This window comes from Priestia sp. FW507-14D1A (assembly GCF_058781295.1).
The window spans coordinates 1309464-1367134 of the sequence record NZ_JBYSWQ010000001.1 but is presented as its reverse complement, the minus strand read 5'-3'; the positions used below and the strand labels follow the sequence as shown (position 1 = coordinate 1367134).

Here is a 57671-nt window from a genome sequence, read left to right as displayed (position 1 = left end):
AATGGCTGGCATGCACGGAACCTACACAGCAAACATGGCAATTTATGAGAGTGATCTTCTCATTAGTATCGGTGCACGCTTTGATGACCGAGTAACAGGTAACTTAAAGCATTTTGCACCAAATGCAAAAATTGCTCACATTGACATCGACCCAGCGGAAATTGGAAAGAATGTTCCAACCAAGATTCCAATTGTTGGAGATGCAAAAGAAGTATTGAAGCAATTGCTTCTGCAAGAAGGAGAAGTTGGAGATTATACGAAATGGCATGAGAAATTAGCGGCGTGGAAGCAAGAATATCCATTATGGTATCAGAACTCAGGGGATGTGTTAAAGCCACAAAAAGTAGTTGAGTTGCTTCACAAGTATACAAATGGAGATGCCGTTGTTACAACGGACGTTGGGCAACATCAAATGTGGGTAGCTCAATACTACACATTTAATAATCCAGATCGATGGGTAACTTCAGGTGGTCTTGGCACTATGGGCTTTGGATTACCTTCTGCAATCGGCGCTCAGCTGGCAAACAAAGATAAAACAGTTGTAGCAGTCGTTGGTGACGGTGGATTTCAAATGACGCTTCAAGAATTAGGAGTTATTAGAGAATTAAATTTACCTGTAAAAGTGGTTGTACTTAACAATCAGTCGCTTGGTATGGTTCGTCAGTGGCAGGAAATCTTCTATGAAGAACGCTACTCACACTCTTTAATTCCGAATCAGCCTAATTTAATGAAGCTTGCAGAAGCTTATGATATCAAAGGTTTACAAGCTTCTACTGAAGAAGAAGCGCATGCGGCTTTGAAAGAAGCAATGGAAACAGATGGACCTGTTCTACTAAATTTCTTTGTCGCACCTAAAGAAAACGTATATCCAATGGTTGCACCTGGAAAAGGATTACATGAAATGGTAGGGGTGAAACCATGAAGCGAATTATTACAGCAACTGTATTAAACCGTGCGGGCGTATTAAATCGCGTGACGGGGTTATTTACAAAAAGAAATTTCAATATTGAGAGTATTTCGGTAGGTCACACTGAATCTGAAGATGTATCACGCATGACGTTTGTTGTGAACGTAGAGCATGATAACGCTGCTGAACAAGTGATTAAGCAGTTAAATAAGCAGATTGACGTGTTGAAGGTTCAAGATATTACGGATCAAGCGGTGGTATCAAGAGAGCTTGCTTTAATGAAAGTAGCCTCTACGCCAGCGAGCCGTAACGAACTTTATGCAGTAATTGAGCCTTTCCGTGCAACCATCATTGATGTAAGCCGCGACAGCTTAATTATTCAAGTAACAGGTGAATCCAGCAAGATTGAAGCGATGATTGATCTGCTTCAGCCTTATGGATTAAAAGAAGTAACGCGCACGGGTACAGTAGCTGTTCCGCGCGGTACGCAAAAAGCAGCAGCCAAACTTTCATCAATCATTTAATTCTAGCTAGTTACTAACCAAGTAAACTATATAAAACTATATAAACTAAGAGGAGAGATTTATTATGACAAAGGTATATTATAACGGAGATGCAAAGGATCAATTATTACAAGGTAAAACAGTAGCAATCGTAGGCTATGGTTCACAAGGTCACGCCCATGCACAAAACTTACGCGACAGCGGAGTAAACGTGGTAGTAGGATTACGTAAAGGTAAATCATGGGACCAAGCAGAGCAAGACGGTTTCACTGTATTATCTGTAAAAGATGCAGTTCAACAAGCAGAAGTAGTAATGGTATTACTTCCAGATGAGTATCAGCCAAAAGTTTATAACGAAGAAATTCTTCCAGGACTAAAACCAGGAAAATCTTTAGTATTTGCTCACGGTTTCAACATTCACTTTAACCAAATCGTAGCACCTGAATTCGTTGACGTATTCTTAGTAGCTCCAAAAGGCCCTGGTCACCTTGTAAGAAGAACGTATGAAGAAGGAGCTGGCGTACCGGCGTTATTCGCAGTATTCCAAGATGTAACTGGAGAAGCAAAAGACGTAGCGTTAGCTTATGCTAAAGCAATCGGTTCAGCTCGTGCGGGTGTGTTAGAAACAACATTTAAAGAAGAAACAGAAACAGATCTTTTCGGTGAGCAAGCAGTACTTTGCGGTGGGTTAACTTCATTAGTTAAAGCTGGTTTTGAAACGCTTGTAGAAGCTGGCTACCAACCGGAAGTTGCATATTTTGAGTGTTTACACGAATTAAAATTAATTGTTGACCTTATGTATGAAGGCGGAATGGAAGGCATGCGTTATTCAATCTCTGATACAGCTCAATGGGGTGACTTCGTTTCAGGACCACGCGTTGTAGATGAGCGTTCAAAAGAGCAAATGAAAAAAGTGCTTGAAGATATCCAAACAGGTAAATTTGCAAAAGGCTGGATCCTAGAAAACCAAGCAAATCGTCCGGAATTTACAGCTATCAATAACCGTGAAAACGAACATTTAATTGAAAAAGTTGGCGCTCAATTACGTGAAATGATGCCATTTGTTAAAAAACAAAAGAAAGAAGCGGTGATCGCTAGTGCAAAAAATTAAACTATTTGACACGACGCTACGCGATGGTGAACAGTCACCTGGAGTCAATTTGAACCTACAAGAAAAGCTTGAAATTGCTAAGCAGTTAGAGCGATTAGGTATCGACATCATTGAAGCCGGATTTCCCGCTTCTTCAAAAGGTGATTTTCAATCCGTAAAAGAAATTGCGTCTATTGTCAAAAATTCTTCTGTAACAGGCCTTGCAAGGTCTGTTACAAAAGATATTGACATTGCATGGGAAGCGTTAAAAGAAAGTGCAGAACCAAGACTGCATGTTTTTATCGCTACTTCCGAAATTCATATGCAGCATAAATTGAAAAAAACACCTGATGAAGTACTTGAAACAGCAGTGGAAATGGTGAAGTACGCAAGTGAAAAATTCCCGGTTGTTCAATGGTCTGCTGAAGATGCATGTCGAACAGATTTACCGTTTTTAGCTAGAATTGTAGAAGCCGTTATTGATGCTGGTGCAAAAGTCGTTAATATTCCAGATACAGTAGGATTTATCACTCCTGGCGACTATCAATCAGTATTTAATTACTTAAAAGAACATGTGTCAAATATTCATAAAGTTGATTTGTCAGCTCACTGTCACGATGACTTAGGGCTAGCTGTGGCCAATTCAATGGCTGCGATTGAAGCAGGAGCTACTCAAATTGAAGGAACGATTAACGGAATCGGAGAACGTGCGGGTAACGCAGCTCTTGAAGAAGTAGCACTTGCGCTTCATGTCCGTCAAGATTTCTATCAAGCGAGCACAGGTCTTATCTTGCCTGAAATTAAGCGTACGAGTGACATTATCAGTAAGCTTACCGGAATGAATATTGCACCAAATAAAGCGATTGTAGGAAAGAATGCTTTTGCTCATGAATCAGGTATTCACCAAGATGGCGTCTTAAAAAATCCGTTAACATATGAGATTATTTCCCCAGAACTTGTGGGTGTTAAACAAAATCCAATTGTGCTTGGTAAACACTCAGGCCGTCATGCGTTCCGTACACGCTTAGTAGAGCTTGGATTCACATTGGAAGATACAGAAGCAAACGTACTTTTTGAGAAGTTTAAAGACTTAGCAGATAAGAAAAAAGACATTACCGATGATGATTTATTGGCATTAGTCATTCAAAAGCAAGTTAGCAAAGACAGTGAATATAAGCTTGAAAGTCTGCAAGTTCAGTATGGTACGAACAATATTCCAACGGCTACGATTACGCTTCGCAAAGAAAACGGCGAAGAGATTCAAGAAGCAGCTACGGGATCTGGAAGCGTGGAAGCTATCTATAATACGCTGCAGCGCTGTGTTGAACAAGATGTAAAACTATTAGACTATCGTATTCAGTCTATTAACGGTGGGCCGGACGCACTGGCTGAAGTATTTGTGAAGGTTGAAAGCGAAGGAACTGAAGCAAGCGGACGCGGAGTAGCGTTTGATGTATTAGAATCGTCAGCGAAAGCATATCTGAACGCCATTAATCGTTTAATTGCTATTCAGCAGCATCGTACAAAGCAAGAAGTAATGTGAACTGAAGGGAGAGACCACCATGACAAAAAAAGTCGCTGTATTACCGGGTGACGGCGTAGGAACAGAAGTAACCAAGGGCGCTGTTGCCGTTTTAAAAGCAATTGGAGAGCGCTTTGATCATCAATTTGAGTTTACGTATGGACTAATTGGCGGAGCTGCAATTGATGAGGCGGGCACACCTCTTCCAGAAAGTACAATTGAGACTTGTAAGCAGGCAGATGCTGTATTACTTGGATCGGTTGGAGGGCCAAAATGGGATCGTAACCCTTCACATTTGCGACCGGAAAAAGGTTTGCTAGCTATTCGAAAAGAACTGGATTTATATGCTAATCTTCGTCCGGTGACGTTTTATGATAGCTTAGCGGATGCCTCTCCTCTGAAAAAAGAATACATTGAAGGTGTTGACTTCATTATCGTCCGCGAGCTAACAGGAGGCTTATATTTTGGTAAGCCTAGCGAGCGCCGAACAGAAGGAAATGAAGAAACAGTTGTCGACACATTATTTTATAAGCGTACAGAAATAGAAAGAATTATTCGTCAAGCATTTGACACGGCTGTAAATCGACGTAAAAAAGTAACGTCTGTTGATAAAGCGAATGTGCTTGAGTCTAGTAGAGTGTGGCGTGAAGTAGCTGAAGAAGTAGCAAAAGACTACCCGGATGTAGAGCTTGAGCATATGCTTGTAGATTCAGCTGCTATGCAGTTAATTCGTAATCCGAAGTATTTTGATGTAGTGGTAACTGAAAATATGTTTGGTGATATTTTGAGTGATGAGGCTTCTATGCTGACAGGATCGTTAGGAATGTTGCCATCTGCCAGCTTAACGGCTGATGGTCCATCTTTATACGAACCGGTTCACGGTTCTGCACCAGATATTGCTGGTCAAAACAAAGCTAATCCGATTGCTGCTATTTTATCTGCAGCAATGTTGCTTAGACATTCATTTGGATTAGAAAAAGAAGCAGCAGTGATTGAACAAGCGGTTGAAAGTGTATTACATGCAGGTCATCGAACAGCTGACTTAGCAGACGGTAATCATTATTTAGGTACCGATAAAATGGTGGAGGCGATAACTGCGGTAATTGCCAATGATTCTGCCATTTCAAGCATTATGACAGCTTACAGTTAATCATGCGTTTCTCACGTTTTGTGAGAAACGTTTTTCATAATCAGAAAGGAGGAGCAGTATGAAACCAAAAACAATTATTGATAAGCTTTGGGAACAACATGTTGTACGTCGAGAAGAGGGGAAGCCGGACTTATTATATATCGATCTTCATCTTATTCATGAAGTAACGTCTCCTCAAGCATTTGAAGGTCTTCGCGTGGCAAATCGCCAAGTGAAGCGTCCAGACTTAACGTTTGCTACAATGGATCATAACATTCCAACGGTTGACCGTTTTAATATTAAAGATCCGATTGCAAAGAAACAAGTAGACAAACTATCTGAAAACTGTCATGAGTTTGGTGTGAAGCTTTTAGATTTAACAAGTGAAGAGCAAGGAATTGTGCATATCATTGGACCGGAATTAGGATTAACTCAGCCTGGAAAAACCATTGTGTGCGGAGATAGTCATACATCTACTCACGGTGCATTTGGAGCGCTTGCTTTTGGGATAGGAACTAGTGAGGTAGAGCATGTTTTAGCAACACAAACGCTATGGCAAGCGAAACCAAAAACGCTACAAGTGAAAGTAAATGGCAAAAAGCAGCCTGGCGTTTATGCTAAGGACATTGTATTAGCAATAATTCAAAAATTCGGCGTGAATTTTGGAACGGGTTCAATCGTAGAATTTACGGGCGAATGTATTCGCGATCTTTCAATGGAAGAGCGCATGACCATTTGTAATATGTCTATTGAAGCCGGTGCAAAAGCTGGTCTAATCAGTCCAGACGATGTCACGTTCTCTTATATTAAAGGACGTCAGTATGCTCCTAAAGGAGAACAGTTTGAAAAAGCAGTGGAAGCTTGGGCAGCTTTAGCAACAGATGAAGGTGCAACGTACGATGAAACGCTGGAAATTGATGCAGATACAATTGAACCTGTTGTAACATGGGGAACAAACCCGGCGATGAGTTCTTATGTTAGCAAGCAAGTTCCTACATTAGAAGAGTGTAAAACAGAAGCTGAGAGAAAGTCTTTGTCACGAGCACTTGAGTATATGGGCTTACAGCCTGGCATGGCAATAGAAGAGATTCCAGTTCAGCATGTATTTATCGGTTCATGTACAAATGCTCGTTTGTCTGATCTTCGTGACGTGGCAGCCTTTATTAAAGGAAAGAAAGTGTCACCAGATGTGCGAGCGATCATTGTACCAGGTTCTCAAAAAGTAAAGCGAGTGGCTGAAGAAGAAGGTTTATCTGCTATTTTCATTGAAGCAGGTTTTGATTGGAGAGACTCAGGCTGCAGCATGTGTCTAGGCATGAACTCTGACTTAGTTCCACAAGGCGAACACTGTGCGTCCACTTCTAACCGCAATTTTGAAGGACGTCAAGGAAAAGGCGCCAGAACGCATTTAGTAAGCCCGGTAATGGCAGCAGCGGCAGCGGTATATGGACATTTTGTTGATGTACGCAAACTACAAGAACAAGCGGTGCGATAAGGAGGAGAACATAGATGAATGCTTTTACAATCCACACAGGGAAAGTAGCAGGTCTCGACCGAGCAAACGTAGATACTGATCAAATTATCCCAAAGCAATTTTTGAAAAGAATTGAGCGTACTGGGTTTGGAAAATTTCTATTTTTTGATTGGCGATATAATGAAGATGAAACGTTAAATGAAACGTTTGAATTAAATCAGCCTCAAAATCAAGGAGCAACAATTCTTGTAGCTGACGAGAACTTCGGATGTGGTTCGTCACGTGAACACGCGCCATGGGCGCTTTTAGACTATGGGTTTCGTGCCATTATCGCACCTTCATTTGCGGATATTTTCAAACAAAACTGTCTAAAAAATGGTATTTTACCTATTGTTTTATCAAAAGAAGATGTTTCCTATTTAATGAAAGAGTCTCAAAGTGCTTCTTACGCCTGTACAATCGATCTTCATCAGCAAAAAATTACCGATGAAGCAGGCTTTGAACGTACGTTTGATATCAATGGCCATTGGAAATATATGCTTGTTAACGGATATGATGAAATTGGCTATACGCTTTCTTTTGAAGACGACATTTCTGCTTATGAAGCAAAAACGGTAAGATACTAACCAAAAATCGAGCAAAATGATGATTTTGCTCGATTTTTTTGCGTTCCGTTAATCGAATTGCTAAACTGTAAAGCAAATGGACCGCGAAGTGGGGAGAAAACATGTCGAATGAACAACAAAACAAAATTGTAGCTTTTCCTCTATTAAAAGAACGGTTGGTTGAAAAAGCTACAGATCATATGCAGCACAAGCAGTTTCAAGAAGCACTTCCTTTATTTGAGCAGGCCTATGAACTTGATAATAAGCATCATGAAATTTTACTTGGTCTTGTTATTTGTCACGTGGAGCTCGGTGATGCAGGCATAGCTAAGGAATTGTGTGAGCAAATGCTGAAAGAAGATATTGGCGATTATTATCATAATTTGCAAATGTACCTCATGGTGTTAATTCAGCTTGGTCACTATCATGAAGGATATGTTACTCTACAAGCAGTTATTCAAGAACACAAACTCCCTTCTGAACATGCTGAACAGCTTTATCAGCTATTGGAGTTCTGCAAGAATAGAATGAATCAAGAACAAGTCATAGAAGAACAAACAGAAGAAGAACAGCTAGAGCAGTTTAAATCATTCACAGCTCTAGACAATATTCAAGATCAGCTTGAATGGGTTCATTCATTAAAAACAAAGAGAATTGAAAAGCAGCGCTTCTTTCTGGAACAGCTATTTTCATCTGAAGCTGTTCACCCTATCGTAAAAACAGTCGCTTTAAAAACAGTTATGGAAGAAGAAGTAGACATTGATTTTATGATTACTAAGTTTGGAGAGACGAAAAAAGTAAATGCGCTTCAGCTTCAACGAACAACACCGTATTTGTTTGCCGAGCAAGTAGAAGCGCAGTTGACGGAAAAGCTGGAGCATGAAAATCCTACATTGCTGCAGGTTGCCGTTGAAATATGGCAGCGTCATTTATTTATTACATTTCCGTTTTTACCGGGTGATAATGTAAAACTTTGGACAGCAGCGGTGTATGCTGTTAGTCTGATGATGCAAGGAGAAGAGTCAGATGCAGCTGTAGCAGAGGAAGACGGAAGTTTCTCCGCAGCTGAATTAAGAAAGGCAATTAAAGAGCTAAAAGAAATTGAAGAAATTTCTTTTATATAAAATGTGGTGTTTAGTTGAAACGTCATTGTTGTATGTTATAATATAATGGTTGTAAAATGCACTTAAATACGTATAGTAGAATTTCATCTTTACATTACATTCCTACTTACTTTAAAGTAATAGGGAGTTAAATAGATAATGATTGAGGGTTGAACTGATAGGCTATCTGCATTATCTAGTTTAGAAATCACTACTTAAAATGATTTTGGAGGGAAACATTCATGTCTGCAAAATGGGAAAAACAAGAAGGAAATCAAGGCGTTTTAACAGTAGAAGTTGAAGCTGCTGAGTTTGATAAAGCCTTAGATAAAGCATTCACAAAAGTTGTAAAACAAGTAAACGTACCAGGGTTCCGTAAAGGTAAAATGCCTCGTCCACTTTTCGAAAAACGTTTTGGCGTAGAATCTTTATACCAAGATGCACTAGACATCTTATTACCTGAAGCTTACAGCAATGCAATTGTTGAAGCTGGTATCGAACCGGTTGATCGTCCAGAAATCGATGTTGAAACAATCGAAAAAGGACAACCTCTAGTTTTCACTGCTAAAGTAACTGTTAAGCCTGAAGTTAAATTAGGCGAATACAAAAACTTAGAAGTAGAAAAAGTAGATACAACTGTAACAGATGAAGACGTTGAAGCTGAATTAAAAACACTTCAAGAGCGTCACGCTGAACTAGTTGTTAAAGAAGAAGGAACTGTAGCTGAAGGTGATACAGCTGTAATCGACTTTGAAGGTTTCGTTGATGGCGAAGCATTCGAAGGCGGAAAAGGCGAAAACTATTCTTTAGAAATCGGTTCTAACACATTCATCCCTGGCTTTGAAGAGCAACTAGTTGGTCTTGAAGTAGGCGCTGAAAAAGAAGTGGAAGTAACATTCCCTGAAGAGTATCACGCTGAAGAGCTAGCTGGTAAAGCTGCTGAATTCAAAGTGAAATTACACGAAATCAAATCTAAAGAACTTCCAGCTTTAGACGATGAGTTTGCAAAAGACGTAGATGAAGAAGTAGAAACTTTAGAAGCGTTAAAAGCAAAAACAAAAGAAAAATTACAAAGCGATAAAGAGAATCAAGCGGAATCAGCTCTTCGCGACACTTTAGTAGAAAAAGCTGCTGAAAACGCTGAAGTAGAAATTCCAGAAGCAATGTTCAATACTGAAATGGATCGTATGATGCAAGAATTTGAACAACGTTTACAAATGCAAGGTCTTAACCTTGAACTTTACTTCCAATTCTCAGGTCAAGATGAAAAAGCTCTTCGCGACCAAATGCGTCCGGATGCTGAAAAGCGTGTGAAAATCAACTTAACGCTAGAAGCTATTTCAAAAGCTGAAAATCTTGAAGTAAGCGAAGAAGAAGTAGAAAAAGAATTAGAAAACATGGCAGGAATGTACAACATGCCTGTCGAAGAAATTAAGAAAGTGCTTGGCAGTCTTGATAGCATTAAAGAAGACATGAAAGTACGTAAAGCAGTTGAATTTCTTGTAGAAAACAGCAAAGCTGTTGCATAATAGTAAGTAAGAAACAAGGCGCGACTTGATCGTGCCTTGTTTTATAAACTTCAATAGTTTTTTTATATCATAACCAACACCGTAGAAGCAGCTTTAACCCATTGTTTGAAATCCGTGGTTATGAAATAGGCCCAATAAGAGGACACTATATAATAGCAGATCTCCATTCTGTTATGCTCATCAACAACATATACATAAAACGTTTTAGTATCTATTCAAGAAAATGTATGGTAAAATGCAATACAAATCTTTTCATAGCGCTTTTACTATGTGATAAAGAGGGGCATTTACCTACAAATAGATGAGTTGTTCATGTTGTTGGGCTATAGCGCGGATAGAAATCAGCTTCGAGCACTTTAGTAAATACTACAAGGGGTGAAAATTATGTTTAAATTTAACGATGAAAAAGGGCAGTTAAAATGCTCATTTTGTGGTAAAACACAAGAACAAGTACGCAAGTTAGTTGCGGGTCCAGGTGTTTACATATGCGATGAATGTATTGAACTTTGCACGGAAATCGTAGAAGAAGAGTTAGGTACAGAAGAAGAAGTAGAATTTAAAGATGTACCAAAACCAAAAGAAATTCGTGACATTTTAGATGAGTATGTAATTGGTCAAGAGGATGCGAAAAAATCGTTATCCGTTGCGGTATACAACCATTACAAACGAATCAATTCAAACAGTAAAATTGATGACGTTGAGTTATCAAAAAGTAATATTGCATTAATTGGACCTACAGGAAGCGGTAAAACTTTACTAGCTCAAACATTGGCTCGTATTTTAAACGTACCGTTTGCGATTGCAGATGCAACATCTCTAACAGAAGCGGGTTATGTAGGAGAAGATGTTGAAAACATCTTATTAAAATTAATTCAATCAGCTGATTACGATGTGGAGAAAGCTGAAAAAGGTATCATCTACATCGATGAAATTGATAAAGTAGCGCGTAAGTCTGAAAACCCATCTATTACACGTGATGTATCAGGTGAAGGTGTGCAGCAGGCTCTTCTTAAAATCTTAGAAGGTACTGTAGCAAGCGTTCCTCCTCAAGGTGGACGTAAACACCCTCATCAAGAATTTATTCAAATTGATACAACAAATATCTTATTTATTTGCGGTGGTGCATTTGACGGAATCGAACCTATTATTAAGCGTCGTCTAGGTAAAAAAGTAATTGGTTTCGGTTCAGAAACAAAACAACAAGACTTTACAGAAAAAGAGTTACTAGCAAAAGTATTACCGGAAGATTTATTGAAATTTGGTTTAATTCCAGAGTTTATTGGTCGTTTACCGGTTACTGCTAGCTTAGTGCCTCTTGATGAAGAAGCGCTAGTTGAGATTTTAACAAAACCGAAAAATGCACTAGTGAAACAATATCAAAAAATGCTTGAACTTGATGACGTTGAACTTGAGTTCGAAGACGAGGCTTTAGTAGAAATTTCTAAAAAAGCAATCGAGCGTAAAACAGGTGCTCGTGGTCTACGTTCAATCATTGAAGGTATTATGTTAGATGTAATGTTTGATCTTCCTTCACGTGATGATATTACAAAATGTATTATCACAGGTGAAACTGTTCGTGATCAAGCGGCTCCTAAGTTCGTATTAGAAGACGGATCTACTATTCAAGAAGGCAGCAAAACATCAGCATAAAAAAAGCCGGGTACTCAATTTGAGTACCCGGCTTTTTTCTGGTGATGAAGCACAACTAAATTTTACTTTTTACTAGAATCTTGTTTATTCCTACTGCTGCAGGGAGATAATAACTGATAATTATCTTACTAAACTGCGCAGGAGGTTTATCTATGAACTGGACGAATATTGCCTTAATGGTCCAACTCTTTTTTGGTATCATCATTGGCTTATATTTTTGGAATTTATTACGCAATCAGCGTACGCAAAAAGTCTCAATTGACCGGGATTCAAAGAAAGAAATGGAGCAATTGCAGAAAATGAGAGCCATCTCTTTAACTGAGCCGCTTGCCGAACGTGTAAGGCCGTCTAGCTTCTCCGATATTGTCGGACAAGAGGATGGAATTCGGTCACTAAAGGCTGCCCTTTGCGGTCCTAATCCACAGCACGTGATTGTATACGGTCCGCCTGGAGTAGGAAAAACGGCAGCAGCACGTTTAGTGTTAGAAGAAGCAAAAAAAAATAAAAAATCACCTTTCAAACAATCGGCTGTATTTGTAGAGTTAGATGCAACTACGGCGCGTTTTGATGAGCGAGGCATTGCTGATCCTTTAATTGGGTCTGTTCATGATCCTATTTACCAAGGAGCAGGTGCCATGGGCCAAGCTGGAATTCCGCAGCCAAAACAAGGAGCGGTTACAGATGCACACGGGGGAATTTTATTTATTGATGAAATTGGAGAGCTCCATCCTATTCAGATGAATAAGCTGTTAAAGGTTCTAGAAGATCGAAAAGTATTTATGGAAAGCGCCTATTACAGCGAAGAAAACACACAAATCCCGACACATATTCACGATATTTTTCAAAATGGTTTGCCAGCAGACTTTCGTTTGATTGGTGCGACGACTAGAACACCTAATGAAATTCCGCCTGCCATTCGTTCTAGATGCGTAGAGGTATTTTTCCGTGAGCTTGATCGCGACGAAATTATTACAGTTGCAAAAAAAGCAGCAAATAAAGTAAGAATGGATATATCAGAAGAAGGTTTATCTCTGTTTTCTACATATGCACGCAATGGACGTGAAACGGTTAATATGATGCAAATTGCGGCTGGATTAGCGATATCAGAGGAACGAACGGATATTAAAAATGAAGATATTGAATGGATTGTTCATTCTAGTCAACTATCTCCAAGACACGATCCGAAAATTGCAGATGAGGAAAAAGTGGGACTTATTAATGGATTAGCTGTGTACGGGCCCAACTCTGGAGCACTTTTAGAAATTGAAGTCAAAGCGATTCCTGCAAAAGAGAAAGGGAACATTATTATTACGGGTATCGTTGAAGAGGAAAGTATAGGAACTCAAGGGAAGTCTATTCGCCGTAAAAGTATGGCTAAAAGCTCAATTGAAAATGTCATAACGGTTCTTCGCTCAATGGATGTTCCTGCCGATGAGTATGATATTCATGTAAACTTTCCGGGAGGCGTTCCGATTGATGGACCTTCTGCGGGTATTGCTATGGCAACAGGTATCTACTCAGCGATTTATGAAGTGCCAATTAAACATACGGTAGCAATGACAGGAGAAATTGGTCTGCACGGCAACGTAAAGCCAATTGGCGGCGTGATTCCAAAAATCAAGGCAGCAAAACAAGCAGGCGTTCAGACGGTGATTGTGCCAAAAGAAAATATGAATGCAATGGTAGAAAAGGTAAAAGGTATCGACATTATTCCTGTCCATCATTTAACAGAGGTGTTTGAACAAGCGCTATTGTCTGTACATGAGCATGTTGCACATTTGTCGGTAGATCCAGCTATTTCAACTAGAGAATCTAGCTAATTCTATCATGATAATTAAAAATTAATGGTCAGATGAATATTCATCGCCTTTTTCGCGTATAAAACCTTTATACACAGCCAACGAAAAAGGCGTTTTTTTATGAAAAGAGCTTAAAAAGATATATTTTGCCTTTTAATTCTTTCTCATGGTACAATTAGTAATTACTATTGTTAGACATGTGTATACAAATGAGATAAAATTGTTAAAAGAATTCACACTTTACATACTTTAATTGACGAGCATTGGAGGTGTTCATTGCATGGCAGAAAAAGAAAAATTGACAATGCCGCTATTGCCTTTACGAGGTTTGATCGTCTATCCGACAATGGTGCTTCATTTAGATGTTGGGCGAGATAAATCTGTGCAAGCATTAGAAAAAGCAATGATGGATGATCACTTAGTTTGTTTAGTATCACAAAAAGATATGGGTATTGATGAACCAACAAAAGAGGATTTATATAGAACTGGGACGTTAGCAAAAATTAAACAAATGCTAAAGCTGCCGAATGGAACGATGCGTGTCTTAGTAGAAGGACTAAATCGCGTAAACGTTACAGAATTTGAAGACAGCGAAGAATATTTTGTTGTGCACGTGGAAAAGCAAAACGAAGAACATCAGGTTGATGTAGAAGATAAAGCGCTGATGCGCACGCTTTTAGACTATTTCGAACAATACATAAAACTTTCCAAAAAGGTGTCCGTTGAAACTCTTTCAACGGTAAGCGACATTGAAGAACCAGGAAGACTAGCGGATATTGTAGCCTCTCATCTACCAATAAAAATTCAGCTCAAACAAGAAATTTTAGAAATAACTGATGTGAAGGAAAGATTAAATACGATCATTTCTCATATTCAAGACGAGCAAGAAGTTCTGCAGCTGGAGAAAAAAATTGGACAGCGTGTAAAGAAATCAATGGAACGCACTCAGAAAGAGTATTATCTTCGTGAGCAAATGAAGGCGATTCAAAAAGAGCTTGGAGACAAAGAAGGAAAGACAGGAGAAGTAGCAACACTTCGCGAAAAAATTGAAGCAAGTGGGATGACGGACCATGTCAAACAAGTGGCGTTTAAAGAATTGGATCGCTATGAAAAAATTCCTGCTACCTCCGCTGAAAGCTCAGTCATTCGAAATTATATCGAGTGGTTGATTGCGCTACCTTGGACAAATGAAACGGAAGATACGCTCAATATTCATAATGCTGAACAAGTGCTGAACGATGAGCACTATGGCCTTGAAAAAGTGAAGGAACGCGTATTAGAATATCTAGCTGTGCAGCAGTTGACAAAATCTCTTAAAGGCCCTATTTTATGTTTAGCAGGACCTCCTGGCGTAGGGAAAACCTCCCTAGCCCGTTCAATTGCCACGTCTCTAGATCGTCATTTTGTACGAGTGTCTCTAGGCGGCGTGAGAGATGAGTCAGAAATCCGCGGTCATCGTCGCACGTACGTGGGAGCTATGCCTGGACGCATTATTCAAGGAATGAAAAAAGCAGGAACGATTAATCCGGTATTTCTGCTTGATGAAATCGATAAAATGTCAAATGATTTCCGTGGAGACCCGTCTTCTGCTTTGTTAGAAGTATTGGATCCTGAACAAAACCATAATTTCAGCGATCACTATATAGAAGAAACGTATGATTTATCAAAAGTGATGTTCGTGGCTACAGCCAATAACTTAGCTACGATTCCGGGGCCGCTGCGCGATCGAATGGAAATTATTCAAATTGCTGGTTACACGGAGCTGGAAAAGCTTGAAATCGCGAAGCGTCACCTATTGCTGCGCCAGCTAGAAAATCACGGATTGCAAAAGGGCAATTTGCAGATTCGTGATGACGCGTTAACAGCAATCATCCGTTTATATACGAGAGAAGCTGGTGTTCGTAACCTTGAACGCGAAATTGCTTCCATTTGTCGAAAAGCAGCTCGCATCGTAGTCTCTGGCGAGAAAAAACGCGTGGTGGTGACGGCCAAAACGCTTGAAGAATTCCTTGGTAAGCCTAGGTTCCGTTACGGACAGGCTGAGACGGAAGATCAAGTCGGCGTTGCTACAGGTCTTGCTTACACAACTGTAGGAGGAGACACGCTAGCCATTGAAGTAAGCTTGTCCCCTGGTAAAGGAAGACTAGTGCTAACCGGAAAGCTTGGAGACGTGATGAAAGAATCAGCTCAGGCAGCATTTAGCTACGTGCGTTCAAATGCAGAGAAACTAGGAATTGATGAAAAGTTTTATGAAAAACATGATATTCATATCCATGTTCCAGAAGGAGCTGTACCAAAGGATGGACCTTCTGCAGGAATTACCATTGCCACTGCTCTAGTATCAGCACTAACGGGTAAACCAGTGCGTAGAGAAGTAGGAATGACAGGAGAAATTACACTAAGAGGTCGCGTATTACCAATCGGCGGTTTAAAAGAAAAGTCACTTAGTGCACATCGTGCCGGATTAACTAAAATATTAATCCCTCATGATAATGAACGTGATATTGAAGATATCCCTGACAGTGTACAAGAGGAATTAGACATCGTTCTTGTGTCACATGTGGACCAAGTATTGGAACATGCGCTAGTAGGAGAGGTAAAATGAAAGTAACTCAAGCCGATATTGTTATCAGTGCCGTACGCCCTGAACAATATCCTAAAGAAAACCTGCCAGAGTTTGCGTTAGCAGGCCGTTCAAATGTAGGAAAATCATCTTTTATTAATAAGATGCTCAATCGCAAAAGCTTAGCGCGTACGTCGTCTAAGCCCGGAAAAACTCAAACGCTTAACTTCTTTTTAATTAATGAAATCCTTCATTTTGTAGACGTACCTGGCTACGGATTTGCAAAAGTGTCTAAAAAAGAGCGTGAAGCATGGGGGAAAATGATTGAAACGTATTTAACAAATCGTGAGCAGCTTAAAGCTGTGTTAATGATTGTTGATCTACGCCATGCCCCTTCAAAGGATGACGTTATGATGTATGAGTTTTTGAAGCACCATGACCTTCCCGTTATGGTTATTGCAACGAAAGCTGATAAAATTCCTAAAGGAAAATGGCAAAAGCACTTAAAAGTAGTGAGAGAAACGCTGGACTTAGATCCAAATGATGAATTAATTCATTTCTCATCTGAAACAGGTGAAGGAAAAGATAAAGCGTGGAAATCTTTGCAGTATCGCATGACTCACTGAACAAAGGAATAGAATCTAAAAAAATGGAACGTTTATCATCACTCTAACAGGAAGTGAGTCAAACGTTCCATTTTTTTAACTTGTTTACATAGATTACTTTCGTTTGAAAAATAATAAATATAGCCCAACTAGTAACAATAAAATAGGCCAGAAGGTTGTTAAATAATTTACGCCGTCTTCAACTTTTGGCAAAAATAGTTTAAGACGGTCTGAAAACATCATTAAAATGGCAATAATTAAAAGGGTGCCGCCTTGGAAAAAGCCTGATTTGGCTTTTCTAGCACTAAGTAAAAAGCTAATGGCCACCATAAAAACGACCATGCTAATATTCGTAGGCCAAAAGGGAATTTGTTCACTTACATAGAAATGAATACCTAAAGTGATTAATATGTAGCTTGCAAGCAAGTTTGAATGATCTTGAGATAAAGCAGACTCAGTTAACAGGGCTGCTCCTATTAAAATTAACAGTACAGGCCACGTGTATACCTTTGCTGCAATGCTCATATGTAGTTCATTCAGTAAGAAAAAGATTCCAAATCCAACTAGTAAGACACCAAAAAACATTGATTGCTTTTTCATAGTAACCTCCAGGTGTTTCAAAACAGAAAACGTGATAAAACGCTGCTTTTTTGATACAATTTATTACGGAATAACAGTTAATATCTTAACACATGTTTTCAAAGACTGTTCACATTTTTTTTTCGAATGACTTATAGAACATGTTATAATAGTTAGAGATAAGGCGAAGCTTACACCTGTGTAATGTCCGCCGCTTTTTACGAATAGTAGAATGAAGAACGCCGGATTTTACGGGCAGTTATCTCACTGTAGCTCTTTGGAAATTTAGGGGTTACTGCCCGTCAAATTCGGACAAATAAGCACATTTCAATTATAGGGGGTATGTACAAATGCATATTATAGCAGTCGGCTTAAACTTTCGAACAGCCCCTGTTGAAATAAGAGAAAAGCTTAGTTTTAATGAGCAAGAACTAGCATCTGCCATGAAAACGTTAAGCGGCCAAAAAAGTATTTTGGAAAACATCATTGTTTCAACATGCAATCGTACGGAAATTTATGCTGTTGTTGATCAATTACACACGGGCCGTTATTATGTAAAAGCATTTTTAGCTGAATGGTTCGGAATAGATAAAGAAGAGTTTTCACCTTATTTAACCATCTATGAAAATGATGGAGCCATCGAACATTTATACCGAGTAGCATGTGGATTAGATTCAATGGTGATTGGTGAAACACAAATTCTTGGACAAGTGCGTTCAAGCTTTTTGCTTGCTCAAGAAGAAGAGACAATTGGAACGGTTTTTAATCAGCTGTTTAAACAAGCTGTGACATTAGCCAAAAAAGCTCATCATGAAACAGAAATTGGTGCGAATGCAGTTTCTGTCAGCTATGCAGCTGTAGAGCTTGCTAAAAAGATTTTTGGAGACTTATCATCCAAACATGTGTTGATTCTTGGTGCGGGAAAAATGGGTCAGCTTGCCGTACAGAATTTATATGGCAGCGGAGCTAAAAAAGTAACGGTAGTGAATCGAACATTTGAAAAGGCACAAGAGCTAGCAAACCGTTTTTCTGGAGAAGCGAAACCATTTGCTGATCTTCAACATGCTTTAAGCGAAGCAGATATCTTAATTAGTTCAACAGGAGCTAATGATTATGTAGTAACGAAACAAATGATGAGTGAAGCCGAGCGTACGCGTAAAGGTCGTCCATTGTTTATGGTAGACATCGCCGTTCCGCGTGACTTAGATCCAGAACTAGATGAGCTAGAGACGGTCTTTTTATATGATATCGACGATTTAAACGGGATTGTAGAATCCAATTTGCAAGAGCGTCAAAAAGCTGCGGATGAAATTGAAATTATGCTTGAAGCTGAAATTGTTGCTTTCAAGTCTTGGCTTGGTACATTAGGCGTTGTGCCTGTTATTTCTGCACTTCGTCAAAAAGCACTTGCCATTCAAGCTGAAACGATGAAAAGCATTGATCGTAAGCTCCCAGATTTATCTGAGCGTGAGCGCAAAGTTTTAAATAAACATACAAAAAGTATAATTAATCAACTTCTTCGCGATCCAATTTTACACGCGAAAGAATTGGCTGGAGAGAAACATGCTGAAGAGTCTTTAGAGCTGTTCATGAAGATTTTTAATATTGAACAGGAAGTTGCTTTGCAAAAAGAAAAAGAAGAGCAGCTTCGTACATCGATTACGTCTCATTCAGTAGCTTATCAGTCTTAAGTGAGGATTGAATAATGGTTGATATGGAATTAACCAGAATCTATGAATTGATTGTGATTTTATACGCCGCGAGCGTTTTATTATATTTTATTGATTTTGTACAAAATAACCGGAAGGCAAACTCGATAGCCTTCTGGTTACTTTCTATTGTGTGGGTTTTGCAAACAGCCTTTTTAATTTTACGAATGTTTGAGACGGGAAGGTTTCCTATTCTTACCGTTTCTGAAGGGCTGTATTTTTACGCGTGGGTGTTAATTACTCTTTCACTTGTGATTAATCGCCTGTTCCGCGTTGATTTTATGGTGTTTTTTACAAATGTGATTGGTTTCTTAATTATGGCTATTCATACGTTTGCTCCACTTGAAACATACACTGCTGTCCAGTCGGAGCGCCTTGTGTCAGAATTATTAATCATTCATATTACCATGGCTATTTTATCTTACGGCGCTTTTTCAGTCTCTTTTGTTTTCTCCGCTTTGTATCTTGTTCAGTATAATTTATTGAAAAAGAAGAAATGGGGCAAGCGCTTGCTAAGAATTGAAGATTTAACAAAGCTAGATTACATGTCCTATGTATTAATTTTAATTGGTGTACCGCTGTTATTGCTTTCGTTAATCTTAGGAATCATATGGGCTTATATTAAATACGTAGATTTTCATTGGTACGATACAAAAGTGTTAGGTTCATTTTTAATGTTTGTTGCATACAGCGCTTACTTGTATGCTAGACTGCGTAGAGGTATTCAAGGAAAGGCAATCGCAATGTGGAATATTGGATTGTTCTTAGTCTTACTTATTAATTTCTTTTTATTTGGCAGTTTATCGAATTTTCACTTTTGGGGTTCGTAATTAGGAGGACAACATGCGAAAAATTATTGTCGGCTCTCGTCGAAGCAAACTTGCGTTAACACAGACCAAGTGGGTCATTGAACAGTTAAAAAAACAAGGTCTTCCTTTTGAGTTTGAAATTAAAGAAATGGTTACAAAAGGGGACCAAATTTTAAATGTAACGCTGTCCAAAGTAGGCGGTAAAGGTCTTTTTGTAAAAGAAATTGAACAAGCCATGTTAGATGAAGAAATTGATATGGCCGTTCATAGTATGAAAGATATGCCAGCTGTTTTGCCAGAAGGATTAACGATTGGATGTATTCCTTTACGAGAAGATCATCGTGATGCGCTTATTTCAAAAAATGGTGAACGATTTGAGGAGCTACCAAGCGGTGCTGTGATTGGGACAAGCAGCTTGCGTCGAGGGGCACAGCTTCTATCTATGCGTTCAGATATCGAAATTAAATGGATTCGAGGAAATATCGACACACGCCTAGAAAAATTAAAAAATGAAGATTACGATGCAATTATCTTGGCAGCTGCAGGGTTATCTCGTATGGGCTGGTCGAGAGATACGGTCACTCAGTACCTAGAGCCGGAAATAAGCGTTCCCGCTGTAGGGCAAGGAGCTTTAGCTATCGAATGCCGAGAAAATGACCATGAATTATTATCGCTTCTTCAAGCTCTAAATCATGATGAAACCGCTCGTGCTGTTAGAGCTGAACGCGTATTTTTAAAAGAGATGGAAGGCGGATGCCAAGTGCCGATTGCGGGTTATGGGCGTATATTGGACGGCGGAAACATTGAGCTAACGTCGCTAGTCGCGTCTCCTGATGGCAAAACAATTTACAAAGAGCAAATTACGGGAAAAGACCCCGTTGCTATCGGTTCAGAAGCTGCTGAGCGCTTAACATCTCAAGGAGCTAAGCTTTTAATTGACCGTGTAAAAGAGGAGCTGGACAAATAATGAGTCATGAGGCTCCTCTTTTTTTAAAAAAAGTTTTGATTACAAGAGAAGCGAAGCAGGCTCATTCATTTGCAGCACAGATTAAAAAGCTTGGAGGCATACCTTTGAGCTTACCAGTCCTTACGTTCGCACGTTCTAACAATGAAAAAGAAGTGGAAGATGTCCTGCTGTCGATTGACTGTTTTGATTGGATTGTTTTTACAAGTCAAAACGGCATTTCTTTTTTCTTTGAATGGCTAAAAGAGTTAAATATCAGTTGGAGTGCTTTAAAAAGATTAAAAGTGGCTGCGGTTGGAGAAAAAACCGCAAAATTGCTAGAAAAACACGATGTTAACGTGCAACTTGTTCCAAAAGAATACGTTGCGGAATCACTTCTTGAGTCGTTAAAAGCAAATGTGTCACATCACGAGCGAGTTCTCCTTGTACGAGGACAATTAGCCCGCTCTGTTTTAAAAGATGGGTTAAAAGAGTGTGAGGTAACGGATTTAGTTGTATATCAGACCATTCGAAATCAAGGCTCTGAACGCTTGGTTAAGCAACATGTAGAAACAGGAATTGATGCCATTACTTTTACAAGTTCTTCTACAGTTAGATTTTTTGTCGAGTCAGTTAAAGATATTCCGAATTGGCTTGAGCTTATAAATAGAACCAAAGTTGTTTGCATCGGCCCTATTACGAGTCAGACAGCGAGCGAATATGGAATTAAGCATCTTGTTCCTAACACATACACAATAAATGGTATGATAGATATGTTGGTTAGTTGTTTTGAATAATAAAGGAGGATTTTAACATGAAAGATTTACAATTTACACGTCATCGTCGTCTTCGTAATTCTGTAAATATGCGTGCGCTTGTACGTGAAACACATTTACATCCTGAAGACTTTATATATCCTATTTTTATTGTAGAAGGTGAACAAAAAAGAAATGCTGTAAAATCAATGCCAGGTGTGGATCAAATTTCTTTAGACTACTTGAATGATGAAATCCAAGAGCTAGTTGATTTAGGAATCAAGTCAGCTATGGTGTTTGGTGTTCCCGCTGAAAAAGATGCGGTCGGCTCACAGGCATACCATGACCACGGAATTGTTCAAAAAGGTATTCGTCAAATTAAAGAAAATTTTCCAGACTTTGTTGTTATCGCAGATACATGCTTATGTCAATACACAGATCATGGCCACTGTGGTGTAATTGAAGACGGAAAAATCTTAAACGATCCTAGCCTTGACTTATTAGCGCGTACAGCGGTTAGTCAAGCTAAAGCAGGAGCGGATATTATTGCGCCTTCAAACATGATGGACGGTTTCGTGGCAGCTATTCGCCACGGTCTAGACGAAGCTGGATTTGAAGATGTTCCTGTGATGTCTTATGCTGTTAAATATGCATCTGCTTTTTACGGACCATTCCGCGATGCAGCGCATTCTTCTCCTCAATTTGGAGACCGTAAAACATATCAAATGGACCCAGCTAATCGCTTAGAAGCACTTCGAGAAGCAGAATCTGATGTAGAAGAAGGAGCAGATTTCTTAATTGTAAAACCAGCTCTATCTTATTTAGATATTATGCGCGATGTGAAAAATACGTTTAATTTACCGGTAGTGGCTTATAATGTGAGCGGTGAATATTCGATGATTAAAGCGGCAGCTCAAAACGGCTGGGTAAATGAAAAAGAGATTGTTCTTGAAAAATTAATTAGCATGAAGCGTGCAGGAGCGGATTTAATTGTAACGTATCATGCTAAAGACGCAGCACGCTGGTTATCTGACAAGTAATTAAGGAGGCTTACACATGAGAAGTTATGAAAAGTCAAAAGCAGCTTTTTTAGAAGCGCAGCAATTAATGCCGGGTGGAGTAAACAGTCCTGTTCGTGCATTTAAATCAGTAGATATGGATCCTATTTTTATGGAACGAGGAAAAGGCGCTACGATTTACGATATTGACGGCAACAAATATATTGACTACGTCTTATCATGGGGACCTTTAATTCACGGACATTCCAACGATCAAGTAGTTGAAGCAGTAAAAAAAGTAACGGAATCTGGTACAAGCTTTGGTGCACCAACATTAATTGAAAATGAGCTTGCTAAGGTTGTTATTGAGCGCGTTCCTTCAATCGAAATCGTCCGTATGGTGAGTTCAGGTACGGAAGCAACGATGAGCGCACTGCGTTTAGCACGTGGCTATACGGGCCGCAACAAAATTTTAAAATTTGAAGGCTGTTACCATGGACACGGTGACTCTCTTCTAATTAAAGCTGGCTCAGGCGTTGCAACGTTAGGTCTACCAGATAGCCCGGGAGTGCCTGAAGGAATCGCTAAAAACACGATTACAGTGCCGTACAATGATCTAGAAAGCGTACAATATGCTTTTAAAGAATTCGGAGATGACATTGCCGGAGTAATCGTTGAACCGGTAGCAGGAAATATGGGTGTGGTACCGCCTCAGCCAGGTTTCTTACAAGGGCTTCGTGATATCACATCAGAATATGGCTCACTGCTCATCTTTGATGAAGTAATGACAGGGTTCCGCGTAGCGTACAACTGTGCACAGGGATACTACAACATTACGCCTGACTTAACTTGCTTAGGAAAAGTAATCGGTGGCGGTTTACCAGTAGGTGCTTACGGCGGTAAAGCTGAAATTATGGAGCGAGTTGCACCAAGCGGCCCGATTTATCAAGCAGGTACATTATCAGGTAATCCGCTTGCGATGACAGCTGGATACGAGACGTTAACGCAGCTGACACCTCAATCCTACGATGAGTTCATTCGTAAAGCAGATCGCTTAGAAGAAGGATTGATGGCAGCAGCTGAAAAATATGATGTGCCGTTTACCGTAAACCGAGCTGGTTCAATGATCGGTTTCTTCTTTACAAACGAACAGGTAATAAATTACGAAACAGCGAAAACATCAAATTTAGATTATTTTGCAGCTTACTATCGTGAAATGGCTAATGAAGGCGTGTTTTTACCTCCCTCTCAATTCGAAGGAATGTTTTTATCAACTTCTCATACAGATGCAGACATTGAACATACAATTGCAGCAGCTGAAAAAGCTTTTTCAAAGTTGCGTGGATAAACAGCTAAATAAGATTGTCTTTTATATCAAAGCTTACGGAGGATTCCGTAAGCTTTTTTAGTTTTAAAGACATATTTTAATTTATTTGTTCATACATCTTTAATGACCGCGCTATTACCTGGCGGGTGTTGGAAGGGGGAGAACAATTTGTCGCAGGATAATTTATCATGTCTGCGTTTTTCCGTAGAAGAATCAGTATGGTTTCAAAAAGGACAGGAAGTCTCACAACTTTTGTCTATCTCCTTAGAGCCTCAAGTATCTATTCAAGAATATGACCAATACGTGTCTATTCGAGGAGCATTACAATTAACAGGTGAATACGAAACGTACGAGGGAGAGCACTCGTTACGAGAATATACAAATGAGAATCAAGTGCAATCTATCTCTGTCCGTGAAGACGGAACGGCTGAATTATCACATCAATTTCCTGTTGATATTACCATTCCTAAAAATCGTATTCAAAGTATTGAAGACGTATATGTATCTATTGATTTATTTGATTATGAATTGCCAGGCACAAATCAGCTGCAGCTAATGGCAGACTTGTCCATCACAGGATTGTACGGAGAACAGCATGAAGAACGAGAAGAAGAGGAAGAGTTTTCGGAGGAACAGCATATCGTCTCCTATGAAGAAGTGGACGATGCTGAAGAGGTATATACTGAAAACGTTGCTCAAGAACAAGAGGAACAAGAGGAACAAGAGTTTGACGTAAGCTATCGTGAAGCTCCCGCACTTTTAGAAGCAGAGGCTATTGAAGAAGAGCATTCAGAAGAGGCCCCTAGTTATTTTTCATCTGTATTTAAAAAAGAGTCTCGTGCTGAGCCGGTCGTGGAATATGAAGAGGAAGCATATGAACCATTTGAAGTCGAAGTGAAAAAAGAGGCCCCAATCGAGGAAGAAAGAGAAGACAATGTGATTGAACTGTTTCAGCTTCGTCAAGAGCAAGAAAGCTTCGAAGAATCGCAAGCTAGTGAATTGAATACGTATGCTGACGTTCAACGAGAGGCTGAGCAAGAAGAAGCTGAGCAAGAAGAGGAAAAGATTATTGTTGAATTTCGGAAAGAAGAAAATGAAAGCGGCCGAAATGAAAACGCCCTTTATTTAACAAAGCTCTTTTCGCGGGAAGAAGAAGCTTTTTCAACGTGGAAGCTTTGTATTGTTCAAGACGGAGATTCGCTTGATACGATAGCAAACCGCTATAATACGAATGTACAAAACATTTTACGAGTAAATAATTTAGAAGATGAATATGAGCTGGAAGAAGGAAGCATCTTAAATATTCCCGTTCGTTAAAGTCGGAAAGAAAACAGTTTTGACGCATATAATGTCTTAACTGTTTTCTTTATTTTTTACGAGGAAGGAGAATATAGATGCAGCGGACAGTAGCAGACTACAAAGTATTGTTAAAAGAATATGACTTAGATGTTGACTTTATTGAAGACTATGGAAAAGTAAAAAAAGTCTATACGAAAACCGGCGTGTTTGCGCTTAAAGAAATAGAGAATCATCAAGAACGAAATCAACACTTCATTCAAAAGCTGCAGAACGTTTATCAAAAAGGATGGATGGGATTTGTCCCTATTTATCAAACGAAGCGTTCTCAGCCCATTGTTTCAGATGAAAGCGGCTCGTATTACTTAATGCCGTGGCTCCCAAATAATCCGACCGAAGAGCGTGATATTCGATATCATAAATTATTTCAAGAGCTTGCTAAGCTTCACGGCGCTTCGGCGCAGGAAGTAGAAGTGAAAAAAGAAGATATAGAAAATCATTACACATCGATGAAAGAAACGTGGGAAAAGCGTCAGGAAGAGTTGAAGCAGTATGTAGCAGAATGCGAGAAAAAAATCTATATGTCCCCGTTTGAATTGCATTACTGTACGTTTTATTATGAAATGACAAGAGCGCTTGAATTTGGTTTTGGAAAGCTCGATCAGTGGAACGATGAAATGGAAGAAAAGGAAAAGATCCGGCTGGTTACTTCTCATGGAAAGCTATCGGCTAAACATTTTATCTATGACGAGCGGGGAAATGGTTTTTTTATTAATTTTGAACATGCAAAAGATGCTTCACCTATTTATGATTTAGTCTCATTTTATTTTCGGACTCTTCGCACATACCCAGTAACGACCTATGACAGCTATGAGTGGTTTAGTACGTATGAAAAACATTTTGCTCTCAGAGAAGAGGAACGGCTGCTTTTACACAGTTATTTGGCGTTTCCAGAGCCCCTGTATCAGTGTATCGTTCAATATAGGCAGCATAAAGAAAGTAAAACAGAGCTTGAACATATGCAGTCATTTATTCGAGCATACTGGCTGACGAAAAACATTGAACAGCTCAATATTAAAATATTTGAAGTAGATCAGCAAAAAAAAATGGCAGCGGAAGCAGCTGCACAAGCCCAAGCGAACGAATAGCGCTTGGGTTTTTAAATCCAGTCGGAATATAAAGCAACCGCTAGTATGGCAAGCAGTGCCAACAACAGTACATCAAAGGTTGTAGGGAAAAATAGTGTACGTATACCTTGAAAAATTGTCAAAGGAACAATAAACTGTCCACAAGCCGCTCCTGCTGTTTTGAGCCACCGCTGCAGTTGATACGAATTTACATTTATTCGTTTCTTCATTTGTACATGCCCCTTTCAATCCACGTGCCCAGGTTAAAGTAAGTATATGAAAAAAGAAAGAAATGGTGCCATTTTTTTAAGTTGGCTCTTCATTTTATTTCCAAAATTAGCGAGCGAATGAAAAAATAAAGAGCAGAACAAAAAAATTATGAATATAATCATAAAAAAATGGAGAAGATTATTGACGATTCAACATTTTTTCATATAGTATAATTAAGAGAAATTCATACATAAATACAGTGAATAGGAAGAGTACGGGATGTTCGTCTTTCAGAGAGAGAAATCAGTTGCTGTGAGATTTCTTAAGAATGTGCACTCGGAATGTCGCCTATGAGTAGCTTTTTTGAACAGCTGCATAGTTCAGTAGAAAAAGCCGGTTAATCAACCGTTATGAAATGAAGTGTATAGGCTTATCAAACGGGATACGTCTATAAAAAAAGGTGGTACCGCGAAATCAACTCCTTTCGTCCTTTTATTAGGAAAGGAGTTTTTTTATGTTTATAAAAGCTTTACACAGTTTCTAAAGACTGAAACTTTATATTATGGAGGTATACATTATGTCTGAAAAAGAAGTGACTCTTCCAACGAAGTATGATCCAAAAGCCGTTGAAGAAAATCGTTATCAGTATTGGTTAGACGGGAAGTTTTTTGAAGCAACAAATGACCCTGAAAAAGAGCCATATACAATTGTAATTCCACCCCCAAACGTAACGGGTAAGCTGCATTTAGGCCACGCTTGGGATACAACGTTACAAGACATCTTAACGCGTATGAAGCGTATGCAAGGCTATGACGTTTTATGGCTTCCTGGCATGGACCATGCGGGGATTGCAACGCAGGCAAAAGTAGAAGAAAAGCTTCGCAGCGAAGGGAAAAGCCGCTACGATCTAGGCCGCGAAAATTTTGTGGCCGAAACGTGGAAATGGAAAGAAGAATATGCAAGCTTTATTCGCCAGCAGTGGTCGAAGCTAGGACTTGGCTTAGACTATTCACGCGAGCGCTTCACGCTTGATGAAGGCCTTTCTAAAGCAGTGCGCGAAGTATTCGTAACGCTTTACAAAAAAGGGTTAATCTATCGCGGAGAATATATTATTAACTGGGATCCAGCTACGAAAACAGCTCTTTCAGACATCGAGGTTATTTACAAAGATGTACAAGGTGCGTTTTATCATATGCGCTATCCGTTGGCAGATGGTTCTGGACATATCGAAATCGCAACAACTCGTCCTGAAACAATGCTAGGAGATACGGCTGTAGCTGTTCACCCTGAAGATGATCGCTATAAGCACTTAATTGGCAAAAAGGTTGTCCTTCCGATTGTAGGTCGTGAAATTCCAATCGTAGGCGATGATTATGTAGATATGGAATTCGGTTCTGGTGCGGTAAAAATTACGCCTGCTCATGACCCGAACGATTTTGAAATTGGAAACCGTCATAATTTAGAGCGTATTTTAGTGATGAATCAAGATGGTACGATGAATGACAAAGCAGGTAAATATGAAGGAATGGATCGTTTTGCTTGCCGTAAGCAAATTGTTAAAGACCTTCAAGAAGACGGTGTATTGTTCAACATTGAAGACCACATGCATTCAGTAGGTCACAGTGAACGAAGCGGCGCCGTTGTTGAACCTTATTTATCAACTCAGTGGTTTGTAAAAATGCAGCCTTTAGCAGATAAAGCAGTAGATCTTCAAAAACAAGAAGAAAAAGTAAACTTTGTGCCTGATCGTTTTGAAAAGACATACTTACACTGGATGGAAAATATTCGCGACTGGTGTATTTCGCGTCAGCTTTGGTGGGGACACCGCATTCCAGCTTGGTATCATAAAGAAACTGGAGAAGTATACGTAGATCATGAGGCTCCAGCAGATATCGAAAACTGGGAACAAGATTCAGATGTATTAGACACATGGTTCAGTTCAGCGCTATGGCCATTCTCAACAATGGGCTGGCCTGATGTGGATGCAGCTGATTTCAAACGTTACTACCCAACAAACGTGCTTGTAACGGGCTACGATATTATTTTCTTCTGGGTATCTCGCATGATTTTCCAAGGTCTTGAATTTACGGGTAAACGTCCGTTTGACGATGTACTCATTCACGGTCTTGTACGAGATGCTGAAGGTCGTAAAATGAGTAAATCACTTGGTAACGGTGTAGATCCAATGGAAGTAATCGAGAAATACGGTGCAGATTCTCTTCGCTACTTCTTATCTACAGGAAGCTCACCAGGACAAGATTTACGCTTCAGCTTTGAAAAAGTCGAAGCGACGTGGAACTTTGCAAATAAAATTTGGAATGCTTCTCGTTTTGCATTAATGAATATGGACGGCATCACATTTGAAGAGCTTGATTTATCAGGCGAAAAGTCTGTTGCTGATAAATGGATTTTAACGCGCTTAAATGAAACGATTGAGCACGTAACAAAATTAGCTGACAAATATGAATTCGGTGAAGTTGGACGTATTCTCTATAACTTTATTTGGGATGATTTCTGCGATTGGTACATTGAAATGGCTAAACTTCCTCTTTACGGAGAAGATGAAGCAGCTAAAAAGACAACTCGCTCAATTTTAGCTTATGTACTTGATAACACAATGCGACTTTTACATCCATTCATGCCGTTTATTACCGAAGAAATTTGGCAAAGCTTGCCGCATGAAGGCGAATCAATTACAGTAGCTAAATGGCCGGAAGTAAGCCCTGAGCTTTCTGATAAAGAAGCAGCTAACGATATGCGTTTACTTGTAGATATTATCCGTGCTGTTCGTAACATTCGTGCTGAAGTGAACACGCCGATGAGCAAACAAGTAAAATTATTTATCAAAGCTAAAGGTGAAAATATTCAAAGCCAGCTCGAAAAGAACCGTGCGTATGTAGAACGTTTCTGCAATCCAAGTGAGCTTGTGATTTCAACAGAGGTTTCATTAGACGAAAAAGCGATGACTGCTGTTGTAACAGGCGCAGAATTAATTTTACCTCTTGAAGGTTTAATTAATATCGAAGAAGAAATCGCGCGTTTAGAAAAAGAATACGACAAGTTAAACAAAGAAGTAGAACGTGTACAAAAGAAATTAAACAACCAAGGCTTTATTGCAAAAGCGCCTGCTAAAGTAGTAGAAGAAGAGCGTGCAAAAGAGCAGGATTATGTTGAAAAACGCGAAGCTGTTCAGTCTCGTATTGCTGAATTACGCGGATAATCAATGGGTTAATGAACCAACAGAAAAAGCGTGGCTTGTATAGCGACGCTTTTTCTCTACATAATAATAGCGATGGAAAAGAAAGGTGAATAAAAGATGATAACGACATATGAAGAAGCGCTTGATTGGATTCATAACAGACTTCGCTTTGGAATCAAGCCGGGGTTAGAACGAATGGAATGGATGCTAGAGCAGCTTGATTTTCCGCAGCAAAATCTAAATGCTATTCATGTTGCTGGGACCAATGGTAAAGGTTCTACCGTTTCTTATTTGCGAAACATGTTGGAAGAAGCAGGGTATAAAGTTGGAACCTTTACTTCTCCTTATATCGAAACATTTAATGAGCGGATCAGCGTGAATGGACAGCCTATTTCAAATGAAGCAATGACCGCTCTTGTTCAGGAAATAAAGCCTGTTGTGGAGCGACTAGAACATACAAGTTTAGGATCAGCAACGGAATTTGAAGTGATTACAGTCATGGCTTTTCTTTATTTCGGCTATCATGAGTCAGTTGACTATGCTGTGTTTGAAACAGGGCTTGGAGGACGGTATGACTCAACAAACGTTGTGAATCCTATGGTGAGTATTATTACAAACATTGGATTTGATCACATGGCAATACTAGGTGATACGGTAGAAGAAATTGCATCAGAAAAAGCGGGGATTATTAAAAAAGAAGTTCCTATTATTACTGGGGCAGAGCAAGTAAAGGCGCTTGATGTCATTACTGAAGAAGCAAAGTCAAAGCAGGCTTCGTTATTTGTATTAGGAAAAGATTTTGACATTAAAAACTATGAGCCCTTAGCAAACGGGGAAGGCTTTGCGTTAAACACGCCGTATGGCATATTTGAAGACTTGAAATTAAATATGCTTGGCTATCATCAAGTGAAAAATGCAGCTTTGGCTCTCATGGCCGTTTGTTATTTAAAAGAAAAGAAAAAGCTTTCTATCTCCAATGAGCAAATGATAAAAGGGATTCAGCATACAAAGTGGAACGGCCGCTTTGAGATAGTAAATGAGCATCCTTTAACGATTATTGATGGGGCTCATAATGCAGAAGGCATTGATAGCTTGTTATCTACTTTACGCCTTCATTATGAAGATCGAAACATTCATTTAGTTTTCAGCTGCTTAAATGATAAAAGCGCTGATCGAATGGTCCAAGAACTTGAAACAATCGCTGCAAGTATTACATTTACGTCGTTTGACTTTCCTCGTGCTCGCGCAGCTGGGGAGCTTTATGAGATGAGTACTCATCATAATAAGCATATGGATGAGGAGTGGAAAGAAGCAATTGCTTACGTAAAGAAAAAGGCAACAGGGGAACAAGACATGGTCGTAATTACAGGGTCTCTGTATTTTATATCAGAAGTGCGGGCTTTTCTTCTAAAATGAGCAAAAGCAGCAAATGACATCTTGCTGCTTTTAACATAATGTGAGGAAGGGATACGGATAATAAGGAAGCACTAAGTTCAAAGTATTGTCACTTTCACCCCCTAGGTAAGTGATATATAATAAACATGTACATCACTAAATAAGGAGATTGTTAACATGAGTAAGAATAATGAAAAAATTGTACCGAAAAGTAATAAAAACTTTACCGGTATTATTCTTACCTTTTCAGTGATAGCGAATGTTATTATTTTACTGCTATTCTTTTCGAATATTGGCTATCAAGGAAAAGTAAGTTTTGATTTGACTATCTTTCCACGGTTAAATGCTATTTTGAATAGTTTTACATTTATTTTTTTAGTTGCAGCGTTGATTTCAATTTTTAGGAAAAATATCAATGCTCATAAAGGTTTTATTTTAGCAGCATTCACTTCCACACTGCTCTTTTTAGTTTCATATTTAACGTTCCACTACATTTCCACAGAAACAGCTACGTTCGGTGGAGAAGGAATCGTTCGTCCCATTTACTTCTTCATTTTGATCACACACAGTTTCCTAGCAGCGATTATTGTTCCGCTGGCACTGTTTGCACTTGTGTGGGGCTGGACAATGCAAGTTGAAAAACATAAAAAAATTGTGCGATGGACAATGCCAATCTGGCTTTATGTAAGTCTTACAGGTGTAATTGTCTACTTATTTATGGCTCCTTACTATTAAAAGACGTCTGCTTTTGCAGACGTTTTTTTATGCTGTTTTTGTTTTTTAGTGGTATAATCCTTATTACCTATAAAAAGTGTGTTTTAAGGAAGGAGGAATACAGAATATGACTTTTATGGGTATTATGATTCAGTTTATTAATAAAGGAGCTGTTTGATACTAATCAATAAAGGAGAGATATTGAAATGGATAAACTGTCAACGAGGAATAAAGGAATTTCTCTAATGAAAGTGATCATAATGGTTATCATAATAGGTCTTCTAGCAGCTTTTCTCATTCCGTTTATTGGCAGCTATTTAAAGGAAAAAGATACATTCCTTCACTCAAAAGAACATCTGCAATTAGTAAACAAGACGCCTGATATGGAAGAAATAGTATGAGTTTAATTTATCTCTATGCATTTGTTTCAGGCATCACGTTAGGTTCATTTTATAACGTAGCAGGCCTTAGAATTCCTCAGAAAAAATCTATTTTGTCTCCAAGATCTCATTGTCCACACTGTTTATACGTTCTTTCTCCACAACAATTAATTCCCATAGTCTCCTACATCAAAAATGCAGGAAAATGTAGTATGTGTCGCAAAAAAATCTCCTTCATCTACCCATTCATAGAATTTTCGACAGGAAGTTTATTTGTATATGCTGTTTTTAGATTGAATACGATGTTAGAACTGATTGTCATATTAACCTTTGTTTCTTTTTTAACAATTATAGTTGTCTCAGATATAGCCTATATGATTGTCCCAAATAAAGTGCTGCTATTCTTTTTGCCTATCTTTCTTCTTGAGCGTCTTTTCATTCCATTAACTTCGTGGAGTGATTCTTTAATGGGAGGAGGAACCGCATTTTTTCTCCTTTTTCTAATCGCATTTCTCAGCAGAGGAGGGCTTGGAGAAGGAGACATTAAATTGTATGGTCTGATTGGTATTGTGCTTGGAGTAAAGCTTGTTTTGCTATCGCTTTTTTTAGCTATATTAATAGGCGGAACCGTTAGTATAGGAGCGTTATTAATGAAAAAGGCAAAGGTAGGTGTACCAATTCCCTTCGTTCCTTTTATTTTTATAGGGACAATCGCTGCTTATTTTCATGGAAACGAATTGATAGATTGGTATGTTAGCAACTATTTTTATTGAGCTTCAAGTCTTCGACAAATTTAAAATTTCTGTAACTAAATAGCGAAAACCTTTTGTAACAAGACGACAAATGTCTTGTTATTTTTTTTTTCTTCTATGATAGCATGGAAAAAAGTGTATGTTTTATGTCGGTTTACCTCAGCTTGCAACCGGTACTAAGACTACGTTAACTAAAGGCGGTGGGGCAGTGGACAAGCAGGAACGAAAGATTTCAATTAAAATCAACGGTCAATCCAAGGAAGAGCAAGCACCAGAAAAAGACGAATTTACGTGGGTTCTTCCGGAACCGTCATCCAAAGATTCTCATGTGGAAGAAAATAAAGTGGTGTTTATTGAAGATGTAAGAAATGAAAAAAAGAAAAAGCCGCGATTACATCCTAAAAATGTTTCGATTAAAACGGTAAACGGGGGTGTGATCAAACGAACAGCTGTGATTGTACTGCTAGCAGTCGGAATAGGCAGCGGCATCGGTATGGTCGGTGTGAAAATGATGACAGGAAGTGAACAGCCTGTAAGCAAAGCACAAACAAGTGAGCAAACGAAAGAAGAAAAAGCTGCTCAAACAGCGTCTACCACTGAAAGTGTTGGTAAAGCTGAAAAGAAAAGCGAACAGGAATCGAAGGGGACGTCAGCTGCTGCTTCTACTTTAGAACCTTTTTCCTTTTACATTGTACAAGCAGGTGCCTTTTCATCAAAAACTGCTGCGAACAAAGCAATGGATAAATGGAAAGAAGAGAACCAAGCAGGCGAGATCTTTTCACCTAAAACCTATTCTCTTGTCGTTGGTGCTGCCACTGGAGAAGAAAAAGCGGAGGCGCTTAGTAAAACGTATAAACAACAAGGTAAAGATGTATATGTAAAGTCTTATGAAATTAAGCCCACTAGCGAATTAGGGAAAAAAGATCAAACGGTTATAACAACAGCGCAGCCGTTTATGGCTAATCTTTTAGATCAATCTGTTAAAGCGATTGAAGGAGAGCGGGTAGCGGATATCAAATCTCTGAAAAAAGAGCTGACAAAAGTTCAGAAAGAAGCGTCAAATGAAGACATTAAAACCATGGTGAGCACCCTTCAAAAAGCTGCGGCTTCTCTTTCTTCATATGAAGACAATAAAAGCAGTAAAGATGCTTGGCTTGCTCAGCGATACGTGTTAAAAGCTCTTCAGCAGTATGAAAGCCTTGTAACGTCTTAACGAGTGAGGTAGTGTAATGCTGCCTCACTTGTTTATTGTCATTTGGAGATGAAATTGCTAAAATAACGGTGTGTCCTTCTTTTTTAAATCAAAATGCAAAGGTGAGATGTATGAAACAAACATTAATTTTAGCCTCAGGCTCCCCTCGTCGAAAAGAATTACTTCAGCAGCTTCACATTCCCTTTACCGTTCACGTTAGTACAATTGAAGAAATCGTCAATCCATCATACACTCCGTCCGAGGTAGTAATGGATTTAGCTAGGCAAAAAGCAGTGGACGTCGCTTCGCATCATAAAGAGGACATTGTCCTAGGTGCCGATACAGTTGTGGTATATGGCAATCGTATTTTAGGAAAACCAAAAACGAAACAAGAAGCGATTGAAACACTTACGATGCTGTCAGGTCAAAAACACCAGGTATTAACTGGAGTAGCGTTCGTATCAAATGCAAAAGTTCATACGTTCTATGAACAAACAGATGTAGAGTTTTGGCCGATTGAACAAGATGAAATCGTACAGTACGTAGAGTCAGGAGAGCCTATGGATAAGGCTGGTTCTTATGGAATTCAAGGTCTCGGTGCTGCGCTAGTTAAAAAAATCGAAGGAGACTATTTCTCCGTGGTGGGCTTGCCGCTCTCCCGAACAATACGTGAGCTAAAACAATACGGTTTCGTCTACTAAAAAGGAGTGGCGAAATTGGATCAATCATTGTTAATTAAAGATTTCCCTCAAGATGAAAGACCTCGAGAGCGCCTTGTGTCAATGGGTGCTTCTAGTCTTTCTAACCACGAGCTTATTGCTATTTTACTGCGCACTGGAACCAAAGATGAATCTGTTCTTCAGCTGTCCAACCGCATATTAACGCATTTTGAAGGTCTTTAACTGTTGCAGCATGCATCGCTTGATGAAATGATGAATATTAAAGGTATCGGACCTGCAAAAGCGATTCAAATTATAGCGGCTATTGAAATAGGTAAGAGGATTGTACAGCGGAAATCTAGTCAGCGATATACCATTCATGGCCCTGAAGACGGAGCTAATTATGTGATGGAAGAAATGCGCGTGCTGTCTCAAGAGCATTTCGTCTGTTTATACCTCAACACGAAAAATCAAGTTCTCCACAAGCAAACCATTTTTATCGGAAGCCTCAATTCATCGATTGTCCATCCAAGGGAAGTATTTAAAGAAGCCTTTCGCCGTTCAGCTGCATCCCTTATTTGTATTCATAATCATCCCTCCGGCGACCCTACTCCCAGCAGAGAAGATATAGAGGTAACGAAGCGCTTAAAAGAGTGCGGATTTATCATAGGAATTGAATTGTTAGATCATTTAATTATCGGAGATCGAAAATATATTAGTTTAAAAGAAAAAGGATACATGTAAGGCTATGCTTTTTAAAATCCTTGGGTTATAATAGTAGTCATGATTTTAAATGACAAGTTCTTTACAATCATTCGTTATTAATAGACAAAGTATGACTTTTTATCATACAATATTTGGCGTTGACATCTATGAAAAAAGTATAGAAAATAAAAAATGTTACTTATGAAATGAAGAAATTGAATTATGGAATTTTTACCTTTGCATTTTGGTAAGAGAAAGGAAGAGACACATGTTTGGAATCGGTACTAGAGACCTTGGAATAGATTTGGGTACTGCAAATACGCTCGTTTATGTAAAAGGAAAAGGAATTGTTGTGCGTGAGCCGTCTGTTGTGGCTTTGCAAACTGATACAAAACAAATCGTTGCGGTAGGTAACGATGCAAAAAATATGATTGGTCGTACACCTGGGAACGTAGTAGCCCTTCGTCCGATGAAAGATGGAGTTATTGCAGATTACGAAACAACTGCGACGATGATGAAATATTACATCAATCAAGCTCAAAAAACAAAAAGTTTGTTTGCGGGTAAGCCGTATGTAATGGTTTGTGTACCTTCTGGCATTACAGCTGTTGAGAAACGTGCCGTTATTGATGCGACTCGTCAGGCTGGCGCGCGTGATGCGTATACAATTGAAGAACCGTTTGCTGCAGCAATCGGCGCCAATCTACCGGTTTGGGAGCCAACGGGAAGTATGGTAGTAGATATTGGTGGAGGAACAACAGAAGTTGCGATTATTTCTTTAGGAGGAATCGTAACATGTCAGTCAATCCGTATCGCTGGGGACGAGATGGATGAAGCGATTATTCAATATATTCGCAAGAATTACAATTTAATGATCGGTGAGCGTACGTCAGAAGCATTAAAAGTAGAAGTCGGTTCTGCCGGAATTCCAGAAGGTATTGAAAACATGGAAATTCGCGGACGTGACTTACTAACAGGTCTACCGAAAACAATCGAAATTTCAGCAGAAGAAATTGCAGAAGCGCTAAAAGACACAGTGGCTTCTATTGTAGATTCAGTAAAAAGTACATTAGAAAAAACACCACCTGAACTTGCGGCAGATATTATGGATCGCGGTATTGTATTAACAGGCGGTGGCGCATTGCTACGTAATTTAGATAAAGTTATTAGTGAAGAAACAAATATGCCGGTTGTCATCGCAGAAGATCCGCTTGACTGTGTTGCAATTGGAACTGGTAAAGCGTTAGAGCACATTGATTTATTTAAAAATCGTACAAGCGATTCATATCGCTAAATATTAAGAGGTGTAGATCGTGCCACAATTTTTCTTAAATAAACGTTTAGTTATTTTATTAGTCAGTATTATTGTATTAGTGGCATTGATTGGTTTTTCGTTAAATGGTCGTAAAAATGTAACGTGGCCTGAACAGTTTGTCAAAGATACGGTTGGTCTTGTTCAGGCTACCTTTAATGAACCCGCACAATTTGTAGCGGGTTTCTTTCAGAATGTAGGTGACTTAAAGCGTACATACGAAGAAAACGAGGTATTAAAAGCTCGTTTAGACGAACGCATGCAATTAGAAACGAAAGCCAACGCTTTGCAGCAAGAAAATAAAAAATTAAGAGCACAGCTCGACAAAAAAACGGATTTAAGTCAATACAACCCAATCGAAGCAACAGTTATTGCTCGTAATCCAGACCGTTGGCATGAGGTAATTGCCATTGATAAAGGGACGGTTCATAATGTGCAGGAAAATATGGCTGTTATGACTCCTGAAGGGCTGATTGGTAAAGTGAAGCATGCATCTAAGTTCACATCTACTGTGCAGTTAATTAGTTCATCAGATCGTACAAACCGTGTATCTGCTAAAATTCAGGCTAAAAAAGAAGTGTTTGGTTTAATTGAAGGCTATGATGATAAAGAACAGGCGCTTGTTATGCGTCGTATTCCATTTGATGCTGATATTAAAGAAAAGCAAAAAGTAGTAACGTCTGGTCTAGGACAAGAAGACGGCATTTTCCCTAGCAATCTTCCAATTGGCGTTATCACAAAAATTGAGCCTGATGAATATGGATTAACGAAAAAAGCTTATATCAAACCTGCTGCTGACTTGTATGACCTAGATAACGTAGTTGTAGCTAAAAGAAGTGCGCCCGCTGCTGAAGACGATTTAGGGGCGGAGGAGGCTAACTGATGAAGCGGTTTGTCCTTCCTATTCTCGTGCTTGTCGTTTTTATGTTTGAAAGTATCTTTGTTAATTTTATCGCCATGGCATCACCATGGCGAGACTGGATTCTATCGCCTCACTTTGTTGTAGTGGTACTGGCTTTTATGTCAGTGTATTATCACCCAAAGCAAGCGATGCTATATGGGGTAATCCTTGGATTCATGTACGATATTGCCTTTACGGATGTCTTAGGAGTATACGCGCTTGGATTGCCGGCCGTATGCTATATCGTATCAAAACTAATGAAGATTTTTCAGCAAAATACGCTTATCGTAATCTGCATGTCGCTATTAGCTGTAGCCATTATTGAGTTTTATGTATATGGAATTAATAGCATTATTAATATATCTGATATGACCATTGGTCGCTTCTTGCAAGAGCGATTTTACGCAACCATCATTTTAAATGCCATATTTGCACTCATTTTTGCATTTCCGCTTCAAAGGTGTTTTCAATATTTCGCTAAATTTATAGATGAACGCTGATCGGAACATATATTACGCTTCTCGTTCATGATAGGATAAAAATGCTGATTGAAGAAACGAAAAAAAGGAATTGAGTAAGTCTCTGTCGAAATTATATATTCGTTGAGGTGAGCGTCTTGAATAAACAAAAGCAACAAAATGTGACAATTAAAGGAACAAAAGATGGATTAACGTTGCATCTCAATGATACATGTTCATTTGCAGAGCTTTTGACGGAACTTAAGACGAAGCTTTTGACAAATAAGCATGGCGATGCCGATCAGATCGTCACAGTGTATGTCAAAATCGGAAATCGTTATTTAACTACAGAGCAGGAAACCGAATTGAAGGCGCTCATAGAAGAAAATCAGTATTTAGTAGTTAAACAAATTGATAGTAACGTTATTTTAAAGCAAGATGCAGTCCGAGTAAGAGAAGAAAGTGAATTAGTATCTGTTACAAAGGTAGTTCGTTCAGGACAGGTTCTCCATGTAGAAGGCGATTTGCTTCTAGTCGGAGACGTAAATCCCGGAGGAACCGTTGTAGCTGGAGGAAATTTATTTGTACTAGGTGCTTTAAAAGGGATTGCTCATGCAGGATATCGTGGCAATAAAAACGCCGTTATTGCTGCATCGTTAATGAAACCTTCACAGCTGCGCATTGCTGATATCATTACCCGATCAGAAGAAGAGCGCAGTGAGAAGGAAGAGAATATAATGGAATGTGCATACTTAGATGATAATGATCAAATGGTGATAGATCGCGTGCAAACTTTACCGCATCTAAGACCGAATTTGACCAGGGTAGAAAGGAGAATTTGACAGTGGGAGAGGCTATTGTTGTTACGTCTGGTAAAGGTGGAGTTGGAAAAACAACGACATCAGCCAATTTAGGTACTGCTCTAGCATTAGCTGGAAAGCGCGTGTGTCTAGTAGACACTGATATCGGCTTACGCAACTTGGATGTTGTAATGGGGCTTGAAAATCGTATTATTTATGATCTTGTAGACGTGGTAGAAGGTCGATGCCAACCGCAAAAAGCCTTGATTAAGGACAAGCGTTTTGAATGTTTGTACTTACTTCCTGCTGCTCAAACGAGTGACAAAACAGCTGTTCAACCAGAACAAATGCGAGAGTTAGTTCTTCAGTTAAAGCAAGACTATGACTATGTAGTTATTGATTGCCCAGCTGGTATTGAACAAGGCTATAAGAATGCCGTAGCTGGCGCTGATAAGGCACTCGTTGTGACAACACCGGAAGTTTCAGCTGTTCGTGATGCTGACCGTATTATTGGATTATTGGAGCAAGAGGATATCGAGTCTCCAAAACTGGTTATTAACCGAATCCGTAGTCATATGATGAAAAATGGAGACATGCTGGACGTGGAAGAAATTTCTCAGCTTCTGGCTGTTGATTTAATTGGAATCGTTGCTGACGATGAAAATGTTATTCGTGCTTCTAACAACGGTGAACCAATTGTCATGGACCCATCAAGCAAAGCATCAATTGCATATCGTAATATTGCAAGACGTATTCTAGGTGAAACGGTTCCTCTTCAATCACTAGATGAAGAAGATAAGGGAATGTTTGCACGTATTAAACGATTCTTTGGTGTTCGTTCTTAAAAAGCTTCCGATAGAGGAAGCTTTTTTTATTTGTGTGATTTTGTAGAGTCAAGCTGTCATAAGCTCCACGGACAAGTCATATAGTTGATTATACGATAAGAACAAGGAGAATGATGAATCATGAATCGACGTGCTGATGAAATCCGTAAACGAATTGCTGAGCGTAAGCGAAAACAATTAAATACAACGAAGCGTCTTCCTCAAGAACCTCTTCATACGTCCTTAATGAGTGAAGAAGAAAAGTATGGATCGATGGATTATTCTACGGTTGAATACACACCATCAGCAAAGGAATATCACCCGTTATTTCGAAAAGAACGCTTTTTATTTAAAATTTTAGCTTCAGCCTGCTTAGTGTTAATTGTAGGGATTATGTTCAAGAACGCTTCTCCTACTTTTGAACAGGCCAGAGTGGTGGTTCAACAAACAATGGATAAAGAATTTCAGTTTGCAGCTGTTTCCTCCTGGTACGAAGATAAGTTTGGGAAGCCGTTAACGCTATTGCCGAATAAAGAGTCTAGCAAAACGGAGCAAAGTGTAAGCGGAGAATATGCTACTCCAGCTTCAGGGAAAGTAACGGAAACATTTGCTCAAAGTAAGCAAGGTGTGACGGTTCAAACAGGAGTGGATTCTGTTGTAGAAGCAATGAGTGAAGGTATTGTAAGGTATGTAGGAAAACGTGATGATACTGGGAATACGGTTATTATTCAACATGCGGATGGAACCGAAACTTGGTATGGACAGCTCAAAAAAATCAATGTTAGTATGTATGATTTTGTAAATAAAGGCAAAGAAGTAGGAATTGTGGAAAACAGTAAAAAAGGCGATGCTGGAACATTCTATTTTGCTATTAAAAAAGGCGATAAGTTTGTGGATCCTAGTCAGGTGATTCAATTTGAATAGTGCTTTTTCGTTATTGATGAAAATTCACATTCATCCATTGTTTTGGGGGATTTTCGTAATTGGTATCTTAACGGCTACGGTAAAGCAGCTTTTTTTGTTATTTATTATTGTAATTATTCATGAACTGGGCCACGCCGTAGCGGCTCATTGTTTTTCTTGGCGGATTCGCAGAATTATGCTCTTACCTTTTGGGGGAGTAGCAGAAGTAGATGAACATGGGAATCGTCCATTTCGAGAAGAGTTTATTGTGACAATAAGTGGGCCTCTTCAGCATCTCTGGATGTTTGGAGCTGCTTTCTTATTAATGAAAATAAATGTATTGTCTTTGGAAACGTATGAGCAATTTATGTTTCAATGCACGGTGATTTTACTGTTTAATCTTTTGCCCATTTGGCCATTGGACGGAGGGAAGCTGCTTTTTTTAATTTGCAGTCGGTCTTTACCATTTTTAGAAGCGCATAAGCTTGCGCTCCGGTTATCAACGTTTTTTTTAGCTGTCGGTATTATTTACGCCGTTATTATGCATCCTTTTCAGCTGCACTTATGGATTGTTATTTCATTTTTAATTATATCTGGATATTTAGAATGGAAGAGCAGGCAATTTGTCTACATGCGCTTTTTGTTGGAGAGATATCATGGCAAAGAGCATCCAATTGGAGCTTTAAAAACACTAAGTGTATCAACCAGTGAGACGCTCCATCAAGTTCTGCAAAAATTCCAAAGAGGTTGTAAGCATATGATTATTGCTACATCTCAAACAGGCGAGCATGTACAAATTGATGAAAATGAACTTTTACACGCTTACTTTGTAGAAAAAAGAACAAATAGCCAACTAGACGAACTTGTAACAGTTTACTGATTTCTAGTAACATAGAATAGAATGAAAAAAGTTCGGTTGCACTGACCGAACTTTTTCCTGTGAATTTAGATTAAAGTGAGGCAATGTATGTGAAGGCATGTATTATTAACGCGGCTACTTCTTCAAAACGTATAGCCGTGATAAACGATAAAGCACTAGAAAAAATCTATTTACAAGAACAAAGCGAGAATCAAATTATTGGTGATATATATTGGGGTAAAGTAGTAAAAGTACTGCCGAATATGCAAGCAGCCTTTATCGATATCGGTTTATCAATGAACGGATTTATTCATCGAAATGAACTTGTATCCTATCAGCAGTCAGAGAATCCTCACAAAGATCAGCAGCCGATGTCTGCTTTTATTCGTGAAGGAGAAAAAGTATTGGTTCAAGTTGTAAAAGAAGGCATTGGGACAAAAGGGCCGAAGCTGACGGGTATCATTGAATTTTCTTCTGATGAGCTTGTATATTTACCGCACGGAAACTATGTCGCTGTATCCAAAAAAATAGCGGAGCCACAACGACAACAGTGGAAACAGCTTGGTGAGCGGTTAAAACAAGGGATGGAAGGCTTTTTATTTCGAACAGCGATTGCAGAAAAATCAGAAGCCGCGGTCCAACATAAAATAAAAGAGCTACAGAAAAAATATGAGCGCCTTGAACGACAGACACAGGGAATGAAAGCTCCTGCCCTAGTCAGCAAAGGACAAGATTTTCTCGAAACAAGAGTGCAAGCTGCACTTCAACAAGGAATTGATGGGATAGTAGTAGATGACTTCGACCTATATCAGCATCTTCAAACTACCTACCCTAACTCATCAATAGAGTACTATAAAGGAAATGAAAATATTTTCTCTTTTTACGATGTGGAACGGCAAATAGAGAAGCTTTTAAAGCGAATCGTGTGGCTCAAAAGCGGAGGCTATATCGTTATTGACGAAACGGAAGCGATGACGGTCGTGGACGTGAACACGGGGAAGTTTTCAGGAAAAGATAATATTCGAAAGACAATGCTTCAAACAAATATGGAAGCTGCGTATGAACTGTCCAAACAGATGCAATTACGTCACTTAGGTGGCATGATCTTAATTGATTTTATAAATATGCCTCATAAAGAAGATCGGACAGAAGTAGAAAGGTACATGAAAAAGCTATGTGAACAAGATGAAGTGCGGACGAATGTAGTTGGCTTTACAGAGCTCGGCATATTGCAATTAACGCGGAAGAAAGTGCGTAATAGTATTGGATCAACACTAACTATGCCTTGTGAAGTATGTGAAGGAACCGGTAAAATGATTGATTCAAAAACGGCTGCTTTTCAAATTGAACGTGTAATTTGGGAACATCGCGGCGCGGAAGAAGAGGCTATTTGGATTGAGACGCGAAGTGATGTTATAAATGAAATGAAGGCTCAAGGATTTCTCAACGCTTTAGAAAAAATGGTAAAAAAAACCGTATATCTTACGCCAAGCGATGATTATACAAACGCATTTGTTTTGCGTCAATTGGGGTCGAATGAGCAGATCCAAAAAAGGGTCTCTGCTTCTATATAAAATTTTAGAAGAAAACATGAATTCCAATTGACACTAACCTTTGATTTGTAGTAAGATTTAATATGTTGGTTTGTAGCACCCGTGCTACAACCGCTCAGAACAGGTTTTAAGTTCACTTGAACACCTGTGATGGCGAGTCTTAGTTTTTAGAGGAGGTGCAGAGAATGTACGCAATTATTGAAACTGGTGGTAAGCAAATTAAAGTAGAGGCTGGTCAAGCAATCTACGTTGAAAAACTTGCTGGTGAACAAGGCGAAACAGTTACTTTTGACAAAGTATTATTTGTAGGTGGCGACAGCGTGAAAGTTGGTGTTCCTTTCGTAGAAGGTGCAACAGTTACGGCTAAAGTTGAAAAACAAGGTCGCGCTAAAAAGATCACTGTATTTAAATACAAAGCAAAGAAAAACTATCGTCGTAAGCAAGGTCACCGTCAACCTTACACAAAAGTTGTAATCGACGCTATCAACGCGTAATTATAACAAATGATTAAGGTGACGATTTCTCGTGATGCAAATAAGAAAGTTGACGGGTTCACGATGAGTGGACATGCTGACTTTTCCGAACACGGAAAAGATCTTGTTTGTGCGGGAGCATCTGCAGTTTCATTTGGAACAATTAATGCTATCTTTTCAATAAGTGGGGTTGAACCGCACTTAGAGCAAGGTGGAGATGGTGGTTATCTCCGTTGTGAGATTCCAAAAGATGTGGATTCGTTCACATTGGAACAGATTCAATTGCTATTAGAAGGTATGGTTGTTTCACTGAAAACGATCGAATTAGATTACAGTAATTATATAAAAATTAACGACAACTAAACAGGAGGTGGATGTCATGTTAGTAAGATTAGACCTTCAATTCTTCGCTTCTAAAAAAGGAGTAGGTAGTACTAAAAACGGTCGTGATTCAATCTCGAAACGTCTTGGTGCTAAACGTGCTGATGGCCAATTCGTATCTGGTGGTTCAATTTTATACCGTCAACGCGGTACTAAAATTTACCCAGGTGCAAACGTAGGTCGTGGTGGAGATGATACTTTATTCGCTCAAATCGACGGTATCGTTAAATTTGAACGTTTCGGTCGTGACCGTAAAAAAGTATCTGTATACCCTGTTGCTCAAGAAGCATAAGATACAAAAAGAAAACTCTAACCCAAGTAGGTTAGAGTTTTCTTTTTGTAGAATATTTCACCTATTACCCATTGGAATTTGTTATAATCGAACATATCTAAGAAGATTGATACGAGATGTTTGTCAGCGTTGTGAAATACTTATGCTCGAGTCAAAGTTAGGAGTGCTAAGATGGAAAAAGAATGGGATGTCGTAGAGGTATTAAGATACGCGCGGCATGATTGGTTAAATAAGCTGCAATTAATCAAAGGCAATCTAGCGTTGAATCGGCTTGATCGAGCGAATGAAATCATTGAAGAAATTGTAAATGAATCCAAACATGAATCCAAGTTAACAAACATCAATATGCGACTGTTTGCGGGCTTTGTTATGACCTATCATTGGAATAACCATGCTGTTCGCTTAGATGTGGAAGTGCTCGGAGAATTGAAGGATTTATCACAATACGATGAGTTCGTATACAACTGGTGTTGCTATTTGACAGAAGCACTCGAAAAATATGTTGATTATCATGCAGAAAACTATTTGAGTATTTCAGTATGCATTGAAGAACAGGGAATTCGTTTCTTTTTTGACTTTAGTGGAATACTAACAGATATACAGAAGCTACAAAACAAGCTACAATGTTATGAGTGCGCTCAAGGAGTTGCATTGGTTGAACAGCATATGTCTGAAGATGAATTTAGCCTTATGCTCACAATAAGTTAACAGCGCTTTTGCTATTGCAGGAGCTAAGATATAGAACGGAGTGAAAAATAAATGTTTGTAGATCAGGTCAAGGTATATGTAAAAGGTGGCGACGGAGGAAATGGAATGGTTGCCTTTCGTCGCGAAAAGTACGTACCAAAAGGAGGTCCTGCAGGTGGTGACGGTGGTCACGGTGCAGATGTCATCTTTGAAGTAGAAGAAGGATTGCGTACGCTGATGGATTTCCGCTATAAGCGTCACTTTAAAGCAAGCCGCGGTGAACATGGAATGTCAAAAGGACAGCACGGACGTAACGCTGAGCCGATGGTTGTAAAAGTTCCACCAGGTACGGTTGTGTTAGATGAAGATACGAACGAAACGATTGCTGATTTAGTTGAGCACGGCCAGCGCGCAGTGATTGCTAAAGGTGGACGCGGAGGGCGTGGGAATACGCGTTTTGCTACACCTGCAAATCCAGCACCGGAGCTTTCAGAAAATGGAGAGCCAGGTAAAGAGAGAAATGTAATTCTTGAATTAAAAGTATTAGCCGATGTAGGATTAGTTGGTTTTCCAAGTGTTGGAAAGTCAACGTTATTATCCGTAACGTCTGCTGCAAAGCCAAAAATTGCTGAATATCATTTTACAACAATTAATCCGAATTTAGGAGTAGTTGAAACAGAAGACAATCGCAGTTTTGTGATGGCAGATTTACCAGGGCTAATCGAAGGTGCACATGAAGGTGTAGGATTAGGTCATCAGTTTTTACGTCACATTGAACGTACCCGCGTTATTGTCCATGTAATCGATATGTCAGGTTTAGAAGGCCGCGATCCATATGAAGATTACTTAACTATTAATGAAGAGCTGCGTCAATATAATATGCGTTTAACTGAACGTCCGCAAGTAGTGGTAGCAAATAAAATGGATATCCCGCAAGCTGAAGAGAATCTAGCTGCATTCAAAGAAAAAGTAGGAGACGAAGTGAAAGTCTTTCCAATTTCTGCAGCAACGCGTAATGGAATCCGCGAACTGTTATTTACAGTAGCTGATCTTGTAGAAACTACGCCGGAATTCCCAATGCAAGAAGAGGAAGATCTATCTATGCACCGCGTATTGTACAAGCATGAAAAGAAAGAAGTGGAATTTGTTATTACGCGTGATAGCGATGGCTCATACGTATTAAGTGGTGAAAAAATCGAAAAATTATTCAAGATGACCGACTTCTCACGTGAAGAATCCGTTCGTCGATTTGCGCGTCAGCTTCGAGGCATGGGCGTCGATGAAGCCCTTCGTGAACGAGGAGCAAAAGATGGCGATATTGTAAAGCTGTTTGAATATGAATTTGAATTTATTGACTAATTGTTGTTCATAGGATAAGGGGAGGGGCTTTACTTGCATAAGAGCGATAAGCAGTTTTATTTAGTTCGCGAAGATGTATTACCAGAAGCGATGAAAAAAACATTGGATGCGAAGCTGTTAATTGAACGGGGAAAAGCTGAATCGGTAGCAGATGCTGTACAAGCCGTAGACTTGAGTCGCAGTGCTTTTTATAAGTACCGCGACACGGTCTTTCCGTTTCAGACGGTTGTCAAACAGCGAATTATTTCACTATTTTTTCATATTGAAGATCGATCAGGAACTTTATCACATTTATTGAGCACCGTTGCATCATCGGGATGCAATGTGTTAACGATTCACCAAACCATCCCTTTACAAGGGCGTGCCAACGTAACTCTTTCATTAGATACAGCAAGCATGAATGTTGAATTAAATGAAATGCTGCGAAGACTGAAAAGCTTAGAGTTTGTAGATAAAGTGGACGTGCTTGGTTCAGGGGCATAATGGCAAACAGATATAGATAAGGAGAGGCATGATTGTGGGGAAAGTAGGATATTTAGGACCAAAGGCAACATTTACACATGTAGCCGTCCAAGGCGTATTTAAACAGCACGACCATATTCCATACAAAACAATTCCAGCATGCATTGATGCAGTGGATAACGGAGAAATTGAGTATGGAATTGTACCGTTAGAAAATGCACTTGAAGGATCTGTAAATTTAACACTTGATTATCTTATTCATGAACGTCGTCTGCCGATTGTTGGGGAAATTGTGCTTCCGATTCGTCAGCATTTAATGGTTCATCCATCTCGTGCAGAACAGTGGAAAAACATTGAAACGATTTATTCTCATCCTCATGCAATTGCGCAGTGTCATAAATTTTTACACGGAGAATGTACGTCAACTGCAGTAGAAGAGATGACATCAACGGCGTTTGCTGCGAAGTATGTAAGCGAACACCCTGAGCTTAATATTGGAGCTATTGCGAATGGGTTAGCAGCCCATGAATATGGATTACATATTGCCTGCCCGAACATTCATGATTATGATCATAATACAACAAGATTTGTTATTTTGCATAAAGATGGAGCGCAAGAGGTGCCATTTTTAGCTGGAAACGGGTGCAAGACAACGTTAATGATTACACTTCCATCTGATCAGGCAGGAGCGCTTCATCAAGTGCTTTCAGCCTTCTCCTGGCGTAAGCTAAATCTGTCTAAAATTGAATCCCGTCCTATGAAAACAGGGCTTGGAAACTATTTCTTTATCGTTGATATTGAACAAAAAATGGATGAAGTATTAATCCCTGGGGCTATGGCTGAACTTGAGGCACTAGGCTGTAGCGTAGAGCTTTTAGGAAGCTATTCCCATACACTACTTGAAACAGAAATCCCGCTTTAAAGCGGGATTTTTTTTGTTATAACACCTTTTTATTCATTCGAAACTAAATAGCCTTCCGCTTCAAGAGCTAAGCAGGCAGCATTCAGTTTTTCAATTGTATCTGCTTCAATCGTATGAAGGTGAATCCCATCTGTTAGCTGAGATAAATAAGTTGCGTTTGTTTCTTGAATTTTTTCTATAAACGTTTCTACTTCTTTTCGGGTTTGAATCATAACGGAAGCCGTTAATTCACCATACACAGGGTGTTCAACGGTTACATCTTTTACGAGAACGCCGTGGTCAACAAGCAGGAGAAGCTCCTTTTCAGCATCTTCTGGCGTATGCTGACAGGCAATAATTCGCTGATGCACGGTAGTTTGAGATGGATTTTGAATGTAAATATATCCTTGGCTTGTTGCGATAATGGGCTCATTTTTAGCTTTAAGCAGCGAAATATCTTGTACAATGACTTGGCGGCTAACGTTCGTTCGTTTCGAAAGCTCACTGCCTGTCATTGGTTTATTCTCTGTTTTTAACCATTGTAGAATAAGTTCTCTTCTTTCTTCTCCAAGAATTTTCTTTTGAGTTTCTGGCACCTTTAATCCCTCCTTTTACACTTTTATAAATTCTTGCTGTAATAAATGAAAAACGGATATGAGTCGATCAATATGCTTAAACGTTGAATGTTGACTGAATGAAATACGGACAAAATTCTTAGCATTCGCAGTTGATTTGCCAATCGCAAGTAGAGAAGCTAATGGTTCCTGCTGATTTACCTGACAGGCACTTCCCGTAGAGATAGCAATTCCGTGACGATTACATTGTAACATAACATATTGACCCTGTATGTTTGAAAACGTCAGTCCCATAATTCCAGGAAAATGAGAGTTCCCAAGGCCTTCTACTTCTATAAAAGGAGCAAGAGGCTCTAGGTTTTCTAGTAAGTACGATTTTAAGCGCTCATAATGGCTTTGAACGGTCTTCATTTCTGCATATGCGTATTCAGCTGCTGCAGTAAAGGCAGCAATGCCCGCTGTATTTACAGTCCCAGGGCGAAAGCCTTTTTCATGAGTTGCTTTATGGTAAATAGGCTTCCAAGAAGAACTTGAATTCATGTATACCATTCCTACACCTTTTGGTCCGTAAATTTTATGACTAGAGACTGAGATGCTATCAGCTTTGAGCTTTTTAACATCAATAGGAAGCTTACCAAAAGATTGAACACAATCACAGTGAAAGAGAATTTCTTTTTTAGATAAAAAATGGCCAATATCCTCAACTGGCTGAATTGTACCCAGCTCATGATTGATGTGCTGAATGGCTACTAGCACAGTATCAGGTCGAAGCGTCTTCTTTAAGTCGTCTACAGACACAACTCCGTTTTGATCTACAGGTACGTAAGATAGGGAAAATCCTTCTTTTTCAAGCTGCTGCAACGTATGAAGCACCGAAGAATGTTCAAGTTTCGTTGTCACTATATGTTTTCTTTCATCATTTTTTCCTTTTAAAAGAGAACGAATAGCTAAGTAATTAGCTTCTGTTCCCCCGCTTGTAAAAAAAAGATCATCCTCTCGACAATTTACTAACAGGCTTAATTTTTTTCTGCATAGCGTAAGTAAATTTTCTGCTTGTGTTCCAAGTGTGTGAAGACTGCTGGAGTTTCCATAATAGCTTGTTGCCGCTTCAGTATATACTTCAATTGCTTCTTGTCTCATTGGCGTTGTTGCTGCATAGTCCAGATAAATCATTTTCTCCCTCCGATAAAAAAACTTCTTGTCTTTCATTTAATAATATGTAAATATAGGTGTCAAGACACATGTAAATAAAGAGGTGTAAAATGTTAGAGACGGATGTTTTAATTATTGGAAGCGGATTAGCAGCGTTTTCTGCAGCTTATGAACTGTGTCGTCATAACAGAGTTGTAATGGTAACGAAAGGGAAAATTGACCGCAATAACTCAGTTCTTGCTCAAGGCGGAGTAGCAGCTGCTATTGGAAGCAGCGATCACTGGAGTGAACATCTCTATGATACGTTGGTTGCGGGCAATAAGCATTGCAATGAACAAGCGGTACGCACTTTAGTGGAAGAAGGTGCGGCTGTAGTAAATGAATTGATTCATAAAGGAATGAAGTTTGATAGAAATCCAGATGGTACGCTGCATTTTGGAAAAGAAGGAGCCCATCGTACGAATCGTATTCTCCATGCAGGTGGGGATGCAACAGGACAAGCGCTGTTCGCTTTTTTGAAAAAAGAAGTACTGCCATATATTACAGTCATTGAAAACGAAATGATTCAGCATTTAATAACTGTAGATGGAACGTGCAGAGGTGCTATCGGACAAGGTGAAAACAACAAAATTACTATATATCATGCTCGTCAAACGGTTATTGCTACCGGAGGAATCGGCGCTTTGTACAAGCATACATCCAACCAGCCGCTTGCGACGGGAGATGGGCTAGCGCTTGCGTACAGGGCTGGAGCAAAATTAGCGGACTTAGAATTTGTTCAGTTTCATCCGACGCTTTTGTATCAAAATGAAGCGAAAGGTCTAGTATCCGAAGCGGTTCGAGGTGAAGGTGGCGTACTGGTAAATGAATGGAATGAACGCATAATGGAAGGCGTTCATCCCTTTAAGGATTTAGCACCGCGAGATGTTGTAGCAAGGACAATTTTTAATGAAATAAAAAAAGGAAGATCCATATTTTTAGACATTGAAAAAGTGGCTCATTTCCAACAAAAATTTCCTACGATTACGGCACTGTGTCGGAAGTATAAAATTCAACTGGACAAAAAACGAATACCTGTTACTCCAGGCGCACATTTTTTAATGGGTGGAATTGAAGTAGATGGTTACGGACAAACAAGCGTTGAAGGATTGTATGCCGTGGGGGAAGCTTCTTCTACAGGCGTTCATGGAGCAAATCGTCTAGCAAGCAATTCATTGTTAGAGTGTCTTGTATTTGGAAAACGGACAGGGCGTCATATTTTACATAAAGCGAGAACGATATCTCGTTATCCCCCCGTCCGTTACGTCTATAAAGACGTGCCTAAAACACTGCCTGCCACAAGACAAATTCAGCATAAAATGATGGATTGTGTAGGAATCATTCGTCATGAAAACGAATTGGCTACTATTGTGCATGAATTCACAAATTATCTGAATGGAATACCTCTTGACCAAGAAGTTATATATTCGAGGAAAGCTGCGACCATCTGCAATATGCTAACTGCAGGTCTGCTTATTGCCGAGTCCTCTCTTGCAAGAAAAGAAAGTAGAGGAGGTCATTACCGAAGTGACTTTCCGCATGAAAACCAAGAATGGGAGCATAAGCGAATTATTAAGCAGTCTGCTGCTTCAACAAAACAATCATTGATTTTATAAGCAAGAAAATCTAAAAAGAAAGGTGAAGGTAGCACAATGAACACGTTGAAATTACAAAAACTATTGCAGTCTTTTTTTATAGAAGACATTGGAGATGGAGATATAACCTGTGAAGCTATTTTTTCTCCGTCTGACCAAGGGGAAGCTGTGTTCACGGCAAAGCAATCAGGTATTATCGCAGGAGTGGAATTGATTAAAGAAGGATTTCATTTAATAGACCCTAACGTGAAAGTGAATTTGGAGAAAAAAGATGGAGATGTTCTTAATCCTGGAGATAAAATAGCTACCGTTTCAGGACCCGTGCAATCTATTTTGACCGGTGAACGGGTAATCTTAAACTTACTTCAAAGAATGAGTGGCATTGCCACGATGACGGACAAAGCCGTAGCGCTGCTTGGCAGCTCACATACGCGTATATGTGACACGCGAAAAACAACGCCTGGTATGAGAATGTTAGAGAAGTATGCCGTTCGTGCTGGAGGAGGTTATAATCATCGTTTTGGATTGTACGATGGCGTCATGTTAAAAGATAACCATATTGCACATGCAGGATCTATTCTAGACGCTGTTGTGAAAGTAAGAGAGCAGGTTGGACATATGGTTAAGGTGGAAGTAGAAATTGAAAACAAAAGTCAGTTGCTAGAAGCAATAGAGGCAGGAGCAGATGTCATTATGTTCGATAACTGTTCTCCAGAAGTCATTAAAGATTGGATACCACTGGTTCCCGCTCATATTGTCACAGAAGCATCCGGTGGAATTACGCTTGGCACGCTCCATTCTTTTAGAGACAGCGGAGTGGACTATATTTCACTTGGAGCTTTAACGCATTCAGCAGGGGCTATCGATATCAGCTTGGACTTATTAACAGAAAGGGGAACAGGAAATCATGAGTTTATTACAAACGCTTCAGCAGCAAACGCTGCCCGCTAAATATATAGAGCTCACAGAAAATGAAATGAAAAGAAGAGTACTAGAAATCAAGAAAAAGCTCGGAAGCAAATTGTTTCTGCTCGGCCATCATTATCAAAAAGATGAAGTGTACGAATTTGCAGATGCGGTAGGAGACTCCTTACAGCTGGCTCAAATAGCAGCTGAAAATAGAGAAGCTGAGCATATTGTGTTTTGCGGCGTTCACTTCATGGCAGAAACAGCTGATATTTTAACAGCTGAAAATCAAAAAGTCATTTTACCCGATATGCGAGCTGGCTGTTCAATGGCTGATATGGCTACTATTCAGCAAACAGAAAAGGCATGGCCTGTCTTACAGGATCTTTTCGGAGATACAATTATTCCGCTTACGTATGTGAATTCTACAGCTGCAATTAAATCTTTTGTAGGCGAACATGATGGGGCAACTGTAACATCTTCAAATGCAAAAAATATGGTGGAGTGGGCATTTTCTAAAAAAGAGCGCATTCTCTTTTTGCCAGATCAGCATTTGGGCAGAAACACAGCTTATGATTTAGGTGTTGAACTAGATGAAATGGCCATTTGGAATCCTATTGAAGAAATGCTTGAATATGAAGGGGATATAAACAATATCAAGGTGATTCTGTGGAAAGGTCACTGTTCTGTGCATGAAAATTTCACGGTTAAAAATATTGATTATTTACGCGAGAAGCAGCCTGAGATGAATATTATTGTTCATCCGGAATGTTCTTATGAAGTGGTGCAAAAATCAGATTATGCAGGTTCTACAAAATATATTATTGATACAATTGAAAAAGCCCCTTCAGGCTCTAAATGGGCCATTGGCACGGAAATGAACTTAGTAAAACGGATTATCAACAGTCATCCGGATAAAGAAATTGTTTCGCTTAATCCCTATATGTGTCCTTGTTTGACGATGAACCGAATTGATTTGCCTCACTTGCTGTGGGCTTTAGAAAGCATCGAAGAAGGAACAGAAGTGAATCAAATCAAGGTGGATAAACATACAGCACAAGGGGCGATCAAAGCGCTAACGAATATGTTAGAACGAGCATAAAGATTTTTAAGACAATTAAAAAGAGAAGGTCTAAAAGAAGACTTATTGACATATTGTTTGTGTTGATAAGTCTTTTTTTCTTTATCATAAAAACTTGAACCAAACTGTGGGCAAAATGAATAAAAAAATGGTTCAAGGCATATCTTGTGATGAACAAACAGAACTTACTTTGATTTTGCACATATAGATGGCAGAGACTCTACTCGGGAGGGGAATGACGTTGAAAATCCATATCGTTCAAAAAGGGGATACCCTTTGGAAAATCGCTGAAAAGTATGGGGTTAATTTTGAAGAGTTAAAAAAAGCGAATTCTCAATTAAGCAATCCAGACATGATCATGCCTGGAATGAAAATTAAAGTGCCGACAAGCGGAGTGCCTGTTCAAAAAGAAGGAGCTCCTTCACCTGGTATAAAAGAAATGCCTAAAGTTCAACACCCTTATAGTGACCAATCCACAAAAGCTTATCCAGTAACGGAAATTGATGAAAGTCCGGATGAGAAAAAGTCAGCTAATCAGCCTGCTCAAACACCGTTTATGCAACCAATAAAAGAAGCACCAATCGCACAGCCAAAGAAAGAAGCACCGATTGCTCAACCGAAAAAGGAAGCGCCGATTGCGCAGCCAAAGAAAGAAGCGCCGGTCGCGCAGCCTAAAAAAGAAGCACCAATTGCGCAGCCTAAAAAAGAAATGCCAGTTGCGCCAAAGCTTCCTAAATTAAAGCCAATTGCACCTGAGATTGATATTAACAATTATTACACCGTTAATATGGCGATGCAGGCTCCAAAAAAAGAAGCACCAAAAGAACTACCTAAGCATGAATCGCCAGAAAGTCCTGAGATGGAGAGTATAGAAATGCCTCCTCAAATGCCATGTTACCCAATCATGCCGATATCGCCTGTAATGCCAGGCTGCGGGTTTAATTACATGCCGTGTCCTCCGCCAATGTATGCACCGCAGCCATATCCAATGCCAATGTATCAACAGGCTCCAATGTATCATCACGGTTATGAAAACGAGTCGTTTGAAGAACATGCGATGGGCGCTCACATGGCACCGATGCCAATGTATCCAATGATGCCACACAGCTGCTATGGACCGGTACAATGTTCTCCTTGTCCGCCTCCATGGGGATATCAGCAGCCCGTTTATCCGGCCTATCATCAAGCACCGATGTATCCACAAGTGCAAGGAGCTATGACGGGTGGCCATTATGAAAGTTCTTCCGATGGTTATGGAAACGCGCCTTACCATTATGGGCAGCACTATGCGCCACAGCAGCAAGGAGACTGCGGATGCGGTGAACCAAGACCTGAAGACTATGCACCACAGCAGCCTTATCCACAGTACCAACAGCAGGTACCTTATGGCTTTCAGGACCCAAGGGCACCCTATCCAGCCCCATATGGCATGATTGGTGTACCTCCGTATCCTGCGTTTGATCCAAATGCATTTAGTATTCCAGAATACGATGAGTACGACGAAGATGAAGATTGATTATTATACACGAGACGATTTTAATTTAAATCGTCTCTTTCTCTATTTGAAAAAAAGAGATATTCACGTTGAGACCTATCGTATGAAAAAGCCTCATGTTATCATAGCGGATACGAATAAAGGAAAAAAAGTAATAAAAGCATACAGAGACAAAGGTAAAATTGAACATGTTTATCATTTTTTATCTCAGATTCAACAAGGGTATGCTGTTAATTTCGAAGCTTACCCAGAAGGTGAACTTTATATAAAGGACCGTCATTTGTACTGGGCGATGATGCCTTTTGTTAAGCAAGTAAAAGAGGTAACGTATGAAAGTTTTCAAGATCGGGAAGAAGTATTACAAACATTGATTCGCTATCATGGAGAAGTTCATAAAAAGAAACTAGCCGCGTATACAAAGCTTTCTGAGTATGACCTTATTTTAAAATGGAAAAAGCGGCTTTCTTCTTTTCGAGAAACATCACATGTATTTAGGGAATTTAATCAATTTCATGTATATAAAGACATTGCGACTTGGGGAGAAAAAGCTTTAGTCTTAATGGAGCGCTTCAAAGATAGTGGGTTAAACTGTTCCATTATTCACGGTGACGTTGCTTCACATAATTTCTTGAAAACAAACCACTTGGGTATTGTTATGATTGATTTTGACTTATCGGCTAAAGCTCCTGCTCTTTATGACTATGTCCAGCTTGCCCAGCGCTTTTTGCCTTACGTCCAGTGGTCGATGAAAGAACTACTTCAACACTCGAAAATAAAAGAATTAAGCAAGCAGCGTTTTTTTCTTGCTTCTTTGCTATTTCCATCGATGCTGATGAGAAACTGGAATATAAATGCCTCTGCTTTATCATGGGCAAACCGTCAAAGATTAATGCAGCAATCGGTTGAAGAATGGTCCCAGCGTACCCGTTTTTATCGAGTGATTTACCAGCACTTACAAAACCTACATGACATGTAAAGAGTTTATAAACACTTCATCGAATAAGAAACGGCTCGTCTTTTAATCCTAATAGTAAGCTCAGAGTAAGTAGAGCTTAAATTAGGGGGCGATTATGTTGAATAGGTATGTAGCAACTTCTTTAGCTTTTGCATGTATGATGGGACTTGGCGCTTGCAATAACAAAGACCAAGGTATGGAACAGCGCTATACAGATACGACACAGCCTGTTGGCTATCATACAAATGAAAAAGCGAATGAACATCGCGTAGATAATCCGAAAGGTCCAATGACTGAAGTTTTAGATGGGAATGGAACACCTAATTATCCGTTAAACGTAAGTGATGGACGTTTTGACAATCCGACAAACCCTTATGGAAACATCAATAATACAAATGATCGTACAAATGGCGTTGCTAATATGTATTATGGTGAAGATTATCCAAAAGACTTTACGGAAAAAGTGGCTGATCGAGCTGCAAGCGTTAAAGGTGTAGAAAATAGCCGCGCCGTTGTCCGTGGAGATCAGCTATTAGTTGCTGTAGATCCGGCCAAAGACATAAATAACGGCCGTTTAAAACAAAACGTGCTCGATAAAGTAAAGCCTATTGCAAAGGATTACAATGTTCAAGTAAAAGTAGATCATGATGTATTTATGAACGCTCGTTCTCTTGATGACGATATTCGAAATGGAAAAGACCGAAATACGATTCAAACTAATTTCAATGGCCTATTTGAATCAGTTGATGAGAATGTCAATCATAAACATCGTTAAATGAAGAAGCAGCTGTCTGTGAAGGACGGCTGTTTTTTTGATGAGAAGACATATAAAAAAGCTGCCATTGAAGCCAGGCAGCTATTCCTCGAACATGTAACTATTAATTTTTCTTGTTAGAAGCAGATTTGTTTGTTGTTTTGGATTCCGCTTCTTCCTTTTGAGCGTTAGTTTCATTTTGTTTGAGGCGACCTTCTCTTTTTTTCGTATCTGCTGGTGCCGTAGCGACACTCTTTGTATTTTTTACATTTTTTGCAGAAGAGCTTGTCTCATTAGCTTGTGTGTTTGGCTTCTCGTTGTTAGTTGTCTGACTATTTTCGTATTCAGCTTCCACGTCGCTTGCTAGAGCTGCAGAAACTTGAGCGTAAGTATGGTCTGTATAGTTCATCATATTTTCGTATACTTCAGGGCTCGCGAGTCGATCAGGTTCTACGCTTGCTTCTTCTTTCTTAATTGTTTCAGTCCATTCTTTTGTTTCTTGAATAAGTTTTTTTCCTATAATTACTTCTTCAACAATAACTGGTCTTTTGGTTATTTCTACTCGTTCTTCCATGATTGGAACACGAATAATTTCATCTTCTGTAAGTGGCCCAGCGTTATAGTCTCCGTCAACTACAGGGCGACGTTCAATATAAAACTCTTCTCTCGTAACAGGAACGTGTACAGTTCTTTCTTCCTCTATTACTTTTTTGTGGAGTTTTACTTCACCGACTTGGACGCGTTCTTTTAAGACATCTAATTTTTCTTCACGTAATTGGACGGCTCTATGCTCATTGTGTTCCGTATAGGTTCCGTACGCTGGAGTTTGTTCAGAGCTTACGGCATCTATCAAGATTAGAATTTTACCAGCAGCTACATCTGTCTCGCACTGCACGGCTGAGAAGTCTGGTATGCCCATGCGGATTAATTTTGATTTCAAGCCGTTTCCTTGTTTGAGCCCCATGCCGCCTGTCATCATGGTAAAAAAGTTATCCATCATGACGCCAGCTAATGAACTTACGGCAGGTGAACCAGCTTCAATAATTACATTTGTATCGTGACCTATTTGAAATGTATTGCTTTTACTGTTAGAAATAACCATAATATCTGTTTCTCGATAACCTTGACGCTTTAAATTATGGATAACATCTAAAGCTTCTTTCTCTGAAAAAAAAGTTCCGACTACACGTTTATTCATTCTCATTACTTCAGCTCCCTTTTTTATGAAAATAGATAATAGAAGTCCTTACAATTACTTCCACTATGTACATACCCTGCGAAAATTTAATTAAAACGTTTAAGAGAAAATTTTACAAATAGTGTGCAAATGTAACAAATACTCCATGTTTTCTTAACATAATATCGTAAAAGGGATTTGCTTCATAAAATAAGAGGATAAAAGAAAATAAGTAGGTCAAACTATTAGTGTAGATTTTCACAAAACCTTTTTAGATAATACTAAAAAGAGTATGATTAACGTGTGAGGTGAAGGTGAGTGAAGAAAGTCATTCATCAAGCAGCTTTTTTAATGCTAGTAAGTGTTGTGCTTTGTATAATGCCATACCGTGCAGATGCGAATGAAAAGGAGCCGATGACATTATTTCTTGAGCGCGTGTATGTGGATGGAGTCGTAAGTCAAGAGGTGATCAAAAGCCCTTCTATGACGAAAAAACAATTAATGAAAAAATATAAAAATTGGCGACTGCTTAAAGAAACGGATCAAGAG

The 57671-nt window shown here is 39.2% G+C and carries 55 protein-coding genes, 1 pseudogene and 2 other annotated features (2 of these 58 cut by a window edge); of the genes and pseudogenes, 51 read left to right on the top strand and 5 right to left on the bottom strand.

The annotated features are described in order from the left end of the window. The 13 genes from ilvB to yihA form a co-directional block, all read left to right on the top strand. Window positions 1-922 carry the 3' portion of an acetolactate synthase large subunit gene (gene ilvB / locus AC3WJG_RS07525; protein ID WP_153254654.1) on the top strand. 806 nt of this gene lie to the left of the window's left edge, so only the last 922 of its 1728 coding nucleotides appear in the window; its start codon lies off the left edge, out of view; its stop codon occupies window positions 920-922. Continuing rightward, entirely contained in the window at window positions 919-1431 is a 513-nt protein-coding gene (gene ilvN, locus AC3WJG_RS07520) for an acetolactate synthase small subunit (RefSeq protein ID WP_013059375.1), read from the top strand. The genes ilvB and ilvN overlap by 4 nt, the downstream gene beginning before the upstream one ends. A gap of 64 nt (window positions 1432-1495) precedes the next feature. Next, window positions 1496-2521 (top strand): ketol-acid reductoisomerase, encoded by a 1026-nt coding sequence (ilvC, locus tag AC3WJG_RS07515; RefSeq protein WP_013085141.1) that lies wholly within the window; start codon window positions 1496-1498, stop codon window positions 2519-2521. Next, window positions 2508-4043 (top strand): 2-isopropylmalate synthase, encoded by a 1536-nt coding sequence (locus AC3WJG_RS07510; RefSeq protein WP_013085140.1) that lies wholly within the window; start codon window positions 2508-2510, stop codon window positions 4041-4043. Before ilvC ends, AC3WJG_RS07510 begins: the two co-directional genes overlap by 14 nt. A gap of 19 nt (window positions 4044-4062) precedes the next feature. Continuing rightward, the gene (gene leuB / locus AC3WJG_RS07505; RefSeq protein WP_013059372.1) at window positions 4063-5172 is read left to right on the top strand and encodes a 3-isopropylmalate dehydrogenase; all 1110 of its coding nucleotides are present in this window, start codon (window positions 4063-4065) and stop codon (window positions 5170-5172) included. A 58-nt stretch (window positions 5173-5230) separates the two neighbouring features. Then, on the top strand, window positions 5231-6646 hold the full coding sequence (gene leuC / locus AC3WJG_RS07500) for a 3-isopropylmalate dehydratase large subunit (RefSeq protein ID WP_013059371.1): 1416 nt from the start codon (window positions 5231-5233) through the stop codon (window positions 6644-6646). A 14-nt stretch (window positions 6647-6660) separates the two neighbouring features. Continuing rightward, the gene (gene leuD / locus AC3WJG_RS07495) at window positions 6661-7251 is read left to right on the top strand and encodes a 3-isopropylmalate dehydratase small subunit (RefSeq protein WP_028410552.1); all 591 of its coding nucleotides are present in this window, start codon (window positions 6661-6663) and stop codon (window positions 7249-7251) included. A gap of 101 nt (window positions 7252-7352) precedes the next feature. Beyond that, on the top strand, window positions 7353-8354 hold the full coding sequence (locus tag AC3WJG_RS07490; protein ID WP_028410553.1) for a tetratricopeptide repeat protein: 1002 nt from the start codon (window positions 7353-7355) through the stop codon (window positions 8352-8354). 221 nt (window positions 8355-8575) lie between these two features. Beyond that, window positions 8576-9862, top strand: a complete 1287-nt coding sequence (gene tig, locus AC3WJG_RS07485) for a trigger factor (RefSeq protein ID WP_337133905.1) — start codon at window positions 8576-8578, stop codon at window positions 9860-9862. 384 nt (window positions 9863-10246) lie between these two features. Then, window positions 10247-11512 carry an ATP-dependent protease ATP-binding subunit ClpX gene (gene clpX, locus AC3WJG_RS07480; RefSeq protein WP_013059367.1) on the top strand — a complete coding sequence of 422 codons (1266 nt, stop codon included), beginning with the start codon at window positions 10247-10249 and terminating at the stop codon, window positions 11510-11512. A 152-nt stretch (window positions 11513-11664) separates the two neighbouring features. Beyond that, window positions 11665-13332, top strand: coding sequence for an ATP-dependent protease LonB (gene lonB / locus AC3WJG_RS07475; RefSeq protein WP_013085136.1), 1668 nt, complete (start codon window positions 11665-11667; stop codon window positions 13330-13332). A 259-nt stretch (window positions 13333-13591) separates the two neighbouring features. Next, entirely contained in the window at window positions 13592-15916 is a 2325-nt protein-coding gene (gene lon / locus AC3WJG_RS07470; protein ID WP_028410554.1) for an endopeptidase La, read from the top strand. Continuing rightward, the gene (gene yihA / locus AC3WJG_RS07465; RefSeq protein ID WP_013059364.1) at window positions 15913-16500 is read left to right on the top strand and encodes a ribosome biogenesis GTP-binding protein YihA/YsxC; all 588 of its coding nucleotides are present in this window, start codon (window positions 15913-15915) and stop codon (window positions 16498-16500) included. The genes lon and yihA overlap by 4 nt, the downstream gene beginning before the upstream one ends. A 93-nt stretch (window positions 16501-16593) precedes the next feature. On the opposite strand, the gene AC3WJG_RS07460 is transcribed toward yihA, so the two are convergent. Further along, on the bottom strand, window positions 16594-17079 hold the full coding sequence (locus AC3WJG_RS07460) for a LiaF transmembrane domain-containing protein (RefSeq protein WP_013059363.1): 486 nt from the start codon (window positions 17077-17079) through the stop codon (window positions 16594-16596). A 329-nt stretch (window positions 17080-17408) separates the two neighbouring features. On the opposite strand from AC3WJG_RS07460, the gene hemA reads away from it, so the two are divergent. From hemA to ysxE, 8 genes are all read left to right on the top strand, one after another. Further along, on the top strand, window positions 17409-18749 hold the full coding sequence (hemA, locus tag AC3WJG_RS07455) for a glutamyl-tRNA reductase (RefSeq protein ID WP_028410555.1): 1341 nt from the start codon (window positions 17409-17411) through the stop codon (window positions 18747-18749). Between the two features lie 14 nt (window positions 18750-18763). Continuing rightward, window positions 18764-19597, top strand: coding sequence for a cytochrome C assembly family protein (locus AC3WJG_RS07450; protein ID WP_025750612.1), 834 nt, complete (start codon window positions 18764-18766; stop codon window positions 19595-19597). 13 nt (window positions 19598-19610) lie between these two features. After that, window positions 19611-20543: a hydroxymethylbilane synthase gene (gene hemC / locus AC3WJG_RS07445; protein ID WP_016765662.1), complete on the top strand. Its 933-nt coding sequence runs from the start codon at window positions 19611-19613 to the stop codon at window positions 20541-20543. Continuing rightward, the gene (locus AC3WJG_RS07440; protein ID WP_028410556.1) at window positions 20543-21316 is read left to right on the top strand and encodes a uroporphyrinogen-III synthase; all 774 of its coding nucleotides are present in this window, start codon (window positions 20543-20545) and stop codon (window positions 21314-21316) included. Before hemC ends, AC3WJG_RS07440 begins: the two co-directional genes overlap by 1 nt. A 17-nt stretch (window positions 21317-21333) precedes the next feature. Next, window positions 21334-22314, top strand: coding sequence for a porphobilinogen synthase (gene hemB / locus AC3WJG_RS07435; RefSeq protein WP_014458109.1), 981 nt, complete (start codon window positions 21334-21336; stop codon window positions 22312-22314). A gap of 16 nt (window positions 22315-22330) precedes the next feature. Then, window positions 22331-23620, top strand: coding sequence for a glutamate-1-semialdehyde 2,1-aminomutase (hemL, locus tag AC3WJG_RS07430; RefSeq protein ID WP_013059357.1), 1290 nt, complete (start codon window positions 22331-22333; stop codon window positions 23618-23620). A gap of 147 nt (window positions 23621-23767) precedes the next feature. Next, window positions 23768-24916 carry a stage VI sporulation protein D gene (gene spoVID / locus AC3WJG_RS07425; protein ID WP_102812670.1) on the top strand — a complete coding sequence of 383 codons (1149 nt, stop codon included), beginning with the start codon at window positions 23768-23770 and terminating at the stop codon, window positions 24914-24916. A gap of 77 nt (window positions 24917-24993) precedes the next feature. Beyond that, window positions 24994-26043, top strand: coding sequence for a spore coat protein YsxE (gene ysxE, locus AC3WJG_RS07420; protein WP_060745457.1), 1050 nt, complete (start codon window positions 24994-24996; stop codon window positions 26041-26043). A gap of 11 nt (window positions 26044-26054) precedes the next feature. Here ysxE and AC3WJG_RS07415 read toward each other — a convergent pair whose 3' ends face one another. Continuing rightward, window positions 26055-26252, bottom strand: coding sequence for a YszA family small membrane protein (locus tag AC3WJG_RS07415; protein ID WP_013059354.1), 198 nt, complete (start codon window positions 26250-26252; stop codon window positions 26055-26057). A gap of 230 nt (window positions 26253-26482) precedes the next feature. Beyond that, window positions 26483-26727, top strand: a binding site (T-box leader). An 82-nt stretch (window positions 26728-26809) separates the two neighbouring features. Here AC3WJG_RS07415 and AC3WJG_RS07410 point away from each other — a divergent pair. The 23 genes and pseudogenes from AC3WJG_RS07410 to pheA all read left to right on the top strand — a co-directional run bounded on the left by AC3WJG_RS07410 (window position 26810) and on the right by pheA (window position 47414). After that, window positions 26810-29452, top strand: coding sequence for a valine--tRNA ligase (locus AC3WJG_RS07410; protein ID WP_060745456.1), 2643 nt, complete (start codon window positions 26810-26812; stop codon window positions 29450-29452). 96 nt (window positions 29453-29548) lie between these two features. Beyond that, window positions 29549-30847, top strand: a complete 1299-nt coding sequence (locus AC3WJG_RS07405; protein ID WP_098331508.1) for a bifunctional folylpolyglutamate synthase/dihydrofolate synthase — start codon at window positions 29549-29551, stop codon at window positions 30845-30847. Between the two features lie 156 nt (window positions 30848-31003). Then, a complete protein-coding gene (locus AC3WJG_RS07400) occupies window positions 31004-31561 on the top strand; it encodes a DUF420 domain-containing protein (protein WP_013059351.1) in 558 nt (185 codons plus the stop codon). A gap of 185 nt (window positions 31562-31746) precedes the next feature. Further along, window positions 31747-31941, top strand: coding sequence for a hypothetical protein (locus AC3WJG_RS07395; protein ID WP_060745455.1), 195 nt, complete (start codon window positions 31747-31749; stop codon window positions 31939-31941). Continuing rightward, window positions 31938-32693, top strand: a complete 756-nt coding sequence (locus AC3WJG_RS07390) for a prepilin peptidase (RefSeq protein ID WP_337133907.1) — start codon at window positions 31938-31940, stop codon at window positions 32691-32693. Before AC3WJG_RS07395 ends, AC3WJG_RS07390 begins: the two co-directional genes overlap by 4 nt. Window positions 32694-32811: 118 nt before the next feature. After that, the gene (locus AC3WJG_RS07385) at window positions 32812-33885 is read left to right on the top strand and encodes an SPOR domain-containing protein (RefSeq protein ID WP_098333388.1); all 1074 of its coding nucleotides are present in this window, start codon (window positions 32812-32814) and stop codon (window positions 33883-33885) included. A gap of 110 nt (window positions 33886-33995) precedes the next feature. After that, window positions 33996-34565 carry a Maf family protein gene (locus AC3WJG_RS07380; protein WP_013059347.1) on the top strand — a complete coding sequence of 190 codons (570 nt, stop codon included), beginning with the start codon at window positions 33996-33998 and terminating at the stop codon, window positions 34563-34565. Between the two features lie 15 nt (window positions 34566-34580). Beyond that, window positions 34581-35267, top strand: a pseudogene (gene radC, locus AC3WJG_RS07375) (RadC family protein). Window positions 35268-35496: 229 nt separating this feature from the next. Next, window positions 35497-36522: a rod shape-determining protein gene (locus AC3WJG_RS07370; RefSeq protein WP_013059345.1), complete on the top strand. Its 1026-nt coding sequence runs from the start codon at window positions 35497-35499 to the stop codon at window positions 36520-36522. Window positions 36523-36541: 19 nt separating this feature from the next. Then, on the top strand, window positions 36542-37423 hold the full coding sequence (gene mreC, locus AC3WJG_RS07365; protein WP_013059344.1) for a rod shape-determining protein MreC: 882 nt from the start codon (window positions 36542-36544) through the stop codon (window positions 37421-37423). After that, window positions 37423-37941, top strand: coding sequence for a rod shape-determining protein MreD (gene mreD, locus AC3WJG_RS07360; RefSeq protein ID WP_028410564.1), 519 nt, complete (start codon window positions 37423-37425; stop codon window positions 37939-37941). Before mreC ends, mreD begins: the two co-directional genes overlap by 1 nt. Window positions 37942-38057: 116 nt before the next feature. After that, window positions 38058-38741, top strand: a complete 684-nt coding sequence (minC, locus tag AC3WJG_RS07355; RefSeq protein WP_013059342.1) for a septum site-determining protein MinC — start codon at window positions 38058-38060, stop codon at window positions 38739-38741. Between the two features lie 2 nt (window positions 38742-38743). Beyond that, window positions 38744-39544 carry a septum site-determining protein MinD gene (gene minD / locus AC3WJG_RS07350; RefSeq protein WP_013059341.1) on the top strand — a complete coding sequence of 267 codons (801 nt, stop codon included), beginning with the start codon at window positions 38744-38746 and terminating at the stop codon, window positions 39542-39544. A 120-nt stretch (window positions 39545-39664) separates the two neighbouring features. Then, the gene (locus AC3WJG_RS07345) at window positions 39665-40447 is read left to right on the top strand and encodes a M23 family metallopeptidase (RefSeq protein ID WP_028410565.1); all 783 of its coding nucleotides are present in this window, start codon (window positions 39665-39667) and stop codon (window positions 40445-40447) included. Beyond that, on the top strand, window positions 40440-41306 hold the full coding sequence (locus AC3WJG_RS07340) for a M50 family metallopeptidase (protein WP_337133908.1): 867 nt from the start codon (window positions 40440-40442) through the stop codon (window positions 41304-41306). The genes AC3WJG_RS07345 and AC3WJG_RS07340 overlap by 8 nt, the downstream gene beginning before the upstream one ends. Window positions 41307-41389: 83 nt before the next feature. Next, entirely contained in the window at window positions 41390-42859 is a 1470-nt protein-coding gene (locus tag AC3WJG_RS07335; protein WP_028410567.1) for an Rne/Rng family ribonuclease, read from the top strand. Window positions 42860-42937: 78 nt separating this feature from the next. Beyond that, window positions 42938-43009 (top strand) — a sequence feature (ribosomal protein L21 leader region). Window positions 43010-43023: 14 nt separating this feature from the next. Continuing rightward, a complete protein-coding gene (gene rplU, locus AC3WJG_RS07330) occupies window positions 43024-43332 on the top strand; it encodes a 50S ribosomal protein L21 (RefSeq protein ID WP_013059337.1) in 309 nt (102 codons plus the stop codon). Window positions 43333-43341: 9 nt separating this feature from the next. After that, a complete protein-coding gene (locus AC3WJG_RS07325) occupies window positions 43342-43674 on the top strand; it encodes a ribosomal-processing cysteine protease Prp (RefSeq protein ID WP_013059336.1) in 333 nt (110 codons plus the stop codon). 16 nt (window positions 43675-43690) lie between these two features. Then, the gene (rpmA, locus tag AC3WJG_RS07320; protein ID WP_013059335.1) at window positions 43691-43984 is read left to right on the top strand and encodes a 50S ribosomal protein L27; all 294 of its coding nucleotides are present in this window, start codon (window positions 43691-43693) and stop codon (window positions 43982-43984) included. 171 nt (window positions 43985-44155) lie between these two features. Continuing rightward, window positions 44156-44692, top strand: a complete 537-nt coding sequence (locus AC3WJG_RS07315; protein ID WP_013085118.1) for a Spo0B C-terminal domain-containing protein — start codon at window positions 44156-44158, stop codon at window positions 44690-44692. A gap of 51 nt (window positions 44693-44743) precedes the next feature. Next, window positions 44744-46030 (top strand): GTPase ObgE, encoded by a 1287-nt coding sequence (gene obgE / locus AC3WJG_RS07310; RefSeq protein WP_013085117.1) that lies wholly within the window; start codon window positions 44744-44746, stop codon window positions 46028-46030. 33 nt (window positions 46031-46063) lie between these two features. Then, entirely contained in the window at window positions 46064-46513 is a 450-nt protein-coding gene (locus AC3WJG_RS07305; RefSeq protein ID WP_013059332.1) for an ACT domain-containing protein, read from the top strand. Window positions 46514-46541: 28 nt separating this feature from the next. Further along, window positions 46542-47414, top strand: coding sequence for a prephenate dehydratase (pheA, locus tag AC3WJG_RS07300; protein ID WP_337133909.1), 873 nt, complete (start codon window positions 46542-46544; stop codon window positions 47412-47414). A gap of 29 nt (window positions 47415-47443) precedes the next feature. On the opposite strand, the gene AC3WJG_RS07295 is transcribed toward pheA, so the two are convergent. Together AC3WJG_RS07295 and AC3WJG_RS07290 are read right to left on the bottom strand one after the other, a co-directional pair. Continuing rightward, window positions 47444-47989, bottom strand: coding sequence for a transcription repressor NadR (locus tag AC3WJG_RS07295; protein WP_028410570.1), 546 nt, complete (start codon window positions 47987-47989; stop codon window positions 47444-47446). Between the two features lie 15 nt (window positions 47990-48004). Next, window positions 48005-49141: an IscS subfamily cysteine desulfurase gene (locus tag AC3WJG_RS07290; protein ID WP_028410571.1), complete on the bottom strand. Its 1137-nt coding sequence runs from the start codon at window positions 49139-49141 to the stop codon at window positions 48005-48007. Window positions 49142-49230: 89 nt separating this feature from the next. Here AC3WJG_RS07290 and nadB point away from each other — a divergent pair, with 89 nt between their 5' ends. From nadB to AC3WJG_RS07260, 6 genes are all read left to right on the top strand, one after another. Beyond that, window positions 49231-50775 (top strand): L-aspartate oxidase, encoded by a 1545-nt coding sequence (gene nadB / locus AC3WJG_RS07285; RefSeq protein WP_028410572.1) that lies wholly within the window; start codon window positions 49231-49233, stop codon window positions 50773-50775. Window positions 50776-50811: 36 nt separating this feature from the next. Then, window positions 50812-51705: a carboxylating nicotinate-nucleotide diphosphorylase gene (gene nadC / locus AC3WJG_RS07280; protein ID WP_098333386.1), complete on the top strand. Its 894-nt coding sequence runs from the start codon at window positions 50812-50814 to the stop codon at window positions 51703-51705. Then, the gene (nadA, locus tag AC3WJG_RS07275) at window positions 51662-52762 is read left to right on the top strand and encodes a quinolinate synthase NadA (RefSeq protein ID WP_028410574.1); all 1101 of its coding nucleotides are present in this window, start codon (window positions 51662-51664) and stop codon (window positions 52760-52762) included. The genes nadC and nadA overlap by 44 nt, the downstream gene beginning before the upstream one ends. A gap of 214 nt (window positions 52763-52976) precedes the next feature. Further along, window positions 52977-54257 carry a SafA/ExsA family spore coat assembly protein gene (gene safA / locus AC3WJG_RS07270; protein WP_050688557.1) on the top strand — a complete coding sequence of 427 codons (1281 nt, stop codon included), beginning with the start codon at window positions 52977-52979 and terminating at the stop codon, window positions 54255-54257. Beyond that, a complete protein-coding gene (locus tag AC3WJG_RS07265) occupies window positions 54247-55212 on the top strand; it encodes a phosphotransferase (protein WP_225049510.1) in 966 nt (321 codons plus the stop codon). Before safA ends, AC3WJG_RS07265 begins: the two co-directional genes overlap by 11 nt. Window positions 55213-55306: 94 nt before the next feature. Next, complete coding sequence (locus tag AC3WJG_RS07260; RefSeq protein WP_028410577.1) at window positions 55307-55966, top strand: YhcN/YlaJ family sporulation lipoprotein; 660 nt, start codon at window positions 55307-55309, stop codon at window positions 55964-55966. 103 nt (window positions 55967-56069) lie between these two features. Here AC3WJG_RS07260 and AC3WJG_RS07255 read toward each other — a convergent pair whose 3' ends face one another. Further along, window positions 56070-57149: a YsnF/AvaK domain-containing protein gene (locus AC3WJG_RS07255; RefSeq protein WP_102812665.1), complete on the bottom strand. Its 1080-nt coding sequence runs from the start codon at window positions 57147-57149 to the stop codon at window positions 56070-56072. A gap of 291 nt (window positions 57150-57440) precedes the next feature. Here AC3WJG_RS07255 and AC3WJG_RS07250 point away from each other — a divergent pair, with 291 nt between their 5' ends. Further along, a protein-coding gene (locus AC3WJG_RS07250; RefSeq protein ID WP_028410578.1) for a BofC C-terminal domain-containing protein crosses the window boundary here: on the top strand, window positions 57441-57671 show its beginning. 306 nt of this gene lie beyond the right edge of the window; 231 of the gene's 537 nt are visible here — the first part of the coding sequence; it begins with the start codon at window positions 57441-57443; its stop codon lies off the right edge, out of view.

Bases quoted from the DNA above. Each gene is read 5' to 3' on its own strand.
- nadB (WP_028410572.1), top strand. From the start codon at position 49,231: ATGTTAGAGACGGATGTTTTAATTATTGGAAGCGGATTAGCAGCGTTT.
- nadC (WP_098333386.1), top strand. From the start codon at position 50,812: ATGAACACGTTGAAATTACAAAAACTATTGCAGTCTTTTTTTATAGAA.
- obgE (WP_013085117.1), top strand. From the start codon at position 44,744: ATGTTTGTAGATCAGGTCAAGGTATATGTAAAAGGTGGCGACGGAGGA.
- AC3WJG_RS07410 (WP_060745456.1), top strand. From the start codon at position 26,810: ATGTCTGAAAAAGAAGTGACTCTTCCAACGAAGTATGATCCAAAAGCC.
- leuD (WP_028410552.1), top strand. From the start codon at position 6,661: ATGAATGCTTTTACAATCCACACAGGGAAAGTAGCAGGTCTCGACCGA.
- ilvC (WP_013085141.1), top strand. From the start codon at position 1,496: ATGACAAAGGTATATTATAACGGAGATGCAAAGGATCAATTATTACAA.
- leuC (WP_013059371.1), top strand. From the start codon at position 5,231: ATGAAACCAAAAACAATTATTGATAAGCTTTGGGAACAACATGTTGTA.
- hemL (WP_013059357.1), top strand. From the start codon at position 22,331: ATGAGAAGTTATGAAAAGTCAAAAGCAGCTTTTTTAGAAGCGCAGCAA.
- clpX (WP_013059367.1), top strand. From the start codon at position 10,247: ATGTTTAAATTTAACGATGAAAAAGGGCAGTTAAAATGCTCATTTTGT.
- ilvN (WP_013059375.1), top strand. From the start codon at position 919: ATGAAGCGAATTATTACAGCAACTGTATTAAACCGTGCGGGCGTATTA.
- AC3WJG_RS07390 (WP_337133907.1), top strand. From the start codon at position 31,938: ATGAGTTTAATTTATCTCTATGCATTTGTTTCAGGCATCACGTTAGGT.
- AC3WJG_RS07490 (WP_028410553.1), top strand. From the start codon at position 7,353: ATGTCGAATGAACAACAAAACAAAATTGTAGCTTTTCCTCTATTAAAA.
- AC3WJG_RS07260 (WP_028410577.1), top strand. From the start codon at position 55,307: ATGTTGAATAGGTATGTAGCAACTTCTTTAGCTTTTGCATGTATGATG.
- rplU (WP_013059337.1), top strand. From the start codon at position 43,024: ATGTACGCAATTATTGAAACTGGTGGTAAGCAAATTAAAGTAGAGGCT.
- AC3WJG_RS07450 (WP_025750612.1), top strand. From the start codon at position 18,764: ATGGTTGATATGGAATTAACCAGAATCTATGAATTGATTGTGATTTTA.
- AC3WJG_RS07265 (WP_225049510.1), top strand. From the start codon at position 54,247: ATGAAGATTGATTATTATACACGAGACGATTTTAATTTAAATCGTCTC.
- ysxE (WP_060745457.1), top strand. From the start codon at position 24,994: ATGCAGCGGACAGTAGCAGACTACAAAGTATTGTTAAAAGAATATGAC.
- mreD (WP_028410564.1), top strand. From the start codon at position 37,423: ATGAAGCGGTTTGTCCTTCCTATTCTCGTGCTTGTCGTTTTTATGTTT.
- tig (WP_337133905.1), top strand. From the start codon at position 8,576: ATGTCTGCAAAATGGGAAAAACAAGAAGGAAATCAAGGCGTTTTAACA.
- AC3WJG_RS07370 (WP_013059345.1), top strand. From the start codon at position 35,497: ATGTTTGGAATCGGTACTAGAGACCTTGGAATAGATTTGGGTACTGCA.
- nadA (WP_028410574.1), top strand. From the start codon at position 51,662: ATGAGTTTATTACAAACGCTTCAGCAGCAAACGCTGCCCGCTAAATAT.
- AC3WJG_RS07255 (WP_102812665.1), bottom strand. From the start codon at position 57,149: ATGAGAATGAATAAACGTGTAGTCGGAACTTTTTTTTCAGAGAAAGAA.
- AC3WJG_RS07400 (WP_013059351.1), top strand. From the start codon at position 31,004: ATGAGTAAGAATAATGAAAAAATTGTACCGAAAAGTAATAAAAACTTT.
- AC3WJG_RS07315 (WP_013085118.1), top strand. From the start codon at position 44,156: ATGGAAAAAGAATGGGATGTCGTAGAGGTATTAAGATACGCGCGGCAT.
- AC3WJG_RS07395 (WP_060745455.1), top strand. From the start codon at position 31,747: ATGGATAAACTGTCAACGAGGAATAAAGGAATTTCTCTAATGAAAGTG.
- AC3WJG_RS07385 (WP_098333388.1), top strand. From the start codon at position 32,812: ATGTTTTATGTCGGTTTACCTCAGCTTGCAACCGGTACTAAGACTACG.
- AC3WJG_RS07440 (WP_028410556.1), top strand. From the start codon at position 20,543: ATGAGTCATGAGGCTCCTCTTTTTTTAAAAAAAGTTTTGATTACAAGA.
- leuB (WP_013059372.1), top strand. From the start codon at position 4,063: ATGACAAAAAAAGTCGCTGTATTACCGGGTGACGGCGTAGGAACAGAA.
- pheA (WP_337133909.1), top strand. From the start codon at position 46,542: ATGATTGTGGGGAAAGTAGGATATTTAGGACCAAAGGCAACATTTACA.
- rpmA (WP_013059335.1), top strand. From the start codon at position 43,691: ATGTTAGTAAGATTAGACCTTCAATTCTTCGCTTCTAAAAAAGGAGTA.
- safA (WP_050688557.1), top strand. From the start codon at position 52,977: ATGACGTTGAAAATCCATATCGTTCAAAAAGGGGATACCCTTTGGAAA.
- hemA (WP_028410555.1), top strand. From the start codon at position 17,409: ATGCATATTATAGCAGTCGGCTTAAACTTTCGAACAGCCCCTGTTGAA.
- AC3WJG_RS07345 (WP_028410565.1), top strand. From the start codon at position 39,665: ATGAATCGACGTGCTGATGAAATCCGTAAACGAATTGCTGAGCGTAAG.
- AC3WJG_RS07325 (WP_013059336.1), top strand. From the start codon at position 43,342: ATGATTAAGGTGACGATTTCTCGTGATGCAAATAAGAAAGTTGACGGG.
- hemB (WP_014458109.1), top strand. From the start codon at position 21,334: ATGAAAGATTTACAATTTACACGTCATCGTCGTCTTCGTAATTCTGTA.
- AC3WJG_RS07290 (WP_028410571.1), bottom strand. From the start codon at position 49,141: ATGATTTATCTGGACTATGCAGCAACAACGCCAATGAGACAAGAAGCA.
- lonB (WP_013085136.1), top strand. From the start codon at position 11,665: ATGAACTGGACGAATATTGCCTTAATGGTCCAACTCTTTTTTGGTATC.
- lon (WP_028410554.1), top strand. From the start codon at position 13,592: ATGGCAGAAAAAGAAAAATTGACAATGCCGCTATTGCCTTTACGAGGT.
- AC3WJG_RS07335 (WP_028410567.1), top strand. From the start codon at position 41,390: ATGTATGTGAAGGCATGTATTATTAACGCGGCTACTTCTTCAAAACGT.
- hemC (WP_016765662.1), top strand. From the start codon at position 19,611: ATGCGAAAAATTATTGTCGGCTCTCGTCGAAGCAAACTTGCGTTAACA.
- AC3WJG_RS07460 (WP_013059363.1), bottom strand. From the start codon at position 17,079: ATGAAAAAGCAATCAATGTTTTTTGGTGTCTTACTAGTTGGATTTGGA.
- yihA (WP_013059364.1), top strand. From the start codon at position 15,913: ATGAAAGTAACTCAAGCCGATATTGTTATCAGTGCCGTACGCCCTGAA.
- AC3WJG_RS07380 (WP_013059347.1), top strand. From the start codon at position 33,996: ATGAAACAAACATTAATTTTAGCCTCAGGCTCCCCTCGTCGAAAAGAA.
- AC3WJG_RS07415 (WP_013059354.1), bottom strand. From the start codon at position 26,252: ATGAAGAAACGAATAAATGTAAATTCGTATCAACTGCAGCGGTGGCTC.
- AC3WJG_RS07405 (WP_098331508.1), top strand. From the start codon at position 29,549: ATGATAACGACATATGAAGAAGCGCTTGATTGGATTCATAACAGACTT.